Annotated in this window: 45 protein-coding genes and 1 pseudogene (1 of these 46 cut by a window edge); 13 read left to right on the forward strand and 33 right to left on the reverse strand. The window is 72.7% G+C overall.

The window, feature by feature from the left end; all coding sequences use genetic code 11:
* Together ACH4OW_RS32230 and ACH4OW_RS32235 are read right to left on the reverse strand one after the other, a co-directional pair.
* Positions 1-927 carry the 5' end (the start) of a type I polyketide synthase gene (locus tag ACH4OW_RS32230; protein WP_398031376.1) on the reverse strand. Its footprint begins 2,373 nt before the window's first position, so the window shows 927 of its 3,300 coding nt (coding positions 1-927); the start codon lies at positions 925-927; the stop codon falls past the left edge of the window.
* Positions 924-2,192, reverse strand: a complete 1,269-nt coding sequence (locus ACH4OW_RS32235; protein ID WP_360133886.1) for an MFS transporter — start codon at positions 2,190-2,192, stop codon at positions 924-926. The genes ACH4OW_RS32230 and ACH4OW_RS32235 overlap by 4 nt, the downstream gene beginning before the upstream one ends.
* Before the next feature lie 451 nt (positions 2,193-2,643).
* Here ACH4OW_RS32235 and ACH4OW_RS32240 point away from each other — a divergent pair, with 451 nt between their 5' ends.
* The 4 genes and pseudogenes from ACH4OW_RS32240 to ACH4OW_RS32255 all read left to right on the forward strand — a co-directional run bounded on the left by ACH4OW_RS32240 (position 2,644) and on the right by ACH4OW_RS32255 (position 6,765).
* Positions 2,644-2,865: a helix-turn-helix transcriptional regulator gene (locus tag ACH4OW_RS32240; RefSeq protein WP_360133883.1), complete on the forward strand. Its 222-nt coding sequence runs from the start codon at positions 2,644-2,646 to the stop codon at positions 2,863-2,865.
* Positions 2,866-3,178: 313 nt separating this feature from the next.
* Positions 3,179-4,741, forward strand: a complete 1,563-nt coding sequence (gene crtI / locus ACH4OW_RS32245; protein WP_398031377.1) for a phytoene desaturase family protein — start codon at positions 3,179-3,181, stop codon at positions 4,739-4,741.
* A pseudogene (locus ACH4OW_RS32250) lies at positions 4,738-5,724 on the forward strand (phytoene/squalene synthase family protein); the annotation flags it as partial. The gene crtI and the pseudogene ACH4OW_RS32250, both read left to right, overlap by 4 nt.
* A gap of 15 nt (positions 5,725-5,739) precedes the next feature.
* Positions 5,740-6,765 carry a DUF5914 domain-containing protein gene (locus ACH4OW_RS32255; protein ID WP_398031430.1) on the forward strand — a complete coding sequence of 342 codons (1,026 nt, stop codon included), beginning with the start codon at positions 5,740-5,742 and terminating at the stop codon, positions 6,763-6,765.
* Positions 6,766-6,784: 19 nt separating this feature from the next.
* On the opposite strand, the gene ACH4OW_RS32260 is transcribed toward ACH4OW_RS32255, so the two are convergent.
* The 5 genes from ACH4OW_RS32260 to ligD form a co-directional block, all read right to left on the reverse strand.
* Positions 6,785-8,380: an FAD-dependent oxidoreductase gene (locus ACH4OW_RS32260; protein WP_398031378.1), complete on the reverse strand. Its 1,596-nt coding sequence runs from the start codon at positions 8,378-8,380 to the stop codon at positions 6,785-6,787.
* Positions 8,377-9,591 (reverse strand): lycopene cyclase family protein, encoded by a 1,215-nt coding sequence (locus ACH4OW_RS32265; RefSeq protein ID WP_398031380.1) that lies wholly within the window; start codon positions 9,589-9,591, stop codon positions 8,377-8,379. The genes ACH4OW_RS32260 and ACH4OW_RS32265 overlap by 4 nt, the downstream gene beginning before the upstream one ends.
* Before the next feature lie 386 nt (positions 9,592-9,977).
* Positions 9,978-10,289, reverse strand: coding sequence for a DUF2992 family protein (locus tag ACH4OW_RS32270; RefSeq protein ID WP_398031382.1), 312 nt, complete (start codon positions 10,287-10,289; stop codon positions 9,978-9,980).
* Positions 10,290-10,608: 319 nt separating this feature from the next.
* The gene (gene snpA / locus ACH4OW_RS32275) at positions 10,609-11,271 is read right to left on the reverse strand and encodes a snapalysin (protein WP_360133869.1); all 663 of its coding nucleotides are present in this window, start codon (positions 11,269-11,271) and stop codon (positions 10,609-10,611) included.
* A gap of 286 nt (positions 11,272-11,557) precedes the next feature.
* Complete coding sequence (ligD, locus tag ACH4OW_RS32280) at positions 11,558-12,445, reverse strand: non-homologous end-joining DNA ligase (protein ID WP_360133866.1); 888 nt, start codon at positions 12,443-12,445, stop codon at positions 11,558-11,560.
* A gap of 43 nt (positions 12,446-12,488) precedes the next feature.
* Between ligD and ACH4OW_RS32285 the strand changes: the two genes are divergently transcribed.
* Together ACH4OW_RS32285 and ACH4OW_RS32290 are read left to right on the forward strand one after the other, a co-directional pair.
* Complete coding sequence (locus ACH4OW_RS32285; RefSeq protein WP_360133864.1) at positions 12,489-13,580, forward strand: Ku protein; 1,092 nt, start codon at positions 12,489-12,491, stop codon at positions 13,578-13,580.
* A gap of 25 nt (positions 13,581-13,605) precedes the next feature.
* Positions 13,606-13,980 carry an RNA-binding S4 domain-containing protein gene (locus tag ACH4OW_RS32290; protein ID WP_398031385.1) on the forward strand — a complete coding sequence of 125 codons (375 nt, stop codon included), beginning with the start codon at positions 13,606-13,608 and terminating at the stop codon, positions 13,978-13,980.
* Positions 13,981-14,040: 60 nt separating this feature from the next.
* On the opposite strand, the gene ACH4OW_RS32295 is transcribed toward ACH4OW_RS32290, so the two are convergent.
* The 3 genes from ACH4OW_RS32295 to ACH4OW_RS32305 all read right to left on the reverse strand — a co-directional run bounded on the left by ACH4OW_RS32295 (position 14,041) and on the right by ACH4OW_RS32305 (position 16,788).
* On the reverse strand, positions 14,041-14,454 hold the full coding sequence (locus tag ACH4OW_RS32295) for a YchJ family metal-binding protein (protein ID WP_360139750.1): 414 nt from the start codon (positions 14,452-14,454) through the stop codon (positions 14,041-14,043).
* 66 nt (positions 14,455-14,520) lie between these two features.
* Positions 14,521-15,480 (reverse strand): SGNH/GDSL hydrolase family protein, encoded by a 960-nt coding sequence (locus ACH4OW_RS32300; protein WP_398031387.1) that lies wholly within the window; start codon positions 15,478-15,480, stop codon positions 14,521-14,523.
* Between the two features lie 129 nt (positions 15,481-15,609).
* A complete protein-coding gene (locus ACH4OW_RS32305) occupies positions 15,610-16,788 on the reverse strand; it encodes a serine hydrolase domain-containing protein (protein ID WP_360139744.1) in 1,179 nt (392 codons plus the stop codon).
* Positions 16,789-17,247: 459 nt separating this feature from the next.
* On the opposite strand from ACH4OW_RS32305, the gene ACH4OW_RS32310 reads away from it, so the two are divergent.
* The gene (locus tag ACH4OW_RS32310) at positions 17,248-17,448 is read left to right on the forward strand and encodes a hypothetical protein (RefSeq protein ID WP_360139759.1); all 201 of its coding nucleotides are present in this window, start codon (positions 17,248-17,250) and stop codon (positions 17,446-17,448) included.
* On the opposite strand, the gene ACH4OW_RS32315 is transcribed toward ACH4OW_RS32310, so the two are convergent.
* Positions 17,436-17,723: a hypothetical protein gene (locus ACH4OW_RS32315; protein WP_360139741.1), complete on the reverse strand. Its 288-nt coding sequence runs from the start codon at positions 17,721-17,723 to the stop codon at positions 17,436-17,438. The genes ACH4OW_RS32310 and ACH4OW_RS32315 overlap by 13 nt on opposite strands.
* A 203-nt stretch (positions 17,724-17,926) precedes the next feature.
* Here ACH4OW_RS32315 and ACH4OW_RS32320 point away from each other — a divergent pair, with 203 nt between their 5' ends.
* Positions 17,927-18,115 carry a hypothetical protein gene (locus ACH4OW_RS32320; protein ID WP_360139738.1) on the forward strand — a complete coding sequence of 63 codons (189 nt, stop codon included), beginning with the start codon at positions 17,927-17,929 and terminating at the stop codon, positions 18,113-18,115.
* Between the two features lie 7 nt (positions 18,116-18,122).
* Here the strand turns inward: ACH4OW_RS32320 and ACH4OW_RS32325 are convergent, their stop codons facing one another.
* The 5 genes from ACH4OW_RS32325 to ACH4OW_RS32345 form a co-directional block, all read right to left on the reverse strand.
* Positions 18,123-18,362: a hypothetical protein gene (locus tag ACH4OW_RS32325; RefSeq protein WP_398031390.1), complete on the reverse strand. Its 240-nt coding sequence runs from the start codon at positions 18,360-18,362 to the stop codon at positions 18,123-18,125.
* A gap of 72 nt (positions 18,363-18,434) precedes the next feature.
* Positions 18,435-18,764 (reverse strand): alpha/beta fold hydrolase, encoded by a 330-nt coding sequence (locus ACH4OW_RS32330; protein ID WP_398031432.1) that lies wholly within the window; start codon positions 18,762-18,764, stop codon positions 18,435-18,437.
* Between the two features lie 576 nt (positions 18,765-19,340).
* Entirely contained in the window at positions 19,341-20,969 is a 1,629-nt protein-coding gene (locus tag ACH4OW_RS32335; protein ID WP_398031391.1) for an amino acid ABC transporter substrate-binding protein, read from the reverse strand.
* A 14-nt stretch (positions 20,970-20,983) separates the two neighbouring features.
* Positions 20,984-23,122 (reverse strand): hypothetical protein, encoded by a 2,139-nt coding sequence (locus tag ACH4OW_RS32340; protein WP_398031393.1) that lies wholly within the window; start codon positions 23,120-23,122, stop codon positions 20,984-20,986.
* Positions 23,123-23,253: 131 nt separating this feature from the next.
* Positions 23,254-23,736, reverse strand: coding sequence for a DNA-binding protein (locus tag ACH4OW_RS32345; RefSeq protein ID WP_398031395.1), 483 nt, complete (start codon positions 23,734-23,736; stop codon positions 23,254-23,256).
* A 152-nt stretch (positions 23,737-23,888) separates the two neighbouring features.
* Between ACH4OW_RS32345 and ACH4OW_RS32350 the strand changes: the two genes are divergently transcribed.
* Positions 23,889-24,350 (forward strand): MarR family winged helix-turn-helix transcriptional regulator, encoded by a 462-nt coding sequence (locus ACH4OW_RS32350; protein ID WP_398031397.1) that lies wholly within the window; start codon positions 23,889-23,891, stop codon positions 24,348-24,350.
* A gap of 152 nt (positions 24,351-24,502) precedes the next feature.
* Here the strand turns inward: ACH4OW_RS32350 and ACH4OW_RS32355 are convergent, their stop codons facing one another.
* The 3 genes from ACH4OW_RS32355 to ACH4OW_RS32365 form a co-directional block, all read right to left on the reverse strand.
* Positions 24,503-26,044 carry a SpoIIE family protein phosphatase gene (locus ACH4OW_RS32355; protein WP_360139720.1) on the reverse strand — a complete coding sequence of 514 codons (1,542 nt, stop codon included), beginning with the start codon at positions 26,042-26,044 and terminating at the stop codon, positions 24,503-24,505.
* 354 nt (positions 26,045-26,398) lie between these two features.
* The gene (locus tag ACH4OW_RS32360) at positions 26,399-26,629 is read right to left on the reverse strand and encodes a cold shock domain-containing protein (RefSeq protein ID WP_360139717.1); all 231 of its coding nucleotides are present in this window, start codon (positions 26,627-26,629) and stop codon (positions 26,399-26,401) included.
* Positions 26,630-26,802: 173 nt separating this feature from the next.
* Complete coding sequence (locus ACH4OW_RS32365) at positions 26,803-28,185, reverse strand: serine hydrolase domain-containing protein (protein ID WP_398031399.1); 1,383 nt, start codon at positions 28,183-28,185, stop codon at positions 26,803-26,805.
* Between the two features lie 165 nt (positions 28,186-28,350).
* Here ACH4OW_RS32365 and ACH4OW_RS32370 point away from each other — a divergent pair, with 165 nt between their 5' ends.
* Positions 28,351-29,082 (forward strand): TetR/AcrR family transcriptional regulator, encoded by a 732-nt coding sequence (locus ACH4OW_RS32370; protein ID WP_398031401.1) that lies wholly within the window; start codon positions 28,351-28,353, stop codon positions 29,080-29,082.
* Positions 29,083-29,127: 45 nt separating this feature from the next.
* On the opposite strand, the gene ACH4OW_RS32375 is transcribed toward ACH4OW_RS32370, so the two are convergent.
* A complete protein-coding gene (locus ACH4OW_RS32375; RefSeq protein ID WP_398031403.1) occupies positions 29,128-29,697 on the reverse strand; it encodes a TetR/AcrR family transcriptional regulator in 570 nt (189 codons plus the stop codon).
* Positions 29,698-29,910: 213 nt separating this feature from the next.
* Here ACH4OW_RS32375 and ACH4OW_RS32380 point away from each other — a divergent pair, with 213 nt between their 5' ends.
* On the forward strand, positions 29,911-30,939 hold the full coding sequence (locus tag ACH4OW_RS32380; protein WP_398031405.1) for an alpha/beta fold hydrolase: 1,029 nt from the start codon (positions 29,911-29,913) through the stop codon (positions 30,937-30,939).
* Here the strand turns inward: ACH4OW_RS32380 and ACH4OW_RS32385 are convergent.
* The 4 genes from ACH4OW_RS32385 to ACH4OW_RS32400 all read right to left on the reverse strand — a co-directional run bounded on the left by ACH4OW_RS32385 (position 30,900) and on the right by ACH4OW_RS32400 (position 33,976).
* Complete coding sequence (locus ACH4OW_RS32385) at positions 30,900-31,451, reverse strand: GNAT family N-acetyltransferase (protein ID WP_360139702.1); 552 nt, start codon at positions 31,449-31,451, stop codon at positions 30,900-30,902. The two genes, ACH4OW_RS32380 and ACH4OW_RS32385, sit on opposite strands and share 40 nt — an antisense overlap.
* A complete protein-coding gene (locus ACH4OW_RS32390) occupies positions 31,445-31,633 on the reverse strand; it encodes a hypothetical protein (protein ID WP_398031407.1) in 189 nt (62 codons plus the stop codon). Before ACH4OW_RS32390 ends, ACH4OW_RS32385 begins: the two co-directional genes overlap by 7 nt.
* Positions 31,634-31,691: 58 nt before the next feature.
* Positions 31,692-32,567: a DMT family transporter gene (locus tag ACH4OW_RS32395; RefSeq protein WP_398031409.1), complete on the reverse strand. Its 876-nt coding sequence runs from the start codon at positions 32,565-32,567 to the stop codon at positions 31,692-31,694.
* A 158-nt stretch (positions 32,568-32,725) separates the two neighbouring features.
* Positions 32,726-33,976 carry a sensor histidine kinase gene (locus ACH4OW_RS32400; RefSeq protein ID WP_398031410.1) on the reverse strand — a complete coding sequence of 417 codons (1,251 nt, stop codon included), beginning with the start codon at positions 33,974-33,976 and terminating at the stop codon, positions 32,726-32,728.
* Between the two features lie 443 nt (positions 33,977-34,419).
* Between ACH4OW_RS32400 and ACH4OW_RS32405 the strand changes: the two genes are divergently transcribed.
* Positions 34,420-34,614 carry a hypothetical protein gene (locus tag ACH4OW_RS32405; RefSeq protein WP_030019622.1) on the forward strand — a complete coding sequence of 65 codons (195 nt, stop codon included), beginning with the start codon at positions 34,420-34,422 and terminating at the stop codon, positions 34,612-34,614.
* A 100-nt stretch (positions 34,615-34,714) separates the two neighbouring features.
* Entirely contained in the window at positions 34,715-36,403 is a 1,689-nt protein-coding gene (locus ACH4OW_RS32410; protein ID WP_398031413.1) for a hypothetical protein, read from the forward strand.
* 90 nt (positions 36,404-36,493) lie between these two features.
* Here the strand turns inward: ACH4OW_RS32410 and ACH4OW_RS32415 are convergent, their stop codons facing one another.
* The 9 genes from ACH4OW_RS32415 to ACH4OW_RS32455 form a co-directional block, all read right to left on the reverse strand.
* On the reverse strand, positions 36,494-38,542 hold the full coding sequence (locus tag ACH4OW_RS32415; protein ID WP_398031434.1) for an ABC transporter ATP-binding protein: 2,049 nt from the start codon (positions 38,540-38,542) through the stop codon (positions 36,494-36,496).
* A 49-nt stretch (positions 38,543-38,591) separates the two neighbouring features.
* Positions 38,592-38,816 carry an MbtH family protein gene (locus ACH4OW_RS32420; RefSeq protein ID WP_360139685.1) on the reverse strand — a complete coding sequence of 75 codons (225 nt, stop codon included), beginning with the start codon at positions 38,814-38,816 and terminating at the stop codon, positions 38,592-38,594.
* 156 nt (positions 38,817-38,972) lie between these two features.
* A complete protein-coding gene (locus tag ACH4OW_RS32425; protein WP_398031415.1) occupies positions 38,973-39,791 on the reverse strand; it encodes an alpha/beta fold hydrolase in 819 nt (272 codons plus the stop codon).
* 44 nt (positions 39,792-39,835) lie between these two features.
* Positions 39,836-41,143 (reverse strand): (3,5-dihydroxyphenyl)acetyl-CoA 1,2-dioxygenase DpgC, encoded by a 1,308-nt coding sequence (dpgC, locus tag ACH4OW_RS32430; RefSeq protein WP_398031417.1) that lies wholly within the window; start codon positions 41,141-41,143, stop codon positions 39,836-39,838.
* A complete protein-coding gene (gene dpgB, locus ACH4OW_RS32435) occupies positions 41,140-41,799 on the reverse strand; it encodes an enoyl-CoA-hydratase DpgB (protein WP_360139676.1) in 660 nt (219 codons plus the stop codon). The genes dpgC and dpgB overlap by 4 nt, the downstream gene beginning before the upstream one ends.
* Before the next feature lie 14 nt (positions 41,800-41,813).
* Entirely contained in the window at positions 41,814-43,214 is a 1,401-nt protein-coding gene (locus tag ACH4OW_RS32440) for a 3-oxoacyl-[acyl-carrier-protein] synthase III C-terminal domain-containing protein (protein ID WP_398031419.1), read from the reverse strand.
* A gap of 113 nt (positions 43,215-43,327) precedes the next feature.
* Positions 43,328-44,689 (reverse strand): PLP-dependent aminotransferase family protein, encoded by a 1,362-nt coding sequence (locus ACH4OW_RS32445; protein WP_360139670.1) that lies wholly within the window; start codon positions 44,687-44,689, stop codon positions 43,328-43,330.
* Between the two features lie 378 nt (positions 44,690-45,067).
* Positions 45,068-46,291, reverse strand: coding sequence for a cytochrome P450 (locus ACH4OW_RS32450; protein WP_398031421.1), 1,224 nt, complete (start codon positions 46,289-46,291; stop codon positions 45,068-45,070).
* Between the two features lie 199 nt (positions 46,292-46,490).
* A partial coding sequence (locus ACH4OW_RS32455; protein WP_398031423.1) for an amino acid adenylation domain-containing protein occupies positions 46,491-51,415 on the reverse strand: 4,925 nt, incomplete at its 5' end.

Consider the following 51,415-nt stretch of genomic DNA (forward strand, 5'->3'; position numbering starts at 1 on the left):
GATCCCCGCGTGCCGCAGCGCGCGGCGGATGGCGCCGCGCTGCCCCGCCGCGCTCGGCGCGGTGTACGTGGTCTTGTCCGCGCCGTCGTTGGTGACGCCCCAGCCGCGGATGACGCCGTGCACGGTGTCGCCGTCGGCGAGCGCCCGGTCCAGGCGCTTGAGGACCACGGCGGCGACGCCCGTGCCGCCCACCGTGCCGTCCGCCCCGGCGTCGAAGGCGCGCAGGGTGCCGCTCTTGGAGAGGATCGAGCCCTTCACGTACCGGTAGCCGACCACTTGCGGCACGTGTACGGCCGTGGCGCCGGCCAGCGCGATGTCGCTGTCGCCGACGAGGACCGACTGCGCGGCGAGCTGCACGGCGACCAGGGAGCTGGAGCAGGCGGTCTGGACGCTGACGGCCGGTCCTGTCAGGTCGAGGCGGAAGGCCGTGCGGGTGGCGGTGAAGTCGGTGACGTTGCCGACCAGGGCCTGCATCTTGGCGGGCCAGTCGTCACCGACGTGGTCCTTGAGGATGTTGTTGAGGAAGTAGTTCTCGAAGGTGTACAGGTGGTAGCCGGTGCTGGCGAAGACGCCGGTGCGCAGCCCGTCCCGCTCGCGCGGGTATCCGGAGTCCTCCAGCGCGTGGTAGGCGCACTCCAGGAACATCCGGTGCTGCGGGTCGGTGAGCCGCGCCTCCCGGCCGCTCATGCCGAAGAACGCGGCGTCGAACCCGGCGATGCCGTCCAGGATGCCGCCGGCGCCGACGAAGTCCGCCGCCCGGTACTTCTCCGCGGGGATGCCGGCGGCGGCCAGTTCCCCTTCGGTGAACCGCCGTACGCAGTCCCGTCCGTCGCGGATGACGCGCCAGAACTCCTCGGGGGTGTCCGCCCCGGGGAAGCGGAAGGCCATGCCGATGACCGCCACGTGCGAGCCGGCCGGTGCGTTCACGAGGTGCCGCCCTCCGCGGCGGGGACTTCCCTGCCGGGCGCCGGGCCGCCGCTCTCCCGGGCCGGTGGTGTGTGCGGTGGCCGCGCACGCCTTCTGGACAGCACGACGAGCAGGACGGCACACAGGACGATGGCCAGTCCCTGGAAGGCGCCGACCACGTGGAGGGGCGAGTAGCGCTCCAGCAGGGCCGCGCTCACGATCATCCCCAGGCCGAAGCCGGCGTTCTCGGCGGAGGCGGAGAGGCCGAAGAGCCGGCCGCGCTGGTCGTCGGGGGCGGCCTGCAGCCGGGAGACGTACGCGATCTCGGTGAAGCCGTCGGCCATGCCGGCGACGAGCGCGGCGATGGCGGCGGGGATCGCCGGGAGTCCGCTGAAGACCACGATGAACGCCGCCGACATCACGCACGAGCCGATCGCGAAGGCGCGCTCCCCCGGTGAGCGCCCGGTCTTGGCCGTGCGGCGCGAGCACACCTGCTGCGCCACGATGTTGCCGATCGCCCAGGTGGCCCAGAACTGGCTGACGAAGGTGGCCGGGTGCGCGGGGTCCAGGGCGCTGGAGTAGACGGGCAGGGCGACGTTGTGCGAGGAGGAGCCGAGGCCGTCGGCCGCGCGGACGGCGACCATGACCGCCAGCAGCGGAGCGGCCCGCAGCAGCGCGAGCGAGGCCCAGCGGCCGGGTTCCGCGGCGCCCCCGGCCGGGTCGTCCGACGCGGCGCGGGTGCGGATGGGCAGCAGGAACAGGACGGTCGCCGAGATCGCGAAGGTGGCGGCGTCCAGGGCGAAGGCCGTGGTGTAGCCGAACTGCGCGACGACCACGCCCGCCGAGGCGAAGCCGGCGATCATGGCCAGCGAACGGCCGGTCACCAGCAGGCCGTTGGCCCGGGTCCGCAGGTCGGCGCCGACGATCTCCGGGACGCTGCTGCGCAGCGCCACCTGGGAGAGCGTCGAGCAGGCCCCGGTGCCCACCGCCAGCGCGAAGAGCAGCGGTACCCGCGCGCCGTCGGGTGCGAGCAGCAGCAGGACCAGGGCCGCAGCCTGGGTCAGGTCAGCGCACACCATCAGCCGCTTGCGGTCGCGGCGCGACACCAGCCGGCCGCTGACGAACCCGGACAGTACGTTGGTGATCAGGCGTACGGCCATGAACAGGCCCGCGGCCAGCGCGCTGCCCGTCACCTGGTAGACGAACACGTTCAGCGCCACCATGTTCAGGTAACTGCCGTACGCGGAGATGGCGTTGCCGACGACGAGCAGCCGGAAGTGCCCCACCCCTGATCCCCCCTAGCGCCCTGGCCGGCCTGCGGGCCGCCGCACGTGCGGCGGCGGACGTCTTTACAGTCACCCGGTTCGCGGGGCGCCTGGAGACGCGACATCCGGTGACTTGACCCGTGCTTTACCCGACCTGTAGGGGTCGCGCCGGTCCGGCCGCCGCCTCCTTGCGTTTTGCGGTGTCCGTGGTTAGATCAATCCGCATGTCACAGGGGATATGCGGCCTCCTGGACACCGTCGGCAGTTCTGCCCCGTACGCGCGGGAGGGCGCACCATGGCCGGTCCTTCGCAGGCCGTTCCCGGCGCCGGGCCGACGGGTCGGCGGGCATCCCGCAGCGCGGCGGCCGCACCACGGCCGCGCCCCGCTCCGCCCGCGGCGCCGGACCGATCGTCCTGAGATCGCGGGCCGCCGAACACTCCCTGCTCCACCGTCACCCCTTTTGGAGAAGAGATGCCGGACCACAGCGCGCACCCCATGACGCCGGTGCTGTCCCCCCGCGAGCGTGAGGTGCTGTCGCACATCGCCGACGGCCTGACGTACGACCAGACGGCGAGGCGTCTGGGGATAAGCGTCCACACGGTCAGTACGTATTTGCGCCGCATCCGCGCCAAGCACCCCGCTCCGACCCTCGCTCACCTGGTGCGGCTCCAGCTGGCGCAGAACAGCGGCTGACGGCCCTGCCGTTCCGCGGAACCGGTGCCGGTGCGTCCGCTTTGGCTGGTTCGCACCCCGCCGACGACCGGTATCCGGACAACATCACCTAGCCGGAAACCGGACCTCCGACGACTGCCGGAGGCCGTGGCGGGTACTCATGCCGGCGCCGGACCCGGCGGTCGCCGCTCCCGTACCGCGCGGCGGGCTCCGGTATCGCCCGAACAGACCAGGCACGGCCGTGGCGCCCCGGCGCCGCGCGGGCCCCGTGGTGGACTGCGGTCCCGGTCAGCGTGCGCCGGCGCCCATCGGACGGCCGACGGAAGGACGCGTGATGCGCCGTACGACGAGGGCCGTACCCGGCCCCACCGATCATGTCGTCGTCATCGGCGCGGGCCTGTCCGGGCTGTCCGCCGCGCTGCACCTGCTCGGCGCCGGACGGCGGGTGACCGTCGTCGAGCGTGCGCACGGGCCCGGCGGCCGGTGCGGCAGGTGGGAGCGGAACGGCTATCTGATCGACACCGGGCCGACCGTGCTGACCATGCCGGACCTCGTGGAGGAAGCGTTCGCCGCGGTCGGCGCCACGCTTGCCGGACGTCTCGAACTCCTCCCGCTGCACCCCGCCTACCACGCCCGGTTCGCCGACGGCAGCACGCTCGCCGTGCACACCGGCGCCGAGGCCATGGAAGCCGAGGTCGAACGGTTCGCCGGGGCGCGGGAGGCCGCGGGTTACCGGCGGTTGCGCTCCTGGCTCGGCCGCCTGTACGCGGTCCAGATGCGGCGCTTCATCGACGCCAACTTCGACTCGCCGCTGCAACTGCTGAACCCCGACCTCGCGCGGCTCGCGGCGCTCGGCGGCTTCGGGCGCCTCGACGCCCGCATCGGCCGGTTCCTGGCCGACGAGCGGCTGCGCCGCGTCTTCTCCTTCCAGTCGCTGTACGCGGGCGTGCCGCCGGCCCGCGCTCTGGCCGCGTACGCCGTGATCGCCTACATGGACACGGTGGCCGGCGTGTACTTCCCGCGCGGCGGGATGCACGCCCTGCCGCGCGCCATGGCCGACGCCGCGGCCGAGGCGGGCGCGGAGTTCCGCTACGGGCGGGAGGTACGCGTGCTGGAACGTTCTTGCGGCCGGGTCACCGCCGTCGTCACCCCAACGGAACGCATCCCGTGCGACGCGGTGGTGCTCACCGCCGACCTGCCCGAGGCGTACCGCCTGCTCGGCCACCGCCCGCTACGGCCGCTGCCGCTGCGCCGCTCCCCCTCGGCGGTCGTCCTGCACGCGGGCACCACCACGACCTGGCCCGAACCGGGCCATCACACCATCTCGTTCGGCGCCGCCTGGCACCGCACCTTCGACGAACTCACCCGCACCGGGGCCCTGATGAGCGACCCTTCGCTGCTGCTGACCCGGCCGACCGCCACCGACCCTTCGCTGGCACCGCCCGGCCGCCACCTGCACTACGTCCTGGCACCCTGCCCCAACACCGACGTCGGCCCCGGCGTCCGGGCCTGGCACGACCTCGGCCCCCGGTACCGCACCGCGCTCCGCGCCGAGCTCGCACGGCGCGGCTTCACCGGCCCCGACGCGGCAGCAGAGGAAGAGTGCCTGGTCACCCCGGCCGACTGGAGCCGCCAGGGGCACGGCGCCGGCACGCCGTTCTCCGCCGCCCACACCTTCGCGCAGACCGGCCCGTTCCGCCCCCGCAACCTCGTGCGCGGCACCGAGAACGCCGTGCTGGCCGGGTGCGGCACCACCCCGGGCGTCGGGGTGCCCACCGTGCTGGTCTCGGGCAAGCTCGCCGCCGCCCGGGTGACCGGAACCGCAACGGCACGGCCCGCCAAGGTGACCGGCCGCGGCGCGCGCCGTCCCTCCCACGCGCCGGAGGAAATCGCGTGACGGCCAGGGAACTGGACGCCGCGGGCATCACCGAACCCGCGCTGCGCGCCGCCTACGCCCACTGCCGCCGGCTCAACGCACGCCACGGCAAGACCTACTTCCTGGCCACCCGGCTGCTGCCGGTGGCCCGCCGGCCCGCCGTACACGCCCTGTACGGCTTCGCCCGCTGGGCCGACGACATCGTCGACAGCCTCGACGCCACCGCCACTCCCGGGGAGCGCGCCACGGCGCTACGCGCTCTGGAGGAACAGCTCGACGCCGGACTCGCCCGGGGCGGCGGCGAGGAACCGGTGGTGCGGGCGCTGGCACACACCACCGCCGTCTACGGCATCGACCCGGCCTACTTCACCGCCTTCATGGCCTCCATGCGCGCCGACCTGGTAGTGACCGACTACCCGACCTACGCCGACCTGTGCGGCTACATGTACGGCTCGGCCGCGGTGATCGGCCTCCAGATGCTGCCCGTCCTCGGCACGGTGACACCGCGCGAGGAGGCCGCCCCGCACGCCGCCGCGCTCGGTACCGCCTTCCAGCTGACCAACTTCCTCCGGGACGTCGGCGAGGACCTGGACCGGGGCCGGGTGTACCTGCCGGCCGACCTGCTGGCCGCGCACGGCGTGGACCGGGAGATGCTGCACTGGAGCCGGCTGACCGGAGCGGGGGACGCGCGGATCACCGCGGCGCTGCGGGCCGCCGCCGACCTCACGCGCGGCGTCTACCGCCAGGCCGCTCCCGGCGTCGCCATGCTCGCCCCGGCCTCCCGGCCGTGCATCCGCACGGCTTTCATCCTCTACCGCGGCATTCTGGACGCCGTGGAGGCCGACGGCTACGCGGTCCTGCACCGCCGTGCCGTCGTGTCGCGCCCGGTCCGCGCGACCGTGGCCCTGGACGGGCTGGTACGCGTCACCGCGGCGCGCACCCGGGCCAGGGGCGGTCACACGGCGCCGGCGCCCGCGCGCACGCCGGTGGCAGCAGAGCCCGCGCGCCCCTCGACCCCACTGCGAGCCGGAGGTGGCGCCGTGCACGCTCCCCGCCCGTCCGGCCAGGGGCGCTACCCGCTGCGGGTGCGGCGGCGCCCCGTGCCGTGGGAGCGCCAGCGGCCCACCTGGCGGGAGGCATCGCCCGCCGTGATCGCGAGTGCGCTCGCACGCGCCAAGGCCCGGCCGTCCGGCAACTGGTACGCCGTGGGCGCCTCACGGGACGTCGGCCGGGACCGGCCCCTGGGCCGTACGGTCGCCGGGACGGAGGTCGTACTCTGGCGCGCCGCCGACGGGCGGCTGCGGGGCGGACCCGGCGCCTGCCCGCACCTGGGGGCGCCGCTCAGGGACAGCCCCGTGCGGTGCGGCACGCTCATCTGCCACTGGCACGGACTCGCCCTGGACGGCGGCCCGGCCGCCGGGTGGGAGCCGTATCCCGTCTACGACGACGGGGTGCTGGTCTGGGTGCGGCTGGACCGGGCGGGCGGTGAGGAACCGCTGGACCGGCCCCGGGTGCCGGAGCGCCCGCGGCCGGCCGGCGCCGTCGCGGCCGTCCACACCGGGGCCGGGCGCTGCGAGCCGGAGGACGTGGTCGCCAACCGCCTCGACCCGTGGCACGGCGCGTGGTTCCACCCGTACTCCTTCGTCGACCTGACCGTGACGGACACGCCTGCGGGCGGGGCGGACGCGTTCACGGTGGACGTCTCGTTCAGGGCCGCGGGGCGGCTGGTCGTCCCGGTCCGCGCGGAGTTCACCGCTCCGGGGCCGCGCACCGTGGTCATGCGCATCACCGAGGGCGAGGGGGCGGGGTCCGTGGTGGAGACCCACGCGACTCCGCTCGGCACCGACGCGGCCGGCCACCCGCGTACCGCCGTCGTCGAAGCGGTCGTCGCCGTCTCCGGCCGCCCGGGATTCGCGGTGGCCCGCGCGGCGGCACCGCTGCTGCGGCCTCTGATGCGGGCCACGGCGGGGCGGTTGTGGCGGGACGACATGGCGTACGCGGAGCGCCGCTGGGAGTTGCGGAGCACGGGGCGCTTCCCCGGCTGAGGCGCTGCGCCCGCTGGGATCAGGTGCCCGCCACCTTGGCCAGCGCGCGCAGCACCGCCGACCGGCCGCGGTCCGGCACCGTCCACAGCGTCTGGCCGCGTACGCCCCACCGCGCCAGCAGCGCGTTCGCAGCGAGGAAGCCCGTCGTGGCCGCCCGCTCCATCAACGCGACCGGCAGGTCGGTGCGCACCAGGTCGCCGGCGGCCACCACCGCCGGGTCGCCGGTGTGCACGGTGGGGCGGTCGCGGTGGCCGCCGACCGGGAACAGCGGGCAGTCGGCGCGCCATTCGTGCCGCGCGTCGACCGCCTTCGCCTCCGAGGTCTCCGGATAGACGCGGTGCAACTGGTCCAGCAGCCGTTCCTGTTGCACCTCGCGGCCGGTGTCCGTGCCGAGCGCGTACGCGTGCAGCTCGACCACCGAGCCGCCGGTGCGGGAGGCCCAGCGCGCCGCTTCCCCCTCCCAGCGTTCCAGCACGCTGACGTTGTCCAGCGGACCGAAGCCGCTGGTACCGAGGAAGCCCGGCCGGCCGGGCGCCACCGGGTGGTCGAGCCACAGCCGGGAGACGAGGAACGGCGGCGCGGCCCGCAGCCGCAGCGCCCGCTCGCGCCAGTCCCGGCCGCCCAGCCCCGGCGAGGCGGCGGCCAGGCTGCGCAGCCCGCCGGCGTCGAGGGCGAGGACCACCGCGTCGTGGCGCGCCGCGCCGTGCCCGCCCCGTACGGTCACGCCGCCCCCGTGCGCGCCGGTCTCCACGGCCTCCACCGCGCAGCCGGTGTGCAGGGTGACGCCGTGCCCGGTCAGGTACCGCTCCAGCGGCTCCCACAGCGCCTGCGGGAACGGTTCGCCGGTGACGTCGAACAGCAAGCCCTCGCTGGAGCCGAGGAAGTAGATGTGGAACATCAACGCCATCTCGGCGGCGGACAGTTCCTCCGGGTCGGCGAAGAAGCTGCGGGAGAACACCTCGAACGCCAGGTGGTTCGCCGCTTCGGGGAAGCGGATGCGGTCCAGCAGGTGCCGCGCGCTGACGCCGTCCAGGCGCTCGTACACCTCCGGCACCCGCACGTCGAACAGCGGCAGCGCGGCGCGCGGGTTCATCCGGGCCAGGTCCCGGAGGGTGAAGGACGGGCTGAGCGCGGCGAAGCCGGCCGCGCTCCACGGAGGCGTACGCGGGACGCGCGCGAAGCTGTCGTGCAGGCCGCTGCTGTGGCGCAGCGGGTAGTCGGGCAGCCCGGTGAGCATGCCCAGCGCCGGATCGGCCCGGCGCAGCAGGCCCCGCAGGTTGTAGTACTGGCGGAAGAACGCGTGGAAGCCGCGCGTCATGGTCGCCCGTGAACCGTCGGCGAGCCGGATCCGACGGCCGGCGAGGCGGCCGCCGAGCACCGGCTCCCGCTCGTACAGCGTGACCCGTACGCCTCGTTCGGCCAGCGCGGTCGCCGCGGCGAGCCCGGCGATGCCGCCGCCGATCACCGCGGCGTCCGGTGCCTCGCCGGTGATCCGGGGCCGCCCGGGCGGCGGCGCGAGGACGCGGGCCAGCCGGTCCCGGCCCCGGCGCGGTACGCCGGAGCGGGCGGCGCGCCCGGCGGCGGCCGGTGGTGCGGTGTCGCGCGGCAGCGTCATCGGGCGGTCTCTTCCTGTCCGGGGCGGGCGGGGCGGGCGCGGCGCAGCCTCGGCAGTTCGGCGACGGTGCGCAGCATGGGCAGTACCGGGGTGTGCAGGCCGATCGACAGGTCCTCGCGCAGGCGGGTGCCGCCGTCCAGGAAGCGCAGCAGCCGTTCCGTCGGCACGCCGCGGAACAGCCCGGTGAAGAAGTCGGCGCCGTCGATCCGCCCGCTGTCCAGAGCGCGGAGCAGGACCGCGTCCATCAGCCGTGAGCGTGCGGAGTGCGCGGGTGGCGGTACGGGCGTGCGGCCGCGGTGGAAGGCGGCGGCGATGGCCCGGCTCTGGCGCTGGACGGCGGCGAAGGTGTAGCCGGTCGACGGCCGGGTGGCGCCGCCCGCGGTCCCGATGCGGAAGACCCGGGCGCCGGCCCGGCGGGGGAAGCGCGCGTCGGTCATCGGGATGGCGCCCTGTTCGGAGGCGGTGACACGGTACGGGCCCAGGCCGCGCACCTCGGACAGGTAGTGGCGCAGCGCCCGGTGGTAGGCGGCCTCGTCGAGCGGGGCGGCGGAGAACTCGGTGTACTCGACCAGTGCTTCGTACGGGCTGAGCGGCAGGACGTAGCCGAACGACAGGCCGTGGTGCGGCTGCGGGGTGCGGAAGTCCATCAGGTCGGCGGTCGCGGGGTCGAACACGGGCCGCTCGGTCCGCACGAACCAGCCGTGGAAGTGCTGAAGGAGGGTGGTGCGGGCGGGCGGCAGTGCGGGCAGCGGCCGGGAGTCGAAGACCCAGCGGGCCCGCAGCCGCACCGGTTCGCCCCGCTCGCCGACGCCGCGGATCTCGGCACCGTGCGGCAGCCCGCGCACCTCCTGTACGACGGCCGTCACCCGGCGTGCGGCCGGTGCCGCCGCGAGGCGTTCGCCCACCAGCCGCTCGAACGCGCCGGAGCGCACCATTTTGTACCGCAGCGGCCCCGGGTCCCCCGTCAGCGCCGGGCCGCAGGCCCCGTGCACGCGCAGCCGGTCCCACGAGGCCGCCAGTACGCCGTCGAACTCGCCGCCCGGCCCTTCCCAGTAGCACCAGGTGCGCTCGGGGGGCCTGAGCGGCCCCGGCGGCGCGTCGACGACGGTCACCTCGGGGCAGGGCGTGCCGGGCAGCGGGGCGCAGAGCCGGTAGGCGAGGGAGAGTCCCGCGGCGCCGCCGCCCACGACGGCCACTTCCGTGTCGTACACGCCGGCTTCCTCCCGTCCCGCCGAGCACCGCGTCCGGTCACACCGGCGGCGCACCCGTGTCTCGTCTGCCCACCGGAGCGGGTTCTACGGGCCGGGGGGACGCCGGGTCTCCGGACGGATCGCCGCCACGGTCATTACTACGCCGGTCACCGGGCGAAGGCACCCGGTCGGATTCCGACACGCGCGGGAGAAACACAGAAAGCCCCGGCCAGACGGGGGGAGCTGGCCGGGGCGGTCCGTCCACGGGCGCGGCGGCCCGCCACCTGTAGGTGCAGGGTCCATCTAAGCCCGTGATCAATTGAACGATAAACCACCGGACGGCCTACCGCCAAACCCGCCCGATGTGATGCATATCGCTACGCATCACCCGCACCGTATTCCGCCGCTCAGCGCCCCCGGTGCCGGGCCTTCGCCTTGGCCCGCGCCAGCGACCCGCGGTGCTCCGCCTCGGCGGCGCGGGCCGCCCGCTTCGGGTTCGCCCTGTACGGCCGGCCGACGGCCGCCGCCTCCACGGCGGGCGCGGCGAGCGCCCGCGCGATCAGCTCGTCCGACCGGCGCAGCGCGAAGGCCAGCAGTTCCGGCCCGGTCGGCTCGGACCCGAAGACGTGCCGGGCGGCCCGCACGCCGTCCGGTGCGGCGACCTCCAGAACGCCGACCCAGAACGGGTCCTCGAAGAACACGGTGAACGTGCTCGGCATGATGTCCTCCCATGGTGGTGCGTGAGGGGACGAACCGGACACCCTGGGAGGGAGGTTACTGACCCGCCGCCCCGCGAAGGCGGCAGCGGGCGCCCGGACTACCGACCGGGCCGTGTTTTCGTCCGTCCTGATTGCGCTGGTCATTCTGGGCGGTGGCCGCCCGCCGGGCAACCGGTTTCCGCACGGCGGGGAAGGCGGCGCGCACGGTGTCGCGCGGCGGGGAAGGAGCCGCGCGGCCGGGCGCGGCCGCCACCCGGGGGACGGCGGACGGCCGCCGCGGGAGGGACACCGGCCCCACGCCGCGACGACCGCCGGGAGATCAGGAGACCGGGGCGAGCTGTGCGACCAGGCCGTTGCGCCACAGGGCGTCCACCCGGGCGCGCTCCTGCGCGTTCGGGTTGGTGTTCTGGCAGGACGGGCCGGGGCCGCCGCCCGACATCAACTCGCTGCACGGGCCCGAGTAGTGGTCGGGCAGGCCGAGGACGTGGCCCGTCTCGTGGGCCACCACGCGCGTGGAGTTGTACTGCTGGTTCTGCCGGTAGTCGAGGAAGATGTAGCCTCGCCCGTGGCCGTCGGTGCTCGCGTAGGAGCCGCGGGAGTCGTTGCCCTCGCGGTACGTGAAGTCGGCCCTGGAGCCTTCCTGGAGCTTCACGTTGTTCACGGAGCTGTTCCAGATCTGGGTGCTGCGCGCTATCTGGCTGCGGAAGGTGGGCGCGCTGGAGGCGTTGTAGACGACCGTGACCGCCTTGATGCCGGGGTTGGCCGCGCGCTTGGCGGCGGCCGACTTCATGACCGCCTGGAAGAACGCCTTGCTGGCCGCCGCGTCTTCGGCCGAACCGGCGTACTTGGCTATGGAGGCCGGCGTGGAGACGCTCGCGCCGGAGGGGGCGGCGGGAGCGGCGGTCGCCGGGACCGCGGTACCGAGGGCGGCGGCCAGGCCGAGGCCGAGCACGGCGGACAGAGCCGTACGGGTGGGTCTCATGGGGGTCCTCTTCATCCGTGGGAGGGATTTGGTACCGGGATTGTGGAGGAACCAAGGACCCCGTGGATGAAAGCAATTGGCGATAGCACCGGGACATCGCCCCACCCGCCCACCCGTTCCGGAGGCCGCAACTCCCCGGTTTCCGCCGGATGAAAGGGGTGTGAACGACGCCGTTCACGCCGGTGGCATGGGAATGTGGCACCTGCCCGCGTCATCGGCGCCTACGTAGAAAGACGTAGGCGACCCGCGATCAACGCAGGTGCGGGCGCCGACACGGGCCGTGGCGTCAGCGGGGCAGCGGGCGGGCCCGGTTGAGGTTGAGCAGCGGCGCGAGCAGGTCGCCGTGGCGCTCGCGGCGCGCGGCGACGTCCTCGAAGAGGAACGTGAGCTGCTCCGGTTCCGTACACGCCTCGATCTCGTCCCAGGTGACGGGGGCCGAGACGGTGGGCAGCTCGCGGGCGCGCACCGTGTAGGGCGCGGCGGTGGTCTTGGAGGCGGAGTTCTGCGAGAAGTCGATGAAGACCTTGCCGGGGCGCAGCGCCTTGGTCATCCGGTGCACGACGTGTCCCGGCAGGGTCCGCTCGGCCTCGACGGCGATGTTCCTGGCGTACGCGGTGACGTCGTCCGAGGGAGTCGGCTCAATGGGGACGAGGATGTGCAGGCCCTTGGAGCCGCTGGTCTTGGCGTAGGCGTTCAGTCCGTCGGCCGCCAGGCGCTCGCGCAGCCACCGGGCCACGCCGCAGCACTCCACGATCGTCGCCGGGGCGCCGGGGTCGAGGTCGAGGACGAGGCGGTCGGCGACGCGCGGCGCGTCGGCGGTCCACTGCGGTGTGTGCAGCTCCACGACGAGGTTCGCCGCCCACATCAGGGTCGGTACGTCGCGTACCAGCACCTGCTGCCGGGACTTCGCCGTGCTGCCGGGCACCTCGGTGGTCTTCACCCAGGCGGGCGTCCCGGGCGGAACATTCTTGGTGAAGAACGTCTGCCCGCCGGGCCCGTCGGGATACCGCAGGAAGGAGACGGGCCGGTCGTGGACGTGGGCGAGGAGCGCGCCCGCGGTGGTGGCGTAGTAGTGCAGCAGCTCGCCCTTGGTGGTGCCGGTCCGCGGATACAGGACCTTGTCCAGGTTGGTGAGCGACAGGCGCCGCCCCTCCACGACGGTGATTGGCGACATACCATGACAATCCCATAGATAACGCTATGCGAGGGGATGAGACATGCGCTCTGTTTGGAACGGTTCCATTTCCTTCGGGCTGGTCAGCATCCCCGTGAAGACCTACAGCGCGACCGAGCGCACGGCCTCGGTCTCGTTCGTCCGGATCCACGAGAAGGACGGCGGCCGGATCCACTACCGCAAGGTCTGCGAGCTGGACGGGGAGGAGGTCCCCAACGAGGAGGTCGGCAAGGGCTACCAGGCAGCCGACGACACAATCGTGCCGATCACCGACGAGGACCTGGCCAAGCTGCCCCTCCCGACGACCAAGACGCTGACCATCCTGGCCTTCGTCGGCGCGGACGAGATCGACCCGCTCCAGCTGGACAAGTCCTACTTCCTGGGGCCCAACGGCGTCGCGGCGGCCAAGCCGTACACCCTGCTGCGGGAGGCGCTGGAACACCAGGAGAAGGTCGCGATCGGCAAGGTGGCCATGCACGGGCGGGAGACCCTGGCCATGCTGCGGGCGCACGACGGGGCGATCGCCATGCACACGCTGCTGTGGCCGGACCAGATCCGCTCGGCGAGCGGGGTGGCCCCCCGCGACAAGGTCGAGATCCGGGAGAACGAGCTGACGCTCGCCGAGACCCTGATGGACTCGCTCGGCGACCTGGACGAGTCCGAGCTGCACGACGACTACCGGGAGGCCGTCGAGGAGCTGGTCACCGCGAAGCTGGAGGGCGGCGAGCCGGCCGCGCCCAGGGCGGCGCCCGGCTCCGGCGGCAAGGTCATCGACCTCATGGCCGCGCTGGAGAACAGCGTCCGCGCGGCACGCGAGTCGCGCGGGGAGGGCGGCGGGCAGGCAGCGGACGAGCAGGACGAGGAGTCGGCCTCGGTCACGCCGATCCGGGGCCGCAAGACGGCGAAGAAGGCCGCGGCGAAGACCGGGTCCGGGGGCGGCGCGAAGAAGACGGCGGGCAAGACGTCCGGGTCCGCCAAGAAGACCGCTTCGGGCAAGGCGTCGGGAGGTACGGGCGCGAAGAAGACCGCGTCCGGCGGCTCGGGCGGCAAGAAGACGGCGGCGAAGGCGTCCACGGCCAAGTCCGCCGCGAAGAAGACCACGGCGAAGCGGACCGGCAAGAAGGCGTCGGCCTGAGGACGCGGGGCTTTAGAGTCGTGCCATGGCTTCAGACGAGGGAACGGTGCGCGTCGACAGCTGGATCTGGTCCGTCCGGCTGACCAAGACGCGTTCGCTGGCCGCGACGGCCTGCCGGGGCGGGCACGTACGGGTCAACGGTGAACGGGTGAAGGCCGCCCAGGCGGTGCGCGCGGGCGACGAGGTACGGCTGCGGCACGCCGGGCGCGAGCGCGTCGTCGTGGTCAAGCGCCTGGTGCGCAAGCGGGTCGGCGCCGCGGTCGCCGCGGAGTGCTTCGTCGACAACAGCCCTCCGCCGCCGCCCCGCGAGGAGATCGCCGCGGTGGGCCACCGCGACCGCGGCGCCGGGCGGCCGACCAAGCGCGACCGGCGCGAGCTGGAGCAGCTGCGCGGCCGCTGAGAGAGCGTGCCCGAGGCGGCGGGGCGGCCGCCGTGGTGACGTGCGGCCGCCCCGGCGCGCTCACAGCTCGCCCAGGTACACCCAGACGCCCTCGTCCCGCACGAAGCGGCTGTGCTCCTCCTGCACGCCGGGCTCGCCGTCCAGCGTGTAGTGCGCCCGGAACCGCACCGTGCCCTCGCTGTGGAAGGCGCTGCCGCCCGTCGTCGTGACGATCTCCAGGCCCGTCCACCGCTGCGCCGGCTCGAATTCCAGGTGCGGGGGCCTGGTCGCCCGGTGCCAGGTGCGCAGCAGGTACGGCGCGTCGCCGGTCGCGAAGGCGCTGTAGCGCGAGCGCATCAGCCGTTCGGGCGTCGGTGCGGCTGCCTGGCCCTGGTGGAAGCGGGCGCAGCACTCCCCGTAGGGCGCTTCCAGCCCGCAGGGGCAGGGGGACGTGGAACTGATCGCCGGCCGCCGGCGCGCGTTGTTTCTCGACACCCCTAGATTGTGACGGTTACGGGAGCGCGCCCGGCAGGTGGCCCCCGCGGGCCCGCCACTCCCCCGTCAGCGGGTGGCGCCCTTGAGCCAGCCGTCGACCGCCGCCGTCACGGCGCGGGCGAAGCGGGTGATGCCCGGCGACCGTACGGGGCACGGGCGGGGCGTGCTGGTCGTCGGCGCCAGGCAGAAATGCAGGGCGTCGTCGGTGCGGTGCAGGTCGGTGGTGCCGCCGCCGGGGGCCGGGTGGGTGCAGTACGCGGGGTGGGCGCGTTCGTAGGCGTCGCACGGGAGCCGGCGGGTCCACCGGTAGCGGTCGCCGTCGGGGCTGAGCGTGCGGCCCGCGTCCGCGTACAGGTCGCCGGTCGCGGCGGCCTGCGCCGCGTAGATGTCGTTCACGCGGCGGACCCGGTCCGGGTGGAAGGCGTCGGGTGCCTGGGACGCCCAGACGATCTTCGGCCGGGGAAGGCCGGCGTCCCGCGCCGCCGCGGTGATCTCGCGGGTCAGCCGCCGCGCGTCGGCCGCGTACCGGTCGTAGTAGTCCGCAGCCCCGTACGTGGCTCCGGCCATGCACGGTGTGTAACCCCAGGCGTTCCCCCAGAACTGGAGGATCACGACGCGCGGGCGCACCGTCCGTACCAGCGCGGCCGCCTTGTCCCTGGCGGGGACCAGCGACTTTCCCCGCCAGTCCGCCAGGTAGTCGCACAGGGTCGTGCCGGAGTACGGCGCGGTGTGCAGCTTCGCCCGGCCGGTGGCGTCGATCCACCGGGCCAGTACGTCCTGGTTCTCCATGGCCAGGGAGTCGCCGAGGTAGAGCGCGGGCACGGGCCTGCCGGGCGGCTCGGCCCCGGCTTCCGGCTCCGGCTTCCCGGAGCCGGAAGCCGGAGCGGTCGCGGCCGGGCGCGGTCCCGGCCCGGGTCCGGACGGCGCGTCCGTGGGGTCGGAGGCGAAGACCACGCTCCAGCCGAGGACCCCGACCAGGGCCAGCGCCGCGACCGCCAGCAGCGGTACCACCCAGCGCTGGGTCATCGGGCCGCCCCTGGTCGAGGTTACGGCCGGTGGCTCATGTCAGGTGCAGCTCACACCGGCACGGGCAGACCAGGGAAGCACACCCCGGCTCCGCTGAGAAGACCGCGCCGCGACACGAGCGGGCGGCGGTCACCCGGTCGGTGCCGGGGCCTTGCCGCAGAACTCCGCCTCCATCACGTTCGTGTGTGACGGGTCCGCCCAGTCGCTGTTCGTGTTGAACGCCAGCTGGTGGCTGCCGTCCCGGGTGCCGATCAGGACGGACATCGAGCCGTTGGCCCGGCCGGTCTTGCCCACCACCTCCACCCCGCAGGACAGCGTGGTCGTACCGATGCCCAGTCCGAAGGAGAAGCCGCCCGCCGCCGGTACCACGGTGAGCAGTTCCTTCATCTGGGCGCCGGGCAGCAGCTCGCCCCTCATCAGGGCCTGCTGGAAGCGGAGGAGGTCGCCCGTGGTGGAGATCATGTCGCCGGCCGCGCCCAGGTAGGTCATGTTCTGCTCGGTGGCGTCCACGACCGGGGCGTCGGGCGCCGGGTCGAGCAGCCGGGAGTAGGCGACGGGGTGCGGATCCGGCATGGTCACGCCGCTGCCGGGGAACGACGTCTCGCCCAGCTCCAGCGGCTCGATGAGGCGGCGCGTGACCTCCTCGGCGTACGAGCGCCCCGTCACCTTCTCGATGACCAGGCCGGCAAGGACGTAACCGGTGTTCGAGTACACGGCCTTCGCGCCCGGCACGGACGTCCGCGGGTACTTGAGCGCGACGGCCAGCAGTTCCTGGGGCGTGTGGTTGTCGTAGCGGTGCTCCGGGAAGCGGCTGCCGGTGGACTCTGCCTCGAAATCCGGGTCCAGGGTGTAGTTGGGCAGGCCGCTGGTGTGGTTGAGGAGCTGGCGCAGGGTGATGGTCCGGCCGTCGTTGCCGTTGCCCCGCACCAGGCCGGGCAGCCACTTCTCGACGGTGTCGTCCAGGCTCAGTCTTCGCTCGGCCGCCAGCTGGAGGACGACGGTCGCGATGAACGGCTTGGTGATGCTCGCGGCGCGGAAGTGGTCGTCGGCCGAGCGCTTGCGCCCCGTCGCGGTGTCCGCGACGCCCGCCGAACCGAACCACCGCTTCCGGCCGTCCAGGACCTCGGCCGCCACGCCGGGCAGCCCGCGCTTTTCCACCATCTGCCGCAGTGCGGCCATGGTCGCCTCGTGCCCGCGTCCGGCCGTCCGCTCCGGGACGGCCGCGTACGCGGGAGCGAGGGTCGCGGCGCCCACGGCGGTGGTGGTCGCCAGGGCGAGTAAGACGGTTCGTACAGCCCGCTGCTTCATGAAGTGGTGCCTCCATAGCCGGTGGGAGCTGATTGCGTCCCTGTGGCGTAAGTGACGCCCGTTACCGGCTTGGAGGTTGATCCGCACGGCGATGTGGCGCGGCGCCGGTGCGCGCCGCGTTGTCCGGGGGCTTTCCGCCGCTGTCCCGGACAAGTCCGGACGGCCCCGCCCGTAGACGCCACGCGCCCCCGGTCGGCAAGGTCGTCACGGAATCCGGGGCCGGGAAGGGACCAGGGGCGCCCGTCAACGGGGGTGCGGGCAGCGCAGGCCGGACGTGCCGGCGGACGCGGGCGCGGTGGCGCGCACTGCCCGCCGGGCGCCCCTCCGCCGAGGCGTTACGCGGGCCGGCGCGGCGTGCACGCCGTGCGGCGGTGCCGGACCGGCCCCATGATGGAAGCAGCGGAGGCACTGCCGGCCCGGCGGGACTCTCCGGACCCGAGCGATCTTTCGGGAGGCGCCATGGGCAAGGACAGCAGTCCGGATTCCGAGGACGGCCGCACGGCGAAGCGGCGGGAGCTGTACACGGGCGGTGAGCGCCCGTTCGATCCGGAGGACCTGGTCATGGCCAGGGGACTGGACGTGACGCCGGAACGCGTCGAGGAGGCCCGCAAACTCATCGCGGAGAAGGGCCCGGCGGCGATCGAACGCTACTTGCCGTAGCGGTCGGCGATGCGCTTGCGGTACGCGGCGCTGTCCGCCTCGCTCAGCGGCAGCCGGCCGTCGCCGGCCAGGTGCGAGGGCAGGTAGGTCGCCTGCTTGACGGCCTGGTACAGCGGGCCGGGCAGGTTCAGGAGAAGCTGGCCCTGCTCGGCGGTCTCGATGACCATCCACGAGCCGGAACCCCGGTCGTCCGGGCTGGCGGGCTCGATCGTGCTCACCGCCGTCACGGTCAGGGTGGCGGGTATGTCGGTGCGTGTGTCGTTCTCCGTACTCATGTCCCCTCCCTAACAACCGGCTCCGGGCACTGGCCAGCCGTCCCGCCGAGTCGTGTCTCACAGTGGGCGGGGGAATGCGGGCGCGGACGCCGCGAAAGGAGAGGTGACCGACGGACATGGGCCGCAGAAGAGACTTGGCCAAGGTGACCGGAGTGACTCGTCCGACACGCGCCGCAGGGGCCGGATCGCCGATCATGGCCGGTATGAACGAGGACACCCACACCGCCGGACCGGGACCGGACGCGGCCCGCCGCGCCCACGACCGGGAGCGCCGCCGGGCGCGGCTGGTCCTGGCCGGCCGTGCCGAGAGCGCGGAGGATCTGGCGATGCTGATCGACGCGCTGGGGCTGGACCCGGGGCAGGACCACTCCCCGCCGGTGCGGGGCGAGTGACGGGCCGTCACTCCGCCAGCGCCGCGGCGATCACCGGCCAGATCCGGTCCAGGGCGTGCGGCTGCATCATGTGGCCGTGTTCGCAGTGCGCGTCGTGGGTGCGGACGGCGCCGGAGACGTACGGCTGCCACGCCTCCGCCGGCCAGTGCGGCTCGCCCCGCTCCGGCTCCGCCTTGAACAGCAGCAGGTCGCCCGCGAAGACGCCGGGCGTGAAGGTGTACCAGCGCAGCCGGGTGTTGTCGGTCAAGGTCTCCGCGACGGCGGTGACGAGGGGTTCTTCCAGGAGCGCGGCCAGCGCGCTGCCCTGGCCGCGCAGGGTCTAGGCCGCTTCGGCGGGATCGAGGCCGGTGGGCGTGCCACGGCCCGACCGGCCCACCGCGTCGACGAACAGGTCGGCGACGTCCCGCGCGGTGTGACTTGGGAGGACGCGGGCGGGGTCGATCTGTAGGGGCGCGGAGTCGAGCAGGGCCAGGAGTGCGACCTGTTCGCCCTGTTCTTGGAGCCGGGTGGCCATCGCGTGGGCCACGGCGCCGCCGAAGGACCAGCCGAGCAGGTGGTACGGGCCGGCCGGCTGGACGGTGCGGATCTGTTCCAGGTAGTCGGCCGCCATGTCCGCGACGGTGGCCGGGCGGGCGCCGGGCTCGGTCAGGCCGCGCGTAGCAGCCGCACGTGGTCCACCGGGGACAGGTGCGGCGCGAAAAGGGCGCGCACATCACGGATCGAAGCCACAGCGGCGTCGTGGTAGCGGGCAATGCGTCCGGGGCCCCACGCCGTGTCGACGTGCGGCATGTGCACCCGCCTCGCCTCACCGTGCTGGTGCACTTCTTGCGGTAATTCCCCAACGCCTCGTGCCGTACGGCCTTGCGGGCCGTTTCCGCCGCGATCCGCCGGTCGCAGAAATTCCGTACGTGAATGGCCGCGATATCCCGGCGGACCAGCCGGAGCAGGGTTTCCTGAGTCAGTTCGCGGGCGAAGTCACCAGCCCCGGAGGTGTGCGCGACGCGCGTTCCGGGACCGGAATCGGTCGAAATCATGGCGTCACTCCCCACTCGGCGGCGCACGGCGGGGGAAAGCTCCGGGCAGCCGCCTTCCGCTCGTGTGCACCTGCCCGTTCGAAAAGCCGGGGGTACGTCCCGCATGCTCTCCCGCCGCACCACCCGCTACACCGCCCTGGCGGGCACCCCGCTCCAATGGCGGAACAAGACGACGCGCATCGGACGGAACATCACCCGGTCGCACTGGGCACGACGCAGTCGGCGGGCTGGGGCTTCTTCGCCGGCCAGCCCAGCCCCACGAACGCCACCCGGCGGGTCCGCGGTTCCAGTTGGACCACGGACACCGGTTTGTCGTACGCATTGCCGCCGTTGGTCAGGCAGATCCAGCCGCTGGTGCCCTTCACCCGGTACGCGGCCTCCAGCCGCGGCCACTGGTCGGCGACGCGTTTACGTGTCGGTACGACCGGGCCGGCGGACTGCGCATTGGCCAGGAACACGGCGGCCGCGATGGTTTGCACTCCGTCGTGGACCAGCATGGTCCTGGAATCCCCCAGTTCCACCGGGCCGATATCGCCCGCGGCCTGCCGGTCGATCAGACGGCGGAGTTCCCGCAACTGCTCCCGCGGCTCCGTCAGATAGGCCGGCCGGTCCTTCTCCTCCGGCTTCTTGCCCGTGCTCGCCTGCCGCTCCTTCTCCCACCTGCGCAGTGCCGCGTCCCAGGAATCCGGGTGGGCCGGCGCCGCGTACTGCACGGTGATCGTGGAGCCGCCCGAGCCGCCTCCCAGTTTCTGCCAGTCGCTCTCGCCCATGTACCGGTCGAGCGTCGCCGCGCCCGAGCCGCTGACAATGGTGTATTTCTTGCCGTGGCACGGCACCTCGGCCAGCTTGAGGGCGAACAGCCGCAGATGGACCGGGCGGCCCGCGAAATAGACCACCTTCGCGTCCGAGGCGCAGATGTTGTGGCCGATGATGGTGAAGTCGTTTCCGGTGTCCCCCTGGTCCGTGATGCCGGGCGACGTGAATTCCTGGTCCTTCGGCCCCGGCGGTCCCGGTTCCGGCCGGCTGAACGCCTTGGCGAGCGATTCGACGTAGATGTCGTGCGGGCGGGTGTCCTTGACCAGGACGGTCTCCCCGTCTTTGAGGCCGCCGTGGAAGTTGGCGAGCGCGTCCGCCTGCTGCCGGTTGGTCGGGATGATCCGGGCCAGCCCGGGGAACGGGAGGCGGCCGTGCGGGTCGTCGGGGTTGGCGATCTCGTCGGCGCTGACCCGGCTGGCGAGTACCGGTATCCGCAGTTCGCCGGTCAGCCGCGCGATGGCCTCCTTGGTGGCTCCGAGGCTCAGGTTGAAGCCGGTGACGGCCCGCAGGTTGTCGCTCCCGGAGTCCGCCATCGCCGCGAGCCGGTCCACCACCTTCTTCTGCTGCGCGTACGCGTCGCCGGGGTTGGCGAGGACCAGGCGCAGCAATGGCTTGTTCTCCGTCCGGTTGGCCCGGTACTGCGCCAGGTACGCCCCTTGCAGCTCGCTGCGGAGCTGCTTGCGTTCGGCGGCGAGCTTGGGTTGCAGCGGCAGCATCATCGCCACGGTCACGCTGTCCGCCGACTGTTCGGCGACCCGTTTGTTCTCGTCGCGGATCGCCTCGCTCACCTGCGTGATCTCCCGGGTCCCGAAGTCGTACCCGGAGCCGTTGACGCCGATGCACTCACCGCCGATCCGCTCGACGCCCTCGGCGCAGTAGTCGGGTTCCCCGATCTTGCCCGGGATGAGGAAGGCCAGGGGTACGACCACGGCCAGGACGACGAGCACCGTGCACACCTTGCGGATCCAGGTGGCCCAGAACGTGTTGTACAGCCAGTTCAGCAACGCCGCTCCCTCCCCTACCCGATGTGTCTCGTGCACGTACACGGCCTGAGCGGCTGCTTGCCGGCGAGCCGGTCGCCCCAGTCGCGCGCCGTGTGGGTCAGGACGCCGGCCCCTGCCGCCTGCTCCTCCCCCAGCCGTTCCAGCAGCTTGGGCAGGGCGTCGGTAACGGCTTCGTCGACGGGCTGCGTACGGTCCTCACACAGCCGTACGGCGTGCAGCAGCCGGTCGATGCGCTTGCGCCGCACGTCTCCGGCCACCTCGGTCTCGCCCAGCGCGCGGGCGCGCCGGTCGTCGGTACCGCCGAGCAGCGGCGCCTCCGCGATGGCCAGCAGTTCCGCGCACCAGTCCCGCGCGCTGCGGGTGAGGAACGTACGGTCGAGGTAGTCGGTGACCGTGTCCGCGTCGGCGGCGGCCAAGTGGTGGTGCATGCCGTGCGCGGCGGCGGAGCCGAAGAGTTCGTCGGCCGCGTCGTCGTCCAGTGCGCGGTAGTGGTCCCGCAGCAGGGATTGGTCGCCGCGCCAGGCCGCTCCGCCTGGCCGCAGGCGGTACAAGCGCCGCATGAGCAGGCGGCGCAGGCCGAGGTCGCCGATGAAGTGCCGGGGGCAGTGCGGCCAGCCGCTGTCCCGCAGCAGCTCGGCGATCCGGTACGCGGACAGGCGCTCGTCCCGGCCCCCTTGCACCTCCCGCATCAGCACCTGTGCGCACTCCGCGTCGTGCGCCACCGACAGGTGGCTGAGCAGGTCCAGCCAGTGGCCGCGCTGCTCGGGCGGGAGCCCTTCCGGTGGCTGCCGGCCGACGAGGTCGTCCAGCAGGAGGTCCGCCACCGGCCGGCCCTCCGCGCCCTCGCCCGCGCGCACCCGGGCCTCCAGCAGGGCCCAGTCGGTGTCGTCGCCGGAGTCCCGGAAGGCCAGTGACGCGGTGGCCTCCCCCAGCCGGGTCACGAAGCGGGGGCGCCCGCCGCTCAGCCGGTGGATTCCGCTGTCGATGCGCAGCTGCGCCGCGTTGTCGCCCCGCTCCCGCCGCACCTGTAGGCGGGCCGTCTCCCGCGACTGCTGGTCCCGCGTCAGCACCGGCATACGGACCAGGAGCACGCCCCGCGCCAAGGGCGTGAGACCCGGTACGCCGCCGGCCGGGCGGCTCCATCGCGGCAGCCCGCCGTCGGAGGGCCGCCAGCTGACGGGCGCGTCGTCCGCCGCGCCCCCGGCGTCGCCGACATGGTGGAGGAAGCGGCCGCCGTCCTCGCGCCGTGCGGTCGCCAGGACGACCAGCCGGTCGTACAGTCCCCGCTCGCGGTCCTCCAGCACCGGCTTGACCAGCCGTCTGCCCAGAGCGTTGTCCGCGTGGTCCAGCAGCAGGGCGGGGCGCCCGGCCCGGGACAGCCGGCCCACCAGCGAGACGTAGGCGGCCTCGACGTCCTCCCGCAGCGCGCGGAAGAGGAAACCCTCCGCCACCTCGCGCGGTTCGCCGCCCTGCTGGAAGTGGGAGGCCAGCGAATGCAGCCCCAGTTTCGGATGCCCGCCCGCGCCCGGATACTCGCCGTAACAGGCCGCCAGCAGGGCCTTGCCTTCATGGGAGGTCCGGGCGAGCAGTTCGTCGAGTACGGCGTTGATGAACGGTACGGCGCCGGGGTGTGCCACCAGCCCGGCGACGACACCGACGTACGCCCTGCCCGCCCGGTTCAGCACCCCGCGCCAGAAGGAGCCCCGCGGCAGCAGCTCGTCGTGCCGCTGCACCTCGCTCACCAGGGTGGTCGGGTCGGCCAGCGGGTCGCTCGCGGCGACGGCCGCGAGCCCCGCGTACAGCCTCGGCAGCGCGATCGCCCCGCCGTCGCCCTGCCACGCGCCGAACTGCAGGGCGACCTCGCGCAGCACCTCGGTCAGTACCGAGCGCGTCTGCGGATGCTGCGCGGCCTGCTCCCGGTAGACCGTCAGGCCGCAGTCGACGTGCGCCGTCGGCACATGGCGCCCGAACTCGTTGCGCACGCACCGCAGAAGCCGTCCCTTGCCCATGCCGGGCCCGCCGACGAGCAGGACCACGGGCAGGTCGGGCCCGTACAGCGGCTTGCGATTGCGTCCCGCGCGGGTCTTCCCCAGCAGCCGGGCGACCAAGCCGTCGTCATCGAGCAGCTTGTCGAATCCGAGATCGTCAGGCACGGGCCCCCCGAGGCGTCACCGACCGTACCGGCTTGTGATGACACGTCAGGTTAGTGCAGCCCCCGGGCTTTAGGGAGAGAAGCTCCCGGACGAACCTGCCGGGGTGCCACCGGCACCTTGCGCCCCTCCGTTCACCCTTCCGTATCCGTTTCCGTATCCGTATCCGTTTCCGCGTGGATACGGCTGATCAGCCGCTCGTACCGCTGCCGGGCCGCCTGCGGAGTCCCCAGCCCCAGCCCGAAGGCCACCTCGGGCCAGGTCATGCCGCGCCCCCGCGCCATGCGCAGCAGACCGGCCTCCAGCTCGTCCAGCTCTCCCCGTACGAGCGGGACCAGGCTCAGCGCGGCGGTGATGTCCGCCCGGTCCACCTCCGGCTCGCCCTCCTCCAACCGGGCGGCCCCGCTCATCAGGAACGACACCAGCCGCACCGCCTCGTGCGGCCCGAGCATCGAAGGGTGCGCCTGCCGCCCCCGCTGCTCCTCGGTGGCCGCGTGCCGCTCCGCGATGCGGAACAGCGACGCGTGCACCCGCCGCGCCCGTGCCTCTTGCGCGTCCGGCAGCGTGAAGGGGTCGGAGCCGGTGGCGGCACTGTCCTGTTCGCAATTCGACGTCATGCGGACCAGCATGCGCGAGCACACAATCCACTGTCAACGCATCGATGCAAACACCTTGTTTGCTTGCCATGCTGCGCCCATCACGTGCCACGCGGCCCGCCGCCCCGGCCTCCGCCTGTGCGCACACCACCCCCCTGTGTCAAGCTCCTGACATGAAAGACCAGAACCCCGTGGCGCCGCCCCACCCCGCCGAGAACATCACCGAGCACGTGGGGTACCGCCTCAAACGCTCGGCGGCGGCGCTGCGCGGCGCCATGGACAGAGCGCTGCGCGAGCACGACCTGACGGTGCCGCAGTACTCGTGCCTCGAACTTCTCGACGAGCGGCCCGGCCTGTCCAACGCCGAACTCGCCCGCGGCACGTTCGTCACGCGGCAGTCCATGAACGTCGTCCTGCGCGGCCTCCAGGACGCGGGGCTGATCTCCCGGCCCCGTACCACCGACCACGGCCGCGCCCTGCCCGCCCACCTCACCCCGGAGGGCGGCAGGCGGCTCGAAGCGGCCAGGTCCGCCGTCTACGCCATCGAACGGCAGATGATCGAGGCGGTACCGGAGCGGCGCCTGACCGACCTCCTCGCCGACCTCGACCGCATGGCGGCGGCCCTGGGCGGGTGAGCGGTGCGCGGGCGGCGGACCGGGGCGCCGTCGTCACCGGCTCTTCGCCGCCGAACGCCCCCGGCCCGCCTGGGCTTCGTTCGTCTTCCCCGAGGAACGAAGCGAGTCGATACTGCCCATCGCACGGGCCGCCATGCCCGGCACCGCGACGATCACCCGGTCAGCGCAGCGGCGGCGGCGTGCACCGATGCCGTCAGGAGGGTGAACCAGACGGTCTTGCCCACGGCTTCGGCGCGGGTGCCCCAGGCATCGGCGAGGGCACCGACCAGCATCAGGCCGCGCCCGTTCTCCTCCGCGTTGTCCGCGATCCGGGCGCGGGGCCGGGGCGTACTGCGGTCGGTGACCTCCACGCCCAGTTCGCGGGGGCTGTACCAGATGCGCAGCGTCAGCGGCCCCCTCGCGTGGCAGACGGCGTTGGTCAGCAGTTCGGAGGCGAGCAGCAGCGCGGTGTCGGCCAGCGCGGTCAGGCCCCACGCCCCCAGAGTCCTGAGCAGGAAGTGCCGCCCCTCCGGCACGGAGGACGCCTCGCCGGCCAGTTCGGCCGTGGCCGTGTCCAGCAGGGCCGTGGGGAAGCCGACCAGCAGGAGCGTGACGTCGTCGGAGTACGTGGCGGTGTCCGGCAGCATCGCGTGCATGATCTGGTCGGCGGCGTCCTCAAGATCTTCGGCGCTGGTGAAGACCTTCTCCAAGGTGGTGGCCAGCAGGCCCAGTTGCACGTCGATGTCACTGTGCGGCGTCTCCACCAGGCCGTCGGTGCACAGGGCCAGGGTCGTGCCGGCACGCAGGGGCAGGCGGACTTCCTGGTGCGGGACGCCGCCCACGCCCAGCGGGATGCCGGTCGGCACCGGCAGCGCGCTGACCGTGGCGTCCGGGGCGATGAGCCAGACCGGCAGGTGGCCGGCCGAACAGGCGGTCACCTCGCCCAGCGTCGGGTCCGCCTCCAGGTACGTACAGGTGACGAATTGTTCCGGCAGCCCGCGCGTGAACGTGTCGAGCGTCTGGATCAGCTCGCACGGCGGCGTCCCGGCCAGCGCCAGGGCCCGCGCCGCCGACCGCAGCTGGCCCATGACCACGGCCGCGTCCAGACCGCGCCCCATGACGTCCCCGATGATCACGCCGACCCGTCCGGCGCCCAGGTCGATCAGGTCGAGCCAGTCCCCGCCCACCCCCTGCCCCTGCGTGGAGGGCAGGTAGCGGGTGGCCGCGCGAGCGCCGGGGGTCTGTTCGGAGGCTCCCATCAGGCGCAGGGCCAGGGCGATGTGCCGCTGCTGTGCGTACAGCTCGGCGAGTTCCCGTTCGGCCTTCTTGCGTCCGGTGATGTCGCGCGTGGTCGAGCAGACCGCGCTGATGACGCCCCGCCGGTTGCGGATCGGCCACAGCGACACGTCGACGTCCAGGACCCGGCCGTCGCTGGTGGCCCGCCGCGTCTCGTAGTGCTCGATCCGCTCGCCCCGGCCGATCCGCTCCAGCAGCTCGGCCTCCTCTTCCTTCAAGTCCGGTGGAATCAGCAGGCCGATGTGCCGGCCGACCACCTCGCTCGCACCGTAGCCGTACAGCCGCTGCGCGGCGCCGTTCCAGAAGGTGATCCGTCCGTCGAGGGCCTTGATGAGGATCGCGTCCTGCGAACACTCCACCAGCCCCCGGAAGAGCTCCTGCTTACCCGCGGCGCCCCGCAGGGCCTCCACTGACGTCATTGGTGCCTCACCTCACATGACGCATCCGCTTTCGGGCGCAGGAGTTACGGCTTCCCGTCACGCGTCCCGCGCCCGGCCCGGATACGTCCCCGCTGTCCCTCGCCGTCCCTTTTCTGCGAGGGTGCGGATATTGGAGCACGGGCGGCGCCGCCTCACCGAGGTTGTTCGCTTTTGGATGCCCCTGGCACGGGAGTTGCCGATTTCCCGCCGGTTTCTTGTCTTTCTGCGCTTGGCGGATGCCGCCACGGCAGGCGGGGCCCGCGGCACTGCCGGGCCGCGGGCGGTGCCGGGCCGCGGGCGGTGCCGGGCCGCGGGCGGTGCCGGGCCGCGGGCGGTGCCGTCACGGAGCCGCCGTCAGGCCCGGGGCCGGCCCCGGCCGGGAAGGCGGTAGATGTTCTCCGCGCGGATGCCTTCGAAGTCCTCGACGAGGTTGAAGGAGACGCTCTCCCCCGACGTCAGCGTGCGGGCCTGCTCGTCGCCCTGGATCGCCGAACGGTAGGCCAGCACGTCCGGCCCCCCGTCGGCCTGGGCCACCAGGCCGGCGCCTCGTTCGTGGTCGAACCACTTCACGATGCCACGGGGCACAGCAATCACCTCTGTCGGGCCGGGTCGGTGCGGTACACCCATCGGGTGCCCCGTCACCGGTGGTTAAGGGAGCGCACTGCCGGGCGCACGTAGCTCGCACCCGGCGCCCGGCCCGGCCTTCACGGGGGCGCGAGCCGCCCCCCGCTCCGGAGCCTGTGCCGGTGCCTGGCGGCTCAGCGGTCCTTCGGGGCGGCGCGCATGGCGGCGTACACACAAGGGGTGCCGTCCGGAAGGGTGGCGAAGACCACGGGCATCCAGTCCTCGCTGAACGAGGGGCCGGCCCCGTTGGCGGCGAAGACGGTCCCGGAGACCGGGACCAGGTTCATGTCGAGCGGCGGGGAGAAGTCCTTCATTCCGTCGACGAAGGTGTAGAGCAGGTGCGGTGAGCCCTCGCGCTCGGAGACGGTGATGACGACACCCGCGCGCCGGTAGGTGCCGACGTACGGCGTGATGTCCACGGCGGGCGGCTGTGCGGCCGGCGCGAAGGGCTCCGGCATCCGCACCCCGGCGAGTTCGCCGAGCAGTTCGCGGAAGAGCGTGGCGTACAGCCGGCGCGCGCCTCCGCCGTTGGTCAGCAGGGCTATGGCCACCCCGGCTTCCGGCACCACGCGCAGGTACGCGTACTGCCCGATCGACGCGCCGTCGTGGCCGTACCCGGGGGTGCCCGCCCAGTCGTACAGCGTCCAGCCCAGGCCCCACCCGTCGGACGCCACCGTCCACTTGTCGGGGCAGTCGGTCTCCCGCCCCTGCATCGCCGCGACGGTCTCCGGGGCCAGCACCCGGGTGCCGTCCGGCGCGAGGCCGCCGTCGAGGTGCATCCGCGCCAGCCGTACGACGTCGGCGGCGCTGGCGATGACGCGGCCGTACGGGCCCGCCGAGCGCGGCATGAGGTCCCAGGCGGGGGCCGGGTCCGGGTCCTGCCCCGGCTCCCCCAGGTGGCTCATCGCCGCCCGGAAGCCCAGCGCTTCCTCGGGCAGCGTCATGGTGTGGGTGAGCCCCAGCGGGGTGACGAGCCGGTCCTTGAGCGCCGCGTCCCACACCTGGCCGGTCAGCACCTCGACGATGCGGCCCAGCACGTTGTAGCCGACGCTGCTGTACGAGAACGTCCCGGGCGGCCCGTCGAGCGCCACGTCCTTCGCGGCTTCGACATAGCGGGCCAGGCAGTCGTCCCCGCGCCCGGTGTCATGGGTGAAGTCGCAGGTCAGTCCGCTGGTGTGACTGAGCAACTGCCGGGGGGTGATCGTCTTGGTGGCTTCGGCGTCGGCGGTGGCGAACTCCGGCAGAACCTTCACGACCGGCGCGTCCAGGTCCAGGGCGCCGGACTCGGCGAGCTGCATCACCAGCGTGGCGGTGTACATCTTGGCGATCGAACCGAGCTGGTACACCGAGTCGGTCGTGGCCTCCACCCCCGTGCCCCGGTGCAGTACGCCGCCGGCCATCTCGTACACGGTGCCGCCCGTGAGAACGGCCAGGGACGCGGCCGGGACGTGGTGGGCGGCGCGCAGCTCGTCGAGCCGGGCCTGCCAGCGGGCGAGGTCGAAACGGGGTGATGTCATCAGGCATTTCCCTTTCGCGGAGAAGCCGTGCCGCCGTGCGGGACGCAGTGCGGTGCCAGTCGGCCGTACACCGTGCGGCGCTCCGCACACTGTACGGCCAACGAACGGCGGACGTAAAGCCGTACACTGTTCGAGCCAGTCCCCGGACGAAAAAGAGGAGCCCGCATGCCGGACGAACAGCAGGCGTTCCCGTCGGTGTGGACCCGGCCGCGGCGGCAGCGGCGGGACCAGCCGGCGCTGAGCCGGGAGCAGATCGTCTCCACGGCACTGGAGTTGCTGGACGCCGAGGGCATCGAGGCCCTGAGCATGCGGAAACTCGGCACGCGCCTGAACGCCGGCGCCACCTCCATGTACTCGCACGTCGCCAACAAGGACGAGCTGGTCGAACTGGTCGTGGACGAGGTGTACGGCGAGATCGCGGTGCCGGAACCCGGCGCCCCGGCGGACTGGCGCGCGGACGTCGTCGCCTGCTCCCACAGCATGCGGTCGGCGTTCCTGCGGCACCCCTGGGTCGTCTCCGTGCTCGGCGAGTCCGGGGTCGCCCATCTGGGCCCCAACATGCTGCGGATGACCGACGCCGCACTCGCCCTGTTCGAGAACGCGGGCTTTTCGCTGCAAGCGGCCGACCGGGCCTTCAACACGCTCGTCTCGTACATCGTCGGCATCTCGACCAGCGAGGCCGCCCACCTGACGGCGCTCGCGCGCAGCGGACAGGACGAGCAGGAGTGGGTGGAACGCCTGTGGCCGGCCGCTGAACAGGCCGTGTCGGCGTACCCGCGGCTGCGCGAACTGTACGCCGCGCAGCGGGGGCAGAGCGCCGGCGGCGCCCGCGACGACCACTTCGACGGCGGGCTCGCGTGCGTCCTCGACGGGATCGCGGCTCGCCTGAAGGACTGAAGGGCCGCCCCGGGGCGGCGCAGGCGGCGGTCCGGGCCGGCCGGGTTACTCCACGCCCGCCGCGTCGAGCAGGGTGGCCGCCGTGTGTACGGCCAGGCCCCGCAGGCTTTCGACCTTGGCCCCGGCGCGAGCGCTCGCGCCGTCGAACACCAGGGTCAGCTGGCGGGCCAGCAGGGCGGGGTCGCGGGCGCCGCCCCGCTCGCCCTCGGCGCGGAAGACGTCGGTCAGGTGGCGCTTGACCTCTTCGGCGACGATGCTGGCCGGATGGTCCGGGTCCTTCAGTTCGACCTGCGCGGCGAGGAAGGGGCAGCCCCGGTAGCCGGCCGTCTCCGCGAGTTTCTCCAGCCGTTCGAAGACGTACAGGATGCGCGCACGCGGCGGTCCGGGCTCGGCCGCACGGAGGGCGAGCTGCTCCTCGTATGCCGGGGCGCGCCTCTTCAAACTGGCCGCGAAGACCTCGTCCTTGCTGTCGAACAGCAGGTACATGGAGCGTTTGGACACCCCGGCCGTCCTGCACAGCGTCTCGACCCCGATGGAGACGCCCTCGCGGTAGAAGAGTTCGGCCGCCGCGTCGAGCAGCCGGTCCCTGGTGGACGCCTTGCCGGTACTGGGCATACGGGGAGATTACCGCGGCGGAAAAGGTTGAGAAACCGACCGGTCTACCGGCCCACCGGTCGGGCCGGGCGACGTCCGTTCCGTCGCGAGTGATGAAGCCGACATGGTGAACGGTGTCCTCCGGCGGCCGACCGGCTTACGGTTCACCTGGCGGAAACCGATCGGTTTCCCACCTGGCCCGATGCCCTCGTACGTCTGGGAGGACAAGGACAAGTGACCAGCACACCCCGGCACAGCGCCGTCGAAGTCAACGGAATCACCCTGCACATCGCCGAGCAGGGCGAAGGACCGCTGGTCCTCCTGCTGCACGGCTTCCCGGAGAGCTGGTACTCCTGGCGGCACCAGTTCGGGCCGCTGGCCGAGGCCGGATACCGGGTGGTGGCCCCCGACCAGCGGGGCTACGCCCGAAGCGAGCAGCCCGGCGACCCCGACGCGTACAGCCTGCTCCACCTCGCCGGTGACGTCGTCGCGCTGATCCGCGCCCTCGGCGAGGAACAGGCCGTCGTCGTGGGCCACGACTGGGGCGCGCCCGTCGCCTGGGTCACGGCCATGCTCCGCCCGGACGTCGTACGGGCCGTCGCGGGACTGAGCGTCCCGCCGGTGCTGCCCGCCGGCCTGGCGACGCCGCAGGCCACCCGCCGGCGGTACGGCGACGGCTTCTACCAGGTCTACTTCCAGCAACCTGGCGTCGCCGACGCGGAACTGGCACGGGACCCGGCGTCGACGTTCCGGCGCATCCTGTTCAGCGGATCGGGCGACAGCCCCTCCAACAACCCACCGAGCCCCTGGATCGTCCCCGACGGGTCGACGCTCATCGACTCGATCCCCGAGCCGCGGCAGCTGCCCGGCTGGCTCACCGAGGACGACATCGACGCGTTCGTACGCGACTACGCCGGGCACGGGGAGCGCGCCTTCACCGGCCCCCTGAACTGGTACCGCAACATCCAGCGGAACCACGAGCTGCTCACGGCCTTCCAGGGCCGCGGCATCGACGTACCCGCGCTGTACGTCGGCGGGGACCGCGACATGGTGATGTCCCTGCACGGCATCAAGGAACTTCTCGGGTCCCTCGAAACGGTCGCGCCGAAGCTGCACCGCAGCGTGGTGCTCCCCGGCTGCGGTCACTGGACCCAGCAGGAACGTCCCGCCGAGGTCAACGCCGCCCTTCTCGACTTCCTCGGCCACCTGCCGGGCCCGGCGGATCACTCTTCCTCCGGCTCCGCCGGGCGTTCCACCCGGTAGAGGTAGTGGGCGCGGCCGGCGGCGGGACTGTCAGGTTCGAGTTCGCCTTCCGCGACGCGGCGCAGCCCGGCCTTCTCCAGCGCCCGCCAGGACGCCCGGTTGGCCGCCGGCACCGGCACCAGGACGGCGGGAGCGTGCGGGTGGTCGTGCCAGGTCGCCCGTACGAGCGCCCGGATCATGTGCGCGCCGAGGCCGCGCCCCACCTGCCCTGGATCGCCGACGAGGTAGTCCAGGGTCACCGTTTCGCCGGGCACCGCGAGCAGGGCGGCCACCTCGGCGCGGTACGCCGGATAGTCGGCGAAACGGGAGCGCTGGACCAGGCCGAGGGGGTGGCCGTCGAGGAAGACGAGCAGGTCCTCCGATGGCTCCTCGCCGCGGGCTGCCGGGCCGAAGTCGCGTGCCACCGCCTCCGCCGAGGTGTCGTGATGCCACCACCGGGCGACGTGCGGCTGCGCCAGCCACCGCCGCACCAGCGGGAAATCGCTCTCGCGGAGCCGCCGCCAGGTCAGCATCGCGCCGCGTCCCGTGCCTGTTCCGGCAGCCCGCCGAGGCGCTCGCGGTGGGCCCGGGCCTGTCCGATGCCGCGGTCGCCCGGCTCGGTCGGCTCGCCCGGCTCGGTCGGCAACCGCATGGCCCCGGCCCCGGGCCGCCGCACCTCCAGGTCCCCGCCGATACGAACCGCACTCGATGTCACGCCCCGCTCCCCTCACTCAACGGGCCACGCTAGCAGCGCAGTTGGACACAAGACCGGTTCACGCCGCGCCCTCGGCCCGTTCCGTGCCCTCCGTGTCGGCCCGGGGCAGCACGACCACGCCCCACGTGACCATGACCGCCCCGACCGCCTCCGGCACGAGCCACCAGCCGCCGCGCACCCGCTCCCCGTACACCATGATCCCGAGCGCCAGGCTGACCAGCGCCTCGCCCAGGGTCAGGGCGGGCTGCGAGGCCACCAGCGGGCCCGACTCCATCGCGTTGGCCAGCAGGAAGAGCGCGCACGCCCCGGCCGCCACGAAGGCGTACGTCTGCCAGCAGGCGAAGAAGGCACCCGCGCCCTCGCGTTCGAAGGTGTCGGTCGCGGCCTTCATCAGGGTCGCGGTCAGGGCGTAGCCGATCGCGGAGGCGGAACCGAAGAGCGCCGCCCGTGCCTTGCCGCGGGCCCGCGGCAAGGCGGCGAGTACGCAGACCGCCATGGCGCCGCCGGAGGCGAGCAGCGTCACCGCCCACATCCCGGCGGACGCCTCGCTGTCGCCCCCGGACGGCGCGGCCGCGGCCAGCGCGAGGCCGAGCCCGGCGGCCACCATGACCGACGCCACCCAGCCGGCCGCCGGCAGCGGCCGCCGCGACACCGCGGCGGCGATGAGCAGCGTGAACGGCAGTTCGGTCACCAGAATGGGCTGGACCAGCGACAGCGACCCCAGCGTCAGGGCCAGTGCCTGGCACGCGGCGGCACCGACGATGACGGCGATCCCGCCCAGCCACGCCGGGCTGCGCAGCAGGTGCCGGACCAGCCGGACGCTGAATGCGTCGCCCGGCGGCACCCGGCGGGCCGCGATCCGCTGCAACACGGTGCCGGTGGCGTTGGCCACGGCCGTCAGCAGGGCGAACAGCGCGGAGAGCACAGCTGACACGAAACGCTCCTGCGGTCCGGCGCAGCGGTCACCGGCCGCCACTCCCTCCCACCGTGCCAGACCCGCCCGCCGCCCCGGAACCGCAGCACCGGACCGAGCCGCCGATCACTCGATCGGCCCCCTGGCCGACGGCCCGGGGCTCCGGCGGGCACGCGCACTCACTCCGGGAAGGAGATCCGCATGACCAGGCCGCCGCCCTCGCGGGGCGTGGCGGTGATGCTGCCGTCGTGTGCGCGCACCACGGAGCGCACGATGGACAGGCCCAGGCCCACGCCCTTGTCGCTGCCGGTGCGCTCGGTACGCAGCCGCCGGAAGGGCTCGAAGAGGTTCTCCACCTCGTAGGCGGGAACGGCCGGACCGGTGTTGGAGACCACCAGCACCGCACACCCCTGCTGTGGCTCAGTGGTCACCTCAACCCAGCCCTCTTGTGGGACGTTGTAGCGCACCGCGTTCTGCACCAGGTTCAGCGCGATGCGCTCCAGCAGGACGCCGTTGCCCTGCACGAACGCCTGCTGCCGTACGCCCCGGATCTCCACGCCCTTGGCCTGCGCCTCCGCGCGCGCCTGGTCGAGGGCCTGCGAGGCCACCTCCGCCAGATCGACCCGTTTCTTGTCCACGATCTTGTTCTCGCTGCGGGCCAGCAGCAGCAAGCCCTCCACCAGCTGCTCACTGCGCTCGTTGGTCGCCAGCAGCGTCTTGCCCAGCTGCGCCAGATCCACCGACGCGTCCGGGTCGGCGAGCTGCACCTCCAGCAGCGTCCGGTTGATCGCCAACGGCGTGCGCAGCTCGTGCGAGGCGTTGGCCACGAAGCGGCGCTGCGACTCGAAGGCCCGGTCCAGCCGGTCCAGCATCTCGTCGAAGGTGTCCGCCAGCTCCTTGAGCTCGTCGTCCGGCCCGCCCAGCCTGATCCGCCGGTGCAGGTCCGAACCGGCGACCCGCTGGGCGGTACGGGTGATACGGCCCAGCGGCGACAGCACCCGCCCCGCCATCGCGTACCCGAAGGCGAACGCCACCACCGTCAGCCCCAGCAACGCCAGCAGGGAGCGGTTGAGGAAGTCGCGGAGGGCCTCCGCGCGGTGGTTCTGGAGGCAGTTGCTGATCCCCGCGTTGATCTCGTCGGTCGTGCCGACCGACGGCAGGTCGGGGCAGCCGAGGTTGAGGAGCTTGACGTTGCTGCCGAAGACCCGGAACTCCGGGATGCCGCTCTTGAGGATGTTGGCCACGAACAGGTAGATGATGGCGAGCAGCACGATGCCGGCCATCAGGAACATGCCGCCGTACAGCAGCGTGAGCCGTATCCGGATGGTCGGCCGCAGCCACGGCACCCGGCGGGGAAGCGGTTGGGGGCTCCGGGCGGGCTTCGGAGGGATGGTCACCGTCGGTGCCGGCCGGGTGGGGGAGGACGTCACGGCGCTCAGCTCCGGTGATCCGGCGAAGCGGACACAGCACCTGATACCGGGACGATGAAGAGCCGCACGGCAGATCCTTCCTCAAATGCCACAACGCACGCGGCAGTTGCCAAGCCTTGTCCATCCTGCACAGCGTGCCCGTAAGTCCGCGGTAAACCGGAGGCCGCGCGGGCCGGCCCGGGGTTGCGGCAGCGAGGGACACCGGCGGCGGAAACGGAGGCGACACGCCCGGCCGCCGGACCGTCCCGCGTGTCGGGCGGGCCCCGAAAGAAGGTATCTGACCTGCAATTATGTGAGCCTCGGTGGCCGGCTGGACAGCTGGGTTGCGCCAGCTGGGGGGTTTCGGCGGTGAATCACCCGTTCGCAGCTTTTTGCGGCTTGGTACTTGCTGTGAGGCTGGAAGGACTCATGGTGACCGTCCCCACCACCGAGGAGAGAACTCCATGATTCTGTCCATCTCCGGCGTCGTTCTGCTCGGCATCATCGTCTTTCTGTTCTTCCGCAAGGACGGGCTCAAGGTGTCCCACGCCCTCGTCTGCGCGCTCTTCGGCTTCTACCTCGCGGGCTCCGCGATCGCGCCGAGCATCAAGGCGGGCGGTGCGAGCCTGGCCAACCTCCTGGGCGGCATCAAGCTCTGACCGCGGCCCGCCCCGGCCGTCCGTCGTCCCCGGCGGCCCGGTGCGGCCAGGCCCCGCGCACCCACCGCATGTCCCGCATCCCGAACCACCAGGAGACGATGTGGCCCGGCGTCCACTGCCCCGCATCCTGAGCAACAGCGCGCCCATCGCGCGCGGCCGCGAGTTCGCGCGTACCGCCGCCGACAGCGCCGCCGACGTGTTCCACCCGCTGATCACGATCAGCCGGGGGCTGCGGCGGCTGCTTGCCGCCGGGGGGCGGCGCTGGTCCACGACTCCCAAGGAGCGGCGCAGCACCCTGCTGTTCGTCGCCGGCGGCAGCGTCGCGGCGATGGCGGTGGTGCCGTACGGTCCGCTGCTCGCCGTCATCACGGTGATGGCGGCGGCCGCCTGGGCGGGGCGGGAGAAGCCGCCGGAGGAGCCCGCCGGGCCTGGCGACGAGGAGACCGGCCGGTTGCGGGCACTGTACGAGGCGCTGGTGCCGTACTTCGCGGTCGAGGGCGACCCCAGTCCCCTGTACGCCCACGACGGGGACTGGGAGAGCGTCTTCACCGAGTACGAGTTCGACGACGGCGGGCGGCTGTCCCGGCTGTGCCTGGCCTACCCGGCGTACTTCACCGACGGCGAGGCCGCGTCCCGGGACCGTATCGAGCAGGTGCTGTACGCCAAGTCGGGGCGCGGCAGGGAGTACCACTTCACCTGGCACGAGGAGGCGAACCGGCTGGTGCTGGCCGTGCTGCCGCCGCTGCCGACCGACGTCGCGGCGCAGCGGTTCGTGGCGACGCAGGGCGAGACCGTGCTCGGGTTCACCGACCCCGACGCCGTTCAGCGCACGCTGCCGGTGGTGGCGGGCGAGGAGGTGCGGGACGTGCCGCCGGTGGTGTGGCGGACCGGCCTGCGCTCGACGGAGCCGCACCTGCTCGCGCTGGGGCAGCCGGGCGCGGGCACCACGACGCTGCTGCGGTCCGTCGCCCTGCAGGCGCTGGCGCACGGCGACGTCCTGGTGATCGACGGCAGCGGCACCGGCGAGTACGCGTGTCTGGCGGGGCGGGCGGGCGTCATGGGCGTGGAGACCGGGCTGTCGGGCGCGCTCGCGACCCTGGAGTGGGCGGCGCACGAGACCGAGCGGCGGCTGATCACCGCCAACCGCGCGCGGCAGGTCGGGCAGCAGGCCCCGGAGGACACCCGCCGGCCCCTGTGGATCATCCTGGACCGGCCGACGGCGCTGGCCCATCTCGCGGCGGCCGAGGGCCGGGAGGACCCGCAGAACCTGCTACAGGTTCCGTTGCGGCACGGCCGCGCGGCGTACGTGACGGTGGTGGTGGCCGACCAGCTCGACAGCACCGCGCTCCTCGCCGAGCCGGTCCTGACGCACACCCGGGCCCGGGTCGTGCTCGGTCCGGCCGCCCCGGAGGAGGTACGGGCGGCGCTCGGGGCGCCGCCGCACACCACGCCGACGTCCGACGTGCCGCCGGGCCGCGGCTACGCCAAGCTCGGCGGCGGGCCGGTGCTCCGCCTCCAGGTCCCGGCCACACCCGACCCGTTCGACGACGCGACGAGCGAGGCGCACCGGCAGGCCGTGCTGGCGCTGCTTCCGGAACGTACGGTCCTGGCGGCGGCTCCGCCGGAGACGGCGGCCGCGGGTGCCGGCGAGGAGCCGGGCGGCGAGCCGGCCGGGGCGGACCGTGCCGGTGGGGCGCGGCGGGCCACCGGGGTCGACGTGCTGTTCGGTGCCGTCGACTCGGCCGCGCCGCGGGAGTCCGCGGTGGAGGCCGGTCGCGCCGACGGGTGAGCGCACGCGAAGCGGTGCCCGGTCCGTCGCGTACGACGTCGCGGACACCGCTGGGAGCAACCGGGCCCGCCGCGGCGGGCCCGGCCCTCCTCACCCCGGCCCCGGTCCCATCGGCCCCGGGCCGCCGGGACCGCCGAAGAAGCCGGGACCACCGGGACCACCAGGGCCACCGGGACCGCCGGGGCCCGGCCCCATGAACCGGACCGGTCCTGAGCCGACCGGCTCGGGGTCCGGTGCCGGGGCGGCGCCGTTCCTCGACTGCCCCGAGAACTGCGTGCGGTACAGCTCCGCGTAGGCCCCGTCCAGCTCCAGCAGTTCCTCGTGGGTTCCGCTCTCCTGGACCCGTCCCTCGCCGATGACGAGAATCTGGTCGGCGTCGCGGATGGTGGAGAGCCGGTGGGCGATCACCAGCGAGGTCCGGCCGGCCAGCGCGGTCTTCAACGCCCGCTGGAGAGCCGCCTCGGACTCCGAGTCGAGGTGCGCGGTGGCCTCGTCCAGCACGACGACCGGCGGTGCCTTGAGCAGCAGCCGCGCCATGGCGATGCGCTGCTTCTCACCGCCGGAGAGCCGGTACCCGCGGTCGCCGACCACGGTGTCCAGGCCGTCGGGCAGCAGCTCGATCAGGTTCCAGATCTGTGCCGCCTTGCAGGCGTCGACCAGTTCCTGTTCGGTGGCGCCCGGCCGGGCGTAGACCAGGTTCTCGCGGATGGTCGTGTGGAAGAGGTGCGCGTCCTGGGTGACCATGCCGACCGTGTCGTTCAGCGACCGCAGGGTCAGGTCCTTGAGGTCGTGGCCGCCGATGCGGACGGTGCCCTCCACCGGGTCGTAGAGGCGCGGCACCAGATGGGTGATGGTCGTCTTGCCGGCACCCGAGAGACCGACCAGCGCGGTGAGTTTCCCGGCCGGCACGGTGAAGTTCAGGTCGCGCAGCGTCCACGCGTTGTCGGTGCGCTCCTGTACGGGCAGGGCGATCGTCTCCAGTGAGGCGAGCGAGACGTCGGCCGCCTTCGGGTAGCGGAACGACACGCCGTCGAACTCGATGGCCGGCGCCTTCGTGCCGCTGCCGGGAGCGGGCAGGGCGATCGCGTCCGGCTTCTCGGCGATCAGCGGTTTGAGGTCGAGGACCTCGAAGAGCCGGTCGAAGCTGACGAGCGCGGTCATCACGTCCGCCTGGGCGTTGGAGAGCTGTCCGACCGGGGCCATCAGGCGGGTCAGCAGCGTGGCCAGCGCCACCAGCGAACCGAGCTGGAAGGCGCCGTTGATGACCAGGGCGCCGCCGACGCCGTACACCGCGGCGGTGGCCAGGGAGCCCACGAACATCGTCGAGAGGAAGAGCATCTTCATGGCGACGGAGTGCCGGATGCCGACCTCGCGTCCCCTGGCGGCCAGCTTCGAGAACTGGCCGGTCTCGGTCTCCGGGCGGCCGTACAGCTTGGCCAGCAGCGCGCCGATCACGTTGAAGCGCTCCTGCATCATGGAGCCCATCTCGGCGTTGATCTGCATGTGCTGCCGCACGAGCCGCTGCATCCGGCGGCCGATGACCCGGCCGGGCAGGATGAAGAACGGGATCAGCGCCAGGGACAGCAGGGTGACGACCCAGGACAGGTAGAACATGGTGACCAGCACGAACACCAGGGTGAGTCCGGCGGAGAACGCCGTCGAGAGCAGCTGTGTGACCGCCTGTTGGGCGCCGATCACGTCGGTGTTCAGCCTGCTGACCAGTGCGCCGGTCTGGGCCCGGGTGAAGAACGCGAGCGGCTGCCGCTGCACGTGGTCGAAGACTTTGGTGCGCAGATCGTAGACGAGTCCTTCACTGACACGGGCCGAATACCAGGTCTCGGCATATCCCAGGAGAACGGCCAGGATCGCCTGTACGGCGACCGCGATCGCGGCCCAGACGACGACCGAGACATCGCGGACGAGAATACCGTTGTCAATGAGGTACTTGAGCAGGAGCGGCGGAGCCACCGCGCTGGCGGCGTTCAGCGTCGTCATCACCAGCAGAAGGACGATATTGCGGCGGTGCGGATGCGTGTAGGGCAGAATCCGTTTCACCGTGCCGCGTTTGACCTGCTGCCTGGCTGCCGTGGGGTCCGGCGCGTCCCCTCTCATTATGATCGGCCCTGGGCCACCCATCATGGCCACAGATAACACCTCCGTCTTGTCGTCATGGTCGGGTGGGCCAGGTTCAGCCGGCGGCTTCCTGCTTGTTCATCTCGTCGATGAGGCTCTGCGGACGCAGGTCCGTCCAGTTCTCCTCGACGTAGGCCAGGCAGGCCGTGCGGGTGTCCTCACCGAAAACGACCCGCCAGCCGGCCGGGACCTCGGCGAAGGAGGGCCAGAGCGAATGCTGGTTCTCCTCGTTCACCAGAACCAGGAAAGAACCGTTTTCGTCGTCGAACGGATTAGCCACGATCACTCCTGTTCAGTACACCCTGACGGGTTCTGCTGTGTGTTTTGGAACCTGATTGACGATAAGCCGGGCCCTATGCGCCCGACAAGGACGGCACTGCCAACCGGTTGGACAGGCATGCCTTTTCATCATTGACCGGCAGCCGTCCGCCGCAATTCACGGCGTGCGGGCTGTCCGGCCGGCGAAGAAATCGATGATCGCGGAATTCACCGCTTCCGGTTTTTCGAGGTACCCGTAGTGACCGCATCCGGATATCTCGGTGTACCTGCCGCCGGGAATGCTGTCGGCGACCTCGCGCGCCAGGTGCGGCCGCACGACCAGGTCCTCCCGGAAACCGATGACCAGGCAGGGGCAGCGGATGGCCCGGTACGCCGGCCGCCGGTCCGGGATCACCTGGATCTCCAGCTGCCCCCGGACCGCGGAGAGGTCGACCGTCGACATCTCGAAGACGTCCAACCAACCCTTGAGCCGTTCCTCGTCGTTGAGGCTCTGCGGTGACAGGTTCTGCAGGGCCTGCACATGGGCCGCGTAGCGGGGAGGGAGCTTGATTCCGCTGTCGGCCAGTTCGACGTCGGCGGCCGCCATGGCGCGGATGAAGGTGTCGGCCCGGCCGCTCGTCGCCATCAGCACGGCCTCGCTGACGAGTCCGGGCCGGGCGACGAGCAGTTCCTGCAACGCGATCGCGCCCAGCGAGAACCCCACGGCCCGGCACGGTCCCGCACCGAGGTGTTCGATCAGTCCGGCGACATCCGCGACCATGTCGTCGAGGGTGAAGCCGGGGCCGCACCCGTCGCTCGGCGGGATGCCGCGGTTGTCGACGGTGATGACCCGGTACCCCGCCGCCTTCAACGCGGGTACCTGGTAGGCGCGCCACACGCGGCCGGGCGCGCCGGTGCCGGTGATCATCACGACCGGTTCCCCGGCACCGTACTCGTCGTAGCTGAGGGCGATGTCGTCGATCCTCGCCACCGGCATCGGCTTCTCCCTTCACCCGCCGCGCGGCGGTGCGGCGGCTGGGGTCATGCGGAACGCTCCGTGAAGCGGCCGACCTTGGCGATGACGTCCTCGCCGTAGAGCCGCAGGGCCTGTTGCAGCGCGAACTCGGCCATGTAGCGCCGGAACTCGTCCGGCGGCTCCTCGGCGAGGTTGAGCATCCTGCGGTTGGCGAGGACCGCCTCGCCGCTCAGCCGCGCGACGGCGGCGGCGACGGCGGCGTCCATCTCCTCCGGTTCCACCACCTCGTCGGCCACCAGCCGGGCGTCGGGCTCGGTGGCCCGCAGCCGGCGCCCCTGGAGGATGACCTGCCGGGAGACGCGCGGCCCCGTGTGCCGGCCCAGCCGGAAGTTGCCGGCTCCCGGCACGATGCCCTCGCGGGCGGCGGGGAGGGTGAAGTAGGAGTCCGCGGCGGCCAGTACGTGGTCGCAGACCAGGAGCAGCTGCATGCCGCCGCCGATGGCGAACGTGTCGACGGCGGCGATCCAGGGCTTGTCGACGCCGCGCGCGTGCCAGGCACCTTCGTGGTCGGCCAGCACCCCCCTGACGATCTTGTGGAGGTAGCCCAGCTCGCGGCGGAGCAGGAAGCCGACCAGCGAGATCTCACCCGCGTGCAGGCTCTTGAGGTTGATGCCCGCGCTGAAGACCCGTTTCCCTCGGTAGCGGGGGTGCGTCATCTCGCCTCCGCGCAGCACTCCCACCCGGACGTCCGGGTCGAGCAGCGCGAGGTCGACGGCGGTCTCCATGTCGTCGACCTGCCGGACGTCCTCGGCGTTGAGGCAGTCGTCGCGGCACATCGTCAGGTACGCCGCCCCGTCCCGCCGCTCCAGCAGGACCGACGGCGTCCTTACGACGCCGGTGCGGCGGAACCCGGGCAGCAGTTCCAGGGCCCGTGGTGTGGGCCGCAGCATGGCGTCGAGCAGGTGCGGGCCGGCGGACGGGGACCCGAGCACCGCCCTGAGGAAGATGCCCTGGTCGATCTCGTGCCCCTCCTTGTCCGCCTGGCGGCGGCCGCGGTCCCGGGCCAGCTGCGCGTCCGTCGGCACCAGGGAGGGGAACGCGACCGCGGCGGCCGCCACCAGCTCCGCGAGCCGCAGGTGCACGGTGCGGCCCTCGGTGAGCTCGTCGTACACGGCGTCGGCGTGCGCCTCCAGGAAGCGGACCCGCAGGGCGCGGGCCGCGTCCTTCGCCGCCGCGGCCGCGGCCCGCTGGGCGGCGGTGCGCGAGCCGGGCGCCGGCAGCGAAGCCACCAGCTCCTCGGCCCGCGCGGCGGCCTCGCGCAGCGCGGGCCAGACCTCCAGGGCCGGTGCCCTGGCAGCGTCCAGGGTGGTCATGAGGCCTCCTGCGCGGTGCCCCGCAGGGCCCGGTCGCAGGCGGCCAGATGAGCGCCGAGGGCTTCCTCGAAGCTGGTCGTCCCGGCGTCGAACAGCAGTTGCCTGCGGATCGCCAGTTCCTTGCCGGACAGGCCGCTGACCAGCCCGGCGGCGGCCGCGACGGCCTTCTCCGGGTCGTCTACCAGCTCGTCGACGACGCCGAGCGCCAGGGCCTCGGGCGCCTCGATCGGCAGGCCGAACAGGACGGCTCTGCGGGGCCGGGCGGCACCCGCCAACTGGACGAGCCGGTAGCCGGCCATGCCGGGCCAGGTGGCCGAACCGTCGCTCTGCAACACGAGTCTGGTGCCGAGCACCGCGACACGGATGTCGGCGGCCAGGAAGGCGTCGAGCGCCGGGCCCCCGCACTCCCCGCGGGCCACCGCGAGGGTGGCCATCGGGAGCCGCTCCAGGCGGCGCAGCGCGCGTTCCCACTTGCTGACCAGCGTCACGTCCAGCCCGTCGGCCCAGCCCCGGTCCGGGACCCCGGTGACGTGCAGCGTGACGACGCCGGAACCGCCCTGGTCCTCGGCCCGGTCGCAGAGGTTCGCGAGGGCCTTGACGGACGCCGCCGTCAGCGGCGCGCTCCCGTCGACCTCCAGCGTGAGCGTGTACTCCATTGCCCCCTCCGGGTTCACCATCGGACCAGCGCCGTTTCGATCGTGGAGCCCGGCCCCATGGTCATGAGCACTCCGTACTCACCGGGCTTGGCGGCCTCCTCTTCGAGGAGGCGTTCGTAGGAGAAGAGGAACGAGCCGCTGGACACGTTGCCGTAGTCCCGCAGCACGCCGGTGGTGTGCCGCACGTCGTGCCGGGTCAGCCCGAGGTTGACCACGACGGCGTCGATCACCTTCTTGCCGCCCGAGTGCACCAGCCAGTGGCTGATGTCGCTCCGGCGCAGTCCCGTGCCCGCCAGCAGGCGGTCGACGGCGATCTCGGCGTGCGCGCCCACCACGTACGGGATGAGCGGGTCGAGGTAGAAGCTGAACCTGCCCTGGTCGCGGTCCCAGTCGTACCGCATGGCGTCGACCGCCTCGGGGATGATGCAGCTCGCGAACTTCAGGATGCTGGGGCCCTCGCGGACGGCCGGCACGGCGGCCAGGGCCTCGGGAACGGTGGCCGGCTCCTCCGCGGCCGGCACCGCCGCCAGGGTCCTGGCACCCGCGGCCACCGCGCGGGGCGCGGGCGACTTGACCGTGTCCGGGCTCGTCATCAGCACGATGACGGCCGCCGCGGGCGTGTCGGCCAACTCCTCCGACACGGTGACCTGTTCCGCCGTGGGCGGCAGCGCGGGGACGGCCCTGACACGGGTGGCCGGCGCCTCGGGAGCGGCGGGCCGGACCGTGACCGGGCTGGTCATCAGCGCCACCGCGGCGGCGCCGTCACCGAACAGGCTGTTGACGACGGCGGTCCGCATCGTCGAGTCCACCGCGTAGGCCGCCGAGCACGCTTCCACGCACAGGACGACGGCGAGTTCGCCCGGGTTCGCGGCGGACCAGCCGGCCACCACGTTGAGGGCGTTCAGGCCCGCGTTGCAGCCCATGCCCACGATGTCGGAGCGGCTGCAGTGCCGGTCGATGCCCAGTTCCCGGATGAGAAGCGCGCTGAGTCCGGGAGTGAGGAAGCCGGTGGTGGTCACGCAGCACAGGTGGCGCAGGTCCGACAGTTGGGCACCGGCGCGTTTCAGGCAGGCGAGCAGTGCCTCGGCTCCCATGTCCAGGGCCATGCGCTTGTGCTTGTCGAGCAGGTCGCCCTGTGGCTCCGGGGCCCGGACGCCGTTGCTGTCCGGGGCGGGGAGCGTGAGGTGGCGCCGGTCGATGGCGCTGTTGAGGAAGACGGAACGGATACGGGGGTCGGTGATCCCGAAGGCGTCCAGTACTTCTTCCTGCGAGTAGGAGGTGGCGCTCGTCGCCGTGCCCACCCCGATCATCCGGGGGCGGCCGAGTGCCACCGCGGTGCGGTGCCCGGTCGCCAGGATTTCCGCTTCCAGCGTTCCCGGGTCCAGGAACTCCGGAGATTCCACGATGACGGTCATCGGAACGTCCACCCCCACATACGTCGCCTGCTACGCGGCTGCCGTGTGCCACTGATACTGGTCATCTCTGCCGCCCTTCTTACGAGGACCCTTTCGGCACGCGTCATAGGCCGTCATGACGACTCGCTCTGCGCCTCGATGAAGCGCGCGAGCCTTGCGATGCCCTCCGCGATCTCGGCGGGCGTCACATAACTGATGGACAGCCTCAGTTCGTCGAGGCCGCCACCGTCCGGATGGAAGTAGTGCATCGGTGTCCAGATGACACCGAAGTCCTCGGCGGACCGGGCCAGTGCGGCGTTGTCCGCACGGAACGGCACCCGGACTCCCAGGAAGAAGCCGCCCGCCGGCCGGTTCCAGCGCACTCCCAGGGCCGCCCGCCGGGCCGCGGGCAGACACTGGTCCAGGTGCCGGAGCGTCAGCCGCATGGCCGCGTCGTAGTGGACGGCCGCCCGCGCGTTCAGCTCCGAGAGCCGGCCGTTCGCGGCCAGCAGGGTGCCCGCGACCACGGCCTGGCTCAGTGCGGGCGTGTTGACCGTCACCATGCTTTTGATCTTGGCGAGTTCGTCCGCGAGCAGCGTGGTGCGGCCGGCGTCGTCCACGACCGGCTGGTCGGCGACGACGAAGCCCAGGCGGGCGCCGGGAAAGACCGTCTTGGCGAAGGACCCCAGGTGCACGACCCGGCGGTCCTTGTCCAGGACCTTCAGCGTCGGCAGCGGCGGCCCCGGGCTGACCAGCCGGTACGGGCTGTCCTCCACGACGAGGATGTCGTGGCGCGCCGCGCAGTCCAGCAGTTCGGCGCGGGCCCGCAGGCTCAGCGTGGCGCCGCTGGGATTGGAGTGGTCGGGAATCACGTAGAAGGCGCGGGGGCGGCGGCCCCGCGACCGCTCGTGCGCGATCGCCGCCTCCAGCGCGGCGCAGGAGAACCCGTCCTCGCCCTCCGCCACCGGCGTCACGGGGATGTCCAGGAGCCGGGCCGCGCCGGTGATGCCCATGAAGCACGGGCTGGAGACCAGGAAGGCGTCCTCGGGTCCGGTGACGAGCGCCCGCAGCACCAGCAGCATGGCCTCCTGGGCGCCGACGGTCACCACGACGGACTCGGCCGGGACGTCGATGCGCTCGTCCTCGCGCAGGTAGTCGGCGATGATCTCGCGGATCTGGCCGGCGACCGGCCCGTACTGGTACATGAGGGTGCGCAGTTGCTCCGGTGTCCGCCCCTGCCCGACCTCGTGGTCGAGGTACCTGCGGAGGTGGCCGAAGATCTCCTCGATGTCGAAGAAGCCGTCGTACGGGCGCCCCGGCGCGAAGGAGATCGCGTCCGGATAGCGGTAGGTGACCTCGTTCAGGAAGGTCATCGTTTCCAGGACCGGATCACGGACGCTGGCGTGCAGATCGGCCTTGCGCAGCGTCGGCGCGGCCCCGGATTGCGCGAGGTCGCGCACCGGCAGCGCACTGCGGACTACACCCTTTACAGCCATTAGATTCCCCCGCGGGCATCAGTTGTTGAAAGAGCCCGTTCCCGGCCGCTTCGGACAGGACGCTCAGGATGGCACCCTTACCGGGCCCCTACAAAGCTGTCCAAAATTCGGCACGTCCCCTTGCACAGCGAACTCGGGAACCAGTTGTTTTCTCTCTTTTCCCGCACGGCGTCGGAGGTGCGCCCGGGGCACACAGGGCCGCTCGGGAATCGTTGGGGACACCGGACGCGGGGTGTACGGCACGAGGACGGTCCCGTCCGCAACAGCGGCCGCTGTCCAACGGACCGATTGCGCCACTTGGACAGTTCACGCGAACCCGTGCGCCGCCCTCGTCACTCCGGCGTCCCACCGTGGTGCCACCCCTACCAGGCGAGGGCCCTACCAGGCGAGGGGCAGCTTCTCGATGCCGTAGACCGACAGCCCCTGCGGCCGGTAGCGCACTTCCTCCGCCGGTACGGCCAGCCGCAGGCCGGGGAAGCGCTCCAGCAGCCTGGTGAAGGCGATCCGCAGCTCCATCCGGGCCAGGGCCGCGCCGACGCAGTGGTGGATGCCGTGCCCGAAGGCCATGTGGTTGTTGTTCTCGCGGACGATGTCGAAGCCGTCCCGCGACGCGTCGGGGCACTGGGAGCGGTTGACCGCGAGCAGCGAGCAGGACACGATCTCGCCGGCCTTCATCGTGCGGCCCGCCATCGGCACGTCCACCAGGGCGGTGCGGGGCGAGGCCATCGGCGCGACGGCCGCGTAGCGGAGCATCTCCTCCACCGCCTGGCCCATCAGCTCCGGCCGCTCCCTGAGCAGGGCGAGCTGGTCGGGGTGCTCCAGCAGGGTCAGCGTGCCGAGCCCGAGCATCCCGGCCATGTTCTCCAGCCCGCCGGCCAGGAGGGAGTCGGAGAACCCCACCAGCTCCTTGTCGCTGACGCCGTCCCCGTGCTCCTTGATCAGCATGCTGATCAGGTCGTCCCCGCCGGGGTCGGCGCGCTTTTGCGCGATGAACCGGTCCAGGTAGCCCTCGAAGGCGTTCACCGCGGCCTGTACCAGTCGGCGCGGCCGGTCGTTGCGACGGCTCAGGTCCAGGTTGCGCGCCAGTTCGGCCTGGTCGTCGCGGGGCACGCCGAGCAGTCCGCAGGCGACCAGTCCCGGCACGGGCCAGGCGACGTGCCGCATGAGGTCGGCCGGCTGGCCGGCCCTTTCCATGACGTCCAGCCGGTCCGCCACGACGCCTTCGATGATGGGTTCCATCCTGCGCATCCGCCGCATGGTGAACTCCGGCGTCAGCATCTTGCGCAGCCGGGTGTGCTCGGGCGGGTCGTACTGCAGCAGGTTGCCGATCTGGGTCAGCCGGCGGGAGTCCGCCTCGCTGTCCGCCGGCGGCCGCGTGCTGAACCGTTCCGCGTCGCCGAGGATCGCCCGCACCTCTTCGCGGCCGGTGGCGATCCAGTCGCTGGGGCCGGGCCCCGTCTCCTCGACGAGCGGTGTTTCCGCGCTCATCCGGCTCAGTTCGGGCGACGGGTTCTGCCCGTTCCGCTGCATGAAAGCGGGGGGCTCCATCGCCTTGGCCCCGATACGGTGCTGTCGCTTGGGAGATTCTGCCGGCTTCGTCATGTGCGGGCCCCCTTCGGCCTTTTCTCGCACCCTCGCCTTTCCGCAAGGGTAATTTCACTGCGCCTGCCGCTTCCCCGGCAAATGATGCACCTGCCACACCGCCTCCCTTGAACGCCAGAAGTGTTCACGGATTCGGCTTTTCCGCGCACGCGCGGGCCGGCGGGCGCGGTGGCCTTGGCTGCCGCGCCCGCCGGATTCCTCACCTGGTACGGTCCGCTCGCCCCTGATCAGCCGGGGCCGTCCCTCGCGGCGCCTCGCTCCCCGCGCGGAGCGTGTCCGCGATGACACGCGCGATGCGCGACAAGTGGGCGCGCTGGAGCATGTCGTTGTGGTTGGTGGCGACTTCGTGCGTCACGATCGCACCGGCCGTATAAGGCCGCCACGTCTCGACCGCTTCCGCTATCGGCAGTTCCGCGGGGCGCTCCTCGGTCGCGGCGAAGAGCAGCAGGTCGCCCCGGAACAGCCGCGGTGTGTGGTCCCAGGCGATCTTGACCGTGTGCTGCATGACCTCCCGCATGTTCGTCATGAGCGGGCCGCTCACGCCACCCGGGAGAGGCGCCTCCTCCCCTGGGAGCATCTGGAGTTCGCGCCCCGGACGCGCGGGCCCGCCGGCGGCTTCCTCGCCGACGGCGACCTTGCCGGGGGCGGTGGGATAGCCGTCGAGCACCGCGAGCAGCGCCACCTCCGCGCCCAGTTCCTCCAGCCTGGTGGCGACGGCCTGCGCGAACACCCCGCCGACGGACCACCCGAGGAGGTGGTACGGGCCGTCGGGCTGGACGTCCCGGATCCGGTCGGCGTAGTCCGCCGCCATCTCCTCGACGCTCTGCGGCAGCGGCTCGGGACCGGCGAGGCCGCGCGCCTGCACCCCGTAGACCGGCCGGTCCGGCGGCAGGTGCTGGAGGATGGCCGCGTAGCCCCAGGCCAGTCCGGTGGTGTGGTGCACGCAGAACAGCGGCGGGCGGGTGCCTTCCGAGCGCAGCGGCAGCAGCACCCCGAGGTCGTCGCGGTTCCTGACGACGCTCAAAGCCGCCGCCGGCCTGCCGGCTTCCTGGCTCTGCTCGGACACCGTCAGCAAACCGCCGCCGGTCCATTTGGCCCGCTCGCCGGTACGGAGCATCCGCGCCCCGTCGGGGCCGAACGGGCAGGCGACGAACCGTGCGCCGGTCAGCCCCGGCGCCCCGCCGTAACCGCGCGCCAGCGAGGCCCCCGCGACGTACAGGTCGCCGGTGACGGCCGGCGGCACCGGACGCAGCAGATCGTCCAGTACGTACGCGCGGGTGTTCCACACCGGCCGCCCGGCGGACGCCTCGGCGGGGAACGGCTCCCCGGACTCGTGCCGCCGGGCCAGCCACGAGCCGGCCGTCTCCGCCGTGCCGTGTCCGCTGACCAGCGCACCGTCCGGATGGTGTGCCCGCCACCTCGTCAGGTCGTCGGTGGACAGGTGCTCGCCGTCCACCACCACGACCTCCGCGTACGGCGACCGTCCGGTCTGGGGACGCCCGACGGCCGGCAGTTGCTCGCGGGTGGTGACCAGCGAAGCCGTACCCTCTGCCGTGCCGGACGGCGGGACGTCCTGGCCTGGCACGCCGAGCAGGACCTCGTGCCCGGCGCACAGGGCCGCGAGCAGCGGCGTGACCAGCGCGGACGCGGAAGCCCTGACGTCCAGTGTCACCCTGCGGTCCGCCTGGGAGGCGTGCATCTGCCGCGCCACATGGTTGACGAGGGCGCGGTGTTCGACCACCGCCCCCGCCGTGGCACCGAGCACCAGGGCCGCCTGGCCGGGCAGCGGCGTACGGGCGGGAGATGCCTGGTACGGCACGCCGTACACCGCGGACGGCGCCGGGTCGACCGCCACGACCGGGATCGGGTGATCGGCGGACAGCAGACGGGCCGTTGCCGGAGTGCAGACCAGTGCGGCCGGACGGCTCCGGCGCAGAGCGGGGAACCGCTCGCCGACAGGCTGGGCGGGGTCGGCGAAGTGGCAGGCGGCCCCGGCCTTGAACACGGCCAGCAGCGCCACCGCGAGCCTGGCGCCGGGTGGCAGCGCCACCACCACGACATCCTCCGGCCCGGTCCCTCGCTCGGCCAGCCGCCTGGCGAGCAGACCGGCCGCCGTGTCCAGCGCGCCGTAGGTGAACGCGCCGTCCCGGTCCGTGACGGCGAGGGCCTCTGGCGTACGGGCCGCCCGCTCGGCCAGCAACTCGACCACGGTGCCGTCCGGAACCTCGGCCGCCGTATCGTTCCAGGTCTCCACCACCTGACGGTGCTCGAACCGGTCCAGCAGCACGTCCACCTGGCTCACCCGCAGCCCCGGATCGGCCGCGACCTGTTCCAGGACGCGCACGAGCCGGTTCGCGAGGGAAGCGGCGGTGGAGCGGTCGAAGAGTTCCGTGGCGTAGTGCAGGACGCCGTCGATGCCGTCCGGGGTGCCGTCGTCCTCCTGCCGCTCGACGAGGTCGAACGACAGGTCCATCGCCGACGTTCCGGCCTCCAGCGGGAGGCGCGTGGTGTCCAGGCCCGGCAGCTCCGGCGTGTCCCACTTCTCGGCGATGTCGTCCCGCATGTCCAGCAGGATCTGGAACACGGGATGCGCCCCTTCCGCAGGGGGCGACGACAACGCGTCCACCACGTGCTCGAAGGGCACGTCCTTGTAGGCGTGCGCGGACAGGGTGGTCTCCCGGACCCGGCCGAGCAGCTCGCCGAACGCGGGATCACCCGAGGTGTCCGTGCGCAGCGGCAGCCAGTCGGTGAGGGGGCCCACCACGGCGTCCAGGCCCTCTTCCTCGTCCCGGCGCAGGAGCATGGTCCCGAACGTGACGTCGGTGCCCGCACCGAGCCGGTTGAGCAGGAGGGCGAGCGCGGCGTGCACCGCCATGAAGGCCGTGGCACCCGCGTCTTCGGCGGCTTCCATCAGTTGGTCGTGCGCCTCGGCGTCCAGGCTCAGCGGAACGGAGTCCATCCGGTGGACGGGCCGCGCGGGCCGCGGCCGGTCGGTGGGCAGCGGCGCCCGCGCCGGCACGTCGGCCAGGGTGTTCTTCCAGTACGTGAGCTGGTCGCTGATCAGGCTGTCCGGGTCCTGCTCGCTCCGGAACAGCTCCTGCTCCCACAGCGCGTAGTCGGCGAACTGGAGGGGCAGCGGAGCCCGTTGCGGGGCCCGCCCCTCGCGCCGGGCGCCGTAGGCGGCCGCCAGGTCGCGGACGAGAACGTCCAACGACGCGTCGTCCGCGGCGATCCTGTGCAGCACCAGAAGCAGTACATGCTCGGTGTCCGACAACACGAACAGGTGCTGCGACCAGGGCGTCTCCCGTACGAGGTCGAACCGGCGCCGGGCGTGGGAGCGCAGCAGGTCCGGCAGTTGCGCCTCGGCCGCCGGGACCACGGCGAGGGAGGGACGCGCGGCATCGGCGTCCAGGACCCGCTGGTACGCGTGGCCGCCGTCGGTGCCGGTGTCGGTGCCGGTGTCCGAGAAGACCGTACGCAGGATGTCGTGGCGCGCCGCGACGTCCGCGAGGGCTTCCTCCAGTGCGGCCGGGTCCAGCTCACCGACCAGGCGCAGCGCGAGCGGGAGCTGCTGCTCCGCCGCCTCGTCCGGCCGGGCCGGCGGCCACAGGCGCGACTGGCCCGCCGAGAGGGGGATCTCGTCCGGGTGATCGACCGCCCGTAGCTCCGGACGTACCTTCGACTCCAGGAGCCGTGCCACACCGATCGGTGTCGGCGCGCCGAAGAAGTGCCGCATGCTCAGCTCGGCGCCGAGTTCGGTCCTGATCCGGCCGGCCAGGCGCATCGCCAGGGTCGAGTTGCCGCCGACGTCGAAGAAGTTGTCGTCCACGCTGACGCGTTCGAGCCCGAGGACCTCGGCGAACAGCGCGCAGAGCGCCTTCTCCGTCTCGCTCTCCGGTGCCCGCCCGGCAACCCGTTCGGCGGGGTCGGACGCCGGCAGCGCGGCCCGGTCCAGCTTGCCGTTCGCGGTCAGCGGCAGCGCCTCCAGGAGGATGACCGCTGCCGGGACCATGTAGTCGGGCAGCGTCGTGGCCACATGCTCACGCAGGAGCTGCGGGTCGAGGTCGCGGCCGGTGCCGGGGACGGCGTAGGCGACGAGGCGCTGGTCGCCCGGCCGGTCCTCGCGCACCACGACCGCGGCCTGGGCGACGTCCGGGTGCGCGGCGAGGACGGACTCGATCTCGCCCGGCTCCACCCGGAAGCCGCGGATCTTGACCTGCTCGTCCGCCCGCCCGGCGAAGTGCAGCTGCCCGTCGGCCGTCCACCGCGCCAGGTCACCCGAGCGATACATCCGCCCGCCCTCGGCGAAGGGGTTGGCGACGAAACGCTCCGCCGTCAGGTCCGCACGCCCCACGTACCCGCGCGCCAGGCCCGGGCCCGCTACGTACACCTCGCCGACCACGCCCACCGGCACCGGCTGGAGGAACTCGTTGAGCACGAAGACCCGCGCGTTGCCGATCGGCCGCCCTATCGCCGGCGGCGCGTCCTGCGCGGTGATGTCCTCGGCCAGCGGCGTCGCCGTCGTGATCACGGTCGCCTCGGTCGGACCGTAGGTGTTCCACACCCGCGCCCCGGCCCGCCACCGCGCCGCCAAGTCGGCCGTCAGACGCTCAGCGCCCAACACCCAGTTCTCCACACCCGGCACGGCCTCCGGGTCCAGCACACCCAGCAGCGACGGCACCACGCTCGCCACCCGCACACCGGCGACACGGATCATCTCCGCCAGTGCCTTGGGCTCCATACGTTCGTCGCTGGACGCGATCGCGAGGGTGCCACCGGCGGCCAACGTCACCGCCACGTCCAGTACCGCCGCGTCGAAGCTGAACGAAGCGAATTGCAGTGCCACCGTGCCTTCGTCCACGCCCAGCACCGGCCGCATGGCCTCCGCCAGGTTCACCACACCGCCATGGGCCACCGCAACGCCCTTGGGCCGGCCAGTCGAACCGGACGTGTAGATCACGTACGCCAACTGGTCTGCCGTGACTGGCAAGGCAAGCGGCCCGGACGGCTCAGCAGCGATGGCTCCGGCCGCCTCCTCCAGCGACACGGCAGCCGCCGAACCCACCTCGACGCCGGTCAGCGTCTCGCCCGTGCCCAACACCACGGCCGCACCACTGTCGGCGA

The organism is Streptomyces sp. NPDC017056 (genome assembly GCF_044332485.1).
Classification (GTDB): Bacteria; Actinomycetota; Actinomycetes; order Streptomycetales; family Streptomycetaceae; genus Streptomyces.

Excerpts from the sequence above, each read along its gene's own strand:
- dpgB (WP_360139676.1), bottom strand. The coding sequence starts at position 41,799 with ATGGAGTACACGCTCACGCTGGAGGTCGACGGGAGCGCGCCGCTGACG.
- ACH4OW_RS32300 (WP_398031387.1), bottom strand. The coding sequence starts at position 15,480 with ATGACCCAGCGCTGGGTGGTACCGCTGCTGGCGGTCGCGGCGCTGGCC.
- ACH4OW_RS32285 (WP_360133864.1), top strand. The coding sequence starts at position 12,489 with ATGCGCTCTGTTTGGAACGGTTCCATTTCCTTCGGGCTGGTCAGCATC.
- ACH4OW_RS32345 (WP_398031395.1), bottom strand. The coding sequence starts at position 23,736 with ATGACGTCGAATTGCGAACAGGACAGTGCCGCCACCGGCTCCGACCCC.
- snpA (WP_360133869.1), bottom strand. The coding sequence starts at position 11,271 with ATGAGACCCACCCGTACGGCTCTGTCCGCCGTGCTCGGCCTCGGCCTG.
- ACH4OW_RS32405 (WP_030019622.1), top strand. The coding sequence starts at position 34,420 with ATGATTCTGTCCATCTCCGGCGTCGTTCTGCTCGGCATCATCGTCTTT.
- ACH4OW_RS32305 (WP_360139744.1), bottom strand. The coding sequence starts at position 16,788 with ATGAAGCAGCGGGCTGTACGAACCGTCTTACTCGCCCTGGCGACCACC.
- ACH4OW_RS32385 (WP_360139702.1), bottom strand. The coding sequence starts at position 31,451 with ATGCTGACCTGGCGGCGGCTCCGCGAGAGCGATTTCCCGCTGGTGCGG.
- ACH4OW_RS32260 (WP_398031378.1), bottom strand. The coding sequence starts at position 8,380 with ATGACGCTGCCGCGCGACACCGCACCACCGGCCGCCGCCGGGCGCGCC.
- ACH4OW_RS32240 (WP_360133883.1), top strand. The coding sequence starts at position 2,644 with ATGCCGGACCACAGCGCGCACCCCATGACGCCGGTGCTGTCCCCCCGC.
- ACH4OW_RS32355 (WP_360139720.1), bottom strand. The coding sequence starts at position 26,044 with ATGACGTCAGTGGAGGCCCTGCGGGGCGCCGCGGGTAAGCAGGAGCTC.
- ACH4OW_RS32320 (WP_360139738.1), top strand. The coding sequence starts at position 17,927 with ATGAACGAGGACACCCACACCGCCGGACCGGGACCGGACGCGGCCCGC.
- ACH4OW_RS32365 (WP_398031399.1), bottom strand. The coding sequence starts at position 28,185 with ATGACATCACCCCGTTTCGACCTCGCCCGCTGGCAGGCCCGGCTCGAC.
- ACH4OW_RS32310 (WP_360139759.1), top strand. The coding sequence starts at position 17,248 with ATGGGCAAGGACAGCAGTCCGGATTCCGAGGACGGCCGCACGGCGAAG.
- ACH4OW_RS32425 (WP_398031415.1), bottom strand. The coding sequence starts at position 39,791 with ATGCCGGTGGCGAGGATCGACGACATCGCCCTCAGCTACGACGAGTAC.
- ACH4OW_RS32370 (WP_398031401.1), top strand. The coding sequence starts at position 28,351 with ATGCCGGACGAACAGCAGGCGTTCCCGTCGGTGTGGACCCGGCCGCGG.
- ACH4OW_RS32415 (WP_398031434.1), bottom strand. The coding sequence starts at position 38,542 with ATGATGGGTGGCCCAGGGCCGATCATAATGAGAGGGGACGCGCCGGAC.
- ACH4OW_RS32440 (WP_398031419.1), bottom strand. The coding sequence starts at position 43,214 with ATGACCGTCATCGTGGAATCTCCGGAGTTCCTGGACCCGGGAACGCTG.
- ACH4OW_RS32350 (WP_398031397.1), top strand. The coding sequence starts at position 23,889 with ATGAAAGACCAGAACCCCGTGGCGCCGCCCCACCCCGCCGAGAACATC.
- dpgC (WP_398031417.1), bottom strand. The coding sequence starts at position 41,143 with ATGACCACCCTGGACGCTGCCAGGGCACCGGCCCTGGAGGTCTGGCCC.
- ligD (WP_360133866.1), bottom strand. The coding sequence starts at position 12,445 with ATGTCGCCAATCACCGTCGTGGAGGGGCGGCGCCTGTCGCTCACCAAC.
- ACH4OW_RS32270 (WP_398031382.1), bottom strand. The coding sequence starts at position 10,289 with ATGCCGAGCACGTTCACCGTGTTCTTCGAGGACCCGTTCTGGGTCGGC.
- ACH4OW_RS32375 (WP_398031403.1), bottom strand. The coding sequence starts at position 29,697 with ATGCCCAGTACCGGCAAGGCGTCCACCAGGGACCGGCTGCTCGACGCG.
- ACH4OW_RS32450 (WP_398031421.1), bottom strand. The coding sequence starts at position 46,291 with ATGACGAAGCCGGCAGAATCTCCCAAGCGACAGCACCGTATCGGGGCC.
- ACH4OW_RS32290 (WP_398031385.1), top strand. The coding sequence starts at position 13,606 with ATGGCTTCAGACGAGGGAACGGTGCGCGTCGACAGCTGGATCTGGTCC.
- ACH4OW_RS32445 (WP_360139670.1), bottom strand. The coding sequence starts at position 44,689 with ATGGCTGTAAAGGGTGTAGTCCGCAGTGCGCTGCCGGTGCGCGACCTC.
- ACH4OW_RS32315 (WP_360139741.1), bottom strand. The coding sequence starts at position 17,723 with ATGAGTACGGAGAACGACACACGCACCGACATACCCGCCACCCTGACC.
- crtI (WP_398031377.1), top strand. The coding sequence starts at position 3,179 with ATGCGCCGTACGACGAGGGCCGTACCCGGCCCCACCGATCATGTCGTC.